Annotated in this window: 56 protein-coding genes (1 of these 56 running past the window's edge); 37 read left to right on the top strand and 19 right to left on the bottom strand. The window is 69.8% G+C overall.

Features of this window, described 5'->3' with window-relative positions; all coding sequences use genetic code 11:
- The 3 genes in view from FN821_RS09855 to FN821_RS09845 are tightly spaced (each overlapping or abutting the next) and all read left to right on the top strand, a layout consistent with a single transcriptional unit that may run on beyond the window.
- On the top strand, positions 1-699 hold the 3' portion of the coding sequence (locus tag FN821_RS09855; RefSeq protein WP_131172479.1) for a DUF58 domain-containing protein. The gene continues 303 nt to the left of window position 1, outside the view; the window shows 699 of its 1,002 coding nt (coding positions 304-1,002); its start codon lies beyond the left edge, outside the window; its stop codon occupies positions 697-699.
- The gene (locus FN821_RS09850; protein WP_277751023.1) at positions 696-1,655 is read left to right on the top strand and encodes a VWA domain-containing protein; all 960 of its coding nucleotides are present in this window, start codon (positions 696-698) and stop codon (positions 1,653-1,655) included. Before FN821_RS09855 ends, FN821_RS09850 begins: the two co-directional genes overlap by 4 nt.
- Positions 1,646-2,614, top strand: a complete 969-nt coding sequence (locus FN821_RS09845; RefSeq protein WP_421958049.1) for a VWA domain-containing protein — start codon at positions 1,646-1,648, stop codon at positions 2,612-2,614. The genes FN821_RS09850 and FN821_RS09845 overlap by 10 nt, the downstream gene beginning before the upstream one ends.
- A 95-nt stretch (positions 2,615-2,709) precedes the next feature.
- Here the strand turns inward: FN821_RS09845 and FN821_RS09840 are convergent, their stop codons facing one another.
- The 3 genes from FN821_RS09840 to FN821_RS14285 are packed head-to-tail and all read right to left on the bottom strand — an operon-like array spanning position 2,710 to position 4,814.
- Positions 2,710-3,336: a LysE family translocator gene (locus FN821_RS09840; protein ID WP_131172428.1), complete on the bottom strand. Its 627-nt coding sequence runs from the start codon at positions 3,334-3,336 to the stop codon at positions 2,710-2,712.
- An 18-nt stretch (positions 3,337-3,354) separates the two neighbouring features.
- Positions 3,355-4,173, bottom strand: a complete 819-nt coding sequence (locus FN821_RS14290; RefSeq protein WP_165489327.1) for a patatin-like phospholipase family protein — start codon at positions 4,171-4,173, stop codon at positions 3,355-3,357.
- Entirely contained in the window at positions 4,170-4,814 is a 645-nt protein-coding gene (locus tag FN821_RS14285; protein WP_165489328.1) for a hypothetical protein, read from the bottom strand. Before FN821_RS14285 ends, FN821_RS14290 begins: the two co-directional genes overlap by 4 nt.
- Before the next feature lie 73 nt (positions 4,815-4,887).
- Here FN821_RS14285 and FN821_RS09830 point away from each other — a divergent pair, with 73 nt between their 5' ends.
- The gene (locus FN821_RS09830) at positions 4,888-5,613 is read left to right on the top strand and encodes a YggS family pyridoxal phosphate-dependent enzyme (protein ID WP_131172429.1); all 726 of its coding nucleotides are present in this window, start codon (positions 4,888-4,890) and stop codon (positions 5,611-5,613) included.
- Positions 5,614-5,683: 70 nt separating this feature from the next.
- On the opposite strand, the gene FN821_RS09825 is transcribed toward FN821_RS09830, so the two are convergent.
- The 5 genes from FN821_RS09825 to FN821_RS09805 are packed head-to-tail and all read right to left on the bottom strand — an operon-like array spanning position 5,684 to position 10,631.
- The gene (locus FN821_RS09825; protein ID WP_131172430.1) at positions 5,684-5,884 is read right to left on the bottom strand and encodes a hypothetical protein; all 201 of its coding nucleotides are present in this window, start codon (positions 5,882-5,884) and stop codon (positions 5,684-5,686) included.
- A gap of 40 nt (positions 5,885-5,924) precedes the next feature.
- Entirely contained in the window at positions 5,925-6,596 is a 672-nt protein-coding gene (locus FN821_RS09820) for a LutC/YkgG family protein (RefSeq protein ID WP_131172481.1), read from the bottom strand.
- Complete coding sequence (locus FN821_RS09815; protein ID WP_131172431.1) at positions 6,584-8,125, bottom strand: LutB/LldF family L-lactate oxidation iron-sulfur protein; 1,542 nt, start codon at positions 8,123-8,125, stop codon at positions 6,584-6,586. Before FN821_RS09815 ends, FN821_RS09820 begins: the two co-directional genes overlap by 13 nt.
- Positions 8,122-8,916 (bottom strand): (Fe-S)-binding protein, encoded by a 795-nt coding sequence (locus FN821_RS09810; RefSeq protein ID WP_131172432.1) that lies wholly within the window; start codon positions 8,914-8,916, stop codon positions 8,122-8,124. The genes FN821_RS09815 and FN821_RS09810 overlap by 4 nt, the downstream gene beginning before the upstream one ends.
- 26 nt (positions 8,917-8,942) lie before the next feature.
- Complete coding sequence (locus FN821_RS09805) at positions 8,943-10,631, bottom strand: L-lactate permease (protein ID WP_131172433.1); 1,689 nt, start codon at positions 10,629-10,631, stop codon at positions 8,943-8,945.
- Between the two features lie 133 nt (positions 10,632-10,764).
- On the opposite strand from FN821_RS09805, the gene FN821_RS09800 reads away from it, so the two are divergent.
- The gene (locus FN821_RS09800; protein ID WP_131172434.1) at positions 10,765-11,496 is read left to right on the top strand and encodes a FadR/GntR family transcriptional regulator; all 732 of its coding nucleotides are present in this window, start codon (positions 10,765-10,767) and stop codon (positions 11,494-11,496) included.
- Between the two features lie 3 nt (positions 11,497-11,499).
- Here the strand turns inward: FN821_RS09800 and FN821_RS09795 are convergent, their stop codons facing one another.
- Positions 11,500-14,343 (bottom strand): FAD-binding and (Fe-S)-binding domain-containing protein, encoded by a 2,844-nt coding sequence (locus FN821_RS09795; protein WP_131172435.1) that lies wholly within the window; start codon positions 14,341-14,343, stop codon positions 11,500-11,502.
- Positions 14,344-14,635: 292 nt separating this feature from the next.
- Here FN821_RS09795 and FN821_RS14280 point away from each other — a divergent pair, with 292 nt between their 5' ends.
- Entirely contained in the window at positions 14,636-14,809 is a 174-nt protein-coding gene (locus tag FN821_RS14280) for a DivIVA domain-containing protein (RefSeq protein ID WP_165489329.1), read from the top strand.
- A 19-nt stretch (positions 14,810-14,828) separates the two neighbouring features.
- Here the strand turns inward: FN821_RS14280 and FN821_RS09785 are convergent, their stop codons facing one another.
- The 3 genes from FN821_RS09785 to FN821_RS09775 form a co-directional block, all read right to left on the bottom strand.
- Positions 14,829-15,506, bottom strand: coding sequence for an exonuclease domain-containing protein (locus FN821_RS09785; RefSeq protein ID WP_131172437.1), 678 nt, complete (start codon positions 15,504-15,506; stop codon positions 14,829-14,831).
- 9 nt (positions 15,507-15,515) lie between these two features.
- A complete protein-coding gene (locus FN821_RS09780) occupies positions 15,516-17,378 on the bottom strand; it encodes a DUF294 nucleotidyltransferase-like domain-containing protein (protein ID WP_131172438.1) in 1,863 nt (620 codons plus the stop codon).
- Between the two features lie 64 nt (positions 17,379-17,442).
- Positions 17,443-18,111, bottom strand: coding sequence for a DsbA family oxidoreductase (locus tag FN821_RS09775; RefSeq protein WP_206662079.1), 669 nt, complete (start codon positions 18,109-18,111; stop codon positions 17,443-17,445).
- Positions 18,112-18,210: 99 nt separating this feature from the next.
- Here FN821_RS09775 and FN821_RS09770 point away from each other — a divergent pair, with 99 nt between their 5' ends.
- The 5 genes from FN821_RS09770 to FN821_RS09750 all read left to right on the top strand — a co-directional run bounded on the left by FN821_RS09770 (position 18,211) and on the right by FN821_RS09750 (position 22,829).
- Entirely contained in the window at positions 18,211-19,872 is a 1,662-nt protein-coding gene (locus FN821_RS09770; protein ID WP_131172440.1) for a CTP synthase, read from the top strand.
- On the top strand, positions 19,872-20,549 hold the full coding sequence (locus FN821_RS09765; RefSeq protein ID WP_131172441.1) for an NUDIX domain-containing protein: 678 nt from the start codon (positions 19,872-19,874) through the stop codon (positions 20,547-20,549). Before FN821_RS09770 ends, FN821_RS09765 begins: the two co-directional genes overlap by 1 nt.
- Positions 20,550-20,693: 144 nt before the next feature.
- Positions 20,694-21,626, top strand: a complete 933-nt coding sequence (locus tag FN821_RS09760; protein WP_241660198.1) for a site-specific tyrosine recombinase XerD — start codon at positions 20,694-20,696, stop codon at positions 21,624-21,626.
- Between the two features lie 256 nt (positions 21,627-21,882).
- Positions 21,883-22,446, top strand: coding sequence for a guanyl-specific ribonuclease (locus FN821_RS14700; RefSeq protein ID WP_131172443.1), 564 nt, complete (start codon positions 21,883-21,885; stop codon positions 22,444-22,446).
- Complete coding sequence (locus tag FN821_RS09750; RefSeq protein WP_131172444.1) at positions 22,443-22,829, top strand: barstar family protein; 387 nt, start codon at positions 22,443-22,445, stop codon at positions 22,827-22,829. Before FN821_RS14700 ends, FN821_RS09750 begins: the two co-directional genes overlap by 4 nt.
- Before the next feature lie 6 nt (positions 22,830-22,835).
- Here FN821_RS09750 and FN821_RS09745 read toward each other — a convergent pair whose 3' ends face one another.
- A complete protein-coding gene (locus FN821_RS09745; RefSeq protein ID WP_131172445.1) occupies positions 22,836-23,273 on the bottom strand; it encodes a VOC family protein in 438 nt (145 codons plus the stop codon).
- 102 nt (positions 23,274-23,375) lie between these two features.
- Between FN821_RS09745 and FN821_RS09740 the strand changes: the two genes are divergently transcribed.
- The 9 genes from FN821_RS09740 to FN821_RS09700 are packed head-to-tail and all read left to right on the top strand — an operon-like array spanning position 23,376 to position 31,520.
- The gene (locus tag FN821_RS09740; protein ID WP_131172446.1) at positions 23,376-24,263 is read left to right on the top strand and encodes a ParA family protein; all 888 of its coding nucleotides are present in this window, start codon (positions 23,376-23,378) and stop codon (positions 24,261-24,263) included.
- Entirely contained in the window at positions 24,248-24,586 is a 339-nt protein-coding gene (locus tag FN821_RS09735; RefSeq protein WP_131172447.1) for a hypothetical protein, read from the top strand. Before FN821_RS09740 ends, FN821_RS09735 begins: the two co-directional genes overlap by 16 nt.
- 13 nt (positions 24,587-24,599) lie before the next feature.
- Entirely contained in the window at positions 24,600-25,433 is an 834-nt protein-coding gene (locus tag FN821_RS09730) for a segregation and condensation protein A (protein WP_131172448.1), read from the top strand.
- Positions 25,430-26,245 carry an SMC-Scp complex subunit ScpB gene (gene scpB / locus FN821_RS09725; RefSeq protein WP_131172449.1) on the top strand — a complete coding sequence of 272 codons (816 nt, stop codon included), beginning with the start codon at positions 25,430-25,432 and terminating at the stop codon, positions 26,243-26,245. Before FN821_RS09730 ends, scpB begins: the two co-directional genes overlap by 4 nt.
- On the top strand, positions 26,242-26,991 hold the full coding sequence (locus tag FN821_RS09720) for a pseudouridine synthase (RefSeq protein WP_131172450.1): 750 nt from the start codon (positions 26,242-26,244) through the stop codon (positions 26,989-26,991). Before scpB ends, FN821_RS09720 begins: the two co-directional genes overlap by 4 nt.
- An 8-nt stretch (positions 26,992-26,999) precedes the next feature.
- The gene (locus FN821_RS09715; protein ID WP_131172451.1) at positions 27,000-28,325 is read left to right on the top strand and encodes a proteasome accessory factor PafA2 family protein; all 1,326 of its coding nucleotides are present in this window, start codon (positions 27,000-27,002) and stop codon (positions 28,323-28,325) included.
- Between the two features lie 19 nt (positions 28,326-28,344).
- On the top strand, positions 28,345-29,358 hold the full coding sequence (locus FN821_RS09710; protein WP_131172452.1) for an FKBP-type peptidyl-prolyl cis-trans isomerase: 1,014 nt from the start codon (positions 28,345-28,347) through the stop codon (positions 29,356-29,358).
- Between the two features lie 32 nt (positions 29,359-29,390).
- Positions 29,391-29,789 carry a DUF6394 family protein gene (locus tag FN821_RS09705; RefSeq protein WP_131172453.1) on the top strand — a complete coding sequence of 133 codons (399 nt, stop codon included), beginning with the start codon at positions 29,391-29,393 and terminating at the stop codon, positions 29,787-29,789.
- Positions 29,790-29,792: 3 nt separating this feature from the next.
- A complete protein-coding gene (locus tag FN821_RS09700; protein WP_131172454.1) occupies positions 29,793-31,520 on the top strand; it encodes a potassium channel family protein in 1,728 nt (575 codons plus the stop codon).
- Here the strand turns inward: FN821_RS09700 and gluQRS are convergent, their stop codons facing one another.
- Complete coding sequence (gene gluQRS / locus FN821_RS09695; RefSeq protein ID WP_131172455.1) at positions 31,521-32,417, bottom strand: tRNA glutamyl-Q(34) synthetase GluQRS; 897 nt, start codon at positions 32,415-32,417, stop codon at positions 31,521-31,523.
- A 167-nt stretch (positions 32,418-32,584) separates the two neighbouring features.
- Between gluQRS and FN821_RS09690 the strand changes: the two genes are divergently transcribed.
- From FN821_RS09690 to FN821_RS09660, 7 genes are all read left to right on the top strand, one after another.
- The gene (locus FN821_RS09690) at positions 32,585-33,532 is read left to right on the top strand and encodes a helix-turn-helix transcriptional regulator (protein WP_131172456.1); all 948 of its coding nucleotides are present in this window, start codon (positions 32,585-32,587) and stop codon (positions 33,530-33,532) included.
- A complete protein-coding gene (locus FN821_RS09685; protein ID WP_131172457.1) occupies positions 33,529-34,473 on the top strand; it encodes a helix-turn-helix transcriptional regulator in 945 nt (314 codons plus the stop codon). The genes FN821_RS09690 and FN821_RS09685 overlap by 4 nt, the downstream gene beginning before the upstream one ends.
- Before the next feature lie 96 nt (positions 34,474-34,569).
- The gene (locus FN821_RS14900; protein WP_131172458.1) at positions 34,570-34,803 is read left to right on the top strand and encodes a Sec-independent protein translocase subunit TatA/TatB; all 234 of its coding nucleotides are present in this window, start codon (positions 34,570-34,572) and stop codon (positions 34,801-34,803) included.
- A 7-nt stretch (positions 34,804-34,810) separates the two neighbouring features.
- Positions 34,811-35,659 (top strand): twin-arginine translocase subunit TatC, encoded by an 849-nt coding sequence (gene tatC / locus FN821_RS09675; protein WP_131172459.1) that lies wholly within the window; start codon positions 34,811-34,813, stop codon positions 35,657-35,659.
- The gene (locus tag FN821_RS09670; protein ID WP_131172460.1) at positions 35,656-36,591 is read left to right on the top strand and encodes a diacylglycerol/lipid kinase family protein; all 936 of its coding nucleotides are present in this window, start codon (positions 35,656-35,658) and stop codon (positions 36,589-36,591) included. The genes tatC and FN821_RS09670 overlap by 4 nt, the downstream gene beginning before the upstream one ends.
- Before the next feature lie 22 nt (positions 36,592-36,613).
- Positions 36,614-39,346, top strand: a complete 2,733-nt coding sequence (locus FN821_RS09665) for a DEAD/DEAH box helicase (RefSeq protein ID WP_241660200.1) — start codon at positions 36,614-36,616, stop codon at positions 39,344-39,346.
- 123 nt (positions 39,347-39,469) lie between these two features.
- Complete coding sequence (locus FN821_RS09660) at positions 39,470-40,624, top strand: cation:proton antiporter (protein WP_131172461.1); 1,155 nt, start codon at positions 39,470-39,472, stop codon at positions 40,622-40,624.
- Here the strand turns inward: FN821_RS09660 and FN821_RS09655 are convergent.
- Positions 40,608-41,861, bottom strand: a complete 1,254-nt coding sequence (locus tag FN821_RS09655) for a CapA family protein (protein WP_131172462.1) — start codon at positions 41,859-41,861, stop codon at positions 40,608-40,610. The genes FN821_RS09660 and FN821_RS09655 overlap by 17 nt on opposite strands.
- A 78-nt stretch (positions 41,862-41,939) precedes the next feature.
- On the opposite strand from FN821_RS09655, the gene hisF reads away from it, so the two are divergent.
- From hisF to ilvC, 5 genes are all read left to right on the top strand, one after another.
- Positions 41,940-42,707 (top strand): imidazole glycerol phosphate synthase subunit HisF, encoded by a 768-nt coding sequence (gene hisF, locus FN821_RS09650; RefSeq protein ID WP_131172463.1) that lies wholly within the window; start codon positions 41,940-41,942, stop codon positions 42,705-42,707.
- Between the two features lie 76 nt (positions 42,708-42,783).
- Positions 42,784-43,179, top strand: a complete 396-nt coding sequence (locus tag FN821_RS09645; protein WP_131172464.1) for an HIT family protein — start codon at positions 42,784-42,786, stop codon at positions 43,177-43,179.
- A gap of 219 nt (positions 43,180-43,398) precedes the next feature.
- A complete protein-coding gene (locus FN821_RS09640) occupies positions 43,399-45,147 on the top strand; it encodes an acetolactate synthase large subunit (RefSeq protein WP_131172465.1) in 1,749 nt (582 codons plus the stop codon).
- 5 nt (positions 45,148-45,152) lie between these two features.
- On the top strand, positions 45,153-45,680 hold the full coding sequence (gene ilvN, locus FN821_RS09635; protein ID WP_131172483.1) for an acetolactate synthase small subunit: 528 nt from the start codon (positions 45,153-45,155) through the stop codon (positions 45,678-45,680).
- A 49-nt stretch (positions 45,681-45,729) separates the two neighbouring features.
- Positions 45,730-46,764, top strand: coding sequence for a ketol-acid reductoisomerase (ilvC, locus tag FN821_RS09630; RefSeq protein WP_131172466.1), 1,035 nt, complete (start codon positions 45,730-45,732; stop codon positions 46,762-46,764).
- 66 nt (positions 46,765-46,830) lie between these two features.
- Here ilvC and FN821_RS14895 read toward each other — a convergent pair whose 3' ends face one another.
- On the bottom strand, positions 46,831-47,511 hold the full coding sequence (locus FN821_RS14895; protein ID WP_131172467.1) for a LysM peptidoglycan-binding domain-containing protein: 681 nt from the start codon (positions 47,509-47,511) through the stop codon (positions 46,831-46,833).
- A gap of 220 nt (positions 47,512-47,731) precedes the next feature.
- Between FN821_RS14895 and FN821_RS09620 the strand changes: the two genes are divergently transcribed.
- On the top strand, positions 47,732-50,095 hold the full coding sequence (locus FN821_RS09620; RefSeq protein ID WP_131172468.1) for an HAD-IC family P-type ATPase: 2,364 nt from the start codon (positions 47,732-47,734) through the stop codon (positions 50,093-50,095).
- A gap of 56 nt (positions 50,096-50,151) precedes the next feature.
- On the opposite strand, the gene FN821_RS09615 is transcribed toward FN821_RS09620, so the two are convergent.
- Positions 50,152-51,213 (bottom strand): 3-isopropylmalate dehydrogenase, encoded by a 1,062-nt coding sequence (locus FN821_RS09615; protein WP_180319762.1) that lies wholly within the window; start codon positions 51,211-51,213, stop codon positions 50,152-50,154.
- An 83-nt stretch (positions 51,214-51,296) separates the two neighbouring features.
- Here FN821_RS09615 and FN821_RS09610 point away from each other — a divergent pair, with 83 nt between their 5' ends.
- Both FN821_RS09610 and FN821_RS09605 read left to right on the top strand, forming a co-directional pair.
- Positions 51,297-52,385, top strand: coding sequence for a branched-chain amino acid aminotransferase (locus FN821_RS09610; RefSeq protein WP_131172469.1), 1,089 nt, complete (start codon positions 51,297-51,299; stop codon positions 52,383-52,385).
- 30 nt (positions 52,386-52,415) lie between these two features.
- Positions 52,416-52,907: a hypothetical protein gene (locus FN821_RS09605; protein ID WP_131172470.1), complete on the top strand. Its 492-nt coding sequence runs from the start codon at positions 52,416-52,418 to the stop codon at positions 52,905-52,907.
- Here the strand turns inward: FN821_RS09605 and FN821_RS09600 are convergent, their stop codons facing one another.
- Positions 52,908-53,795 (bottom strand): hypothetical protein, encoded by an 888-nt coding sequence (locus tag FN821_RS09600; protein WP_131172471.1) that lies wholly within the window; start codon positions 53,793-53,795, stop codon positions 52,908-52,910.
- Positions 53,796-53,877: 82 nt separating this feature from the next.
- Positions 53,878-54,375, bottom strand: coding sequence for a thiol peroxidase (gene tpx / locus FN821_RS09595; protein ID WP_131172472.1), 498 nt, complete (start codon positions 54,373-54,375; stop codon positions 53,878-53,880).
- Positions 54,376-54,535: 160 nt separating this feature from the next.
- Between tpx and cimA the strand changes: the two genes are divergently transcribed.
- Both cimA and FN821_RS09585 read left to right on the top strand, forming a co-directional pair.
- Entirely contained in the window at positions 54,536-56,125 is a 1,590-nt protein-coding gene (gene cimA, locus FN821_RS09590) for a citramalate synthase (protein WP_131172473.1), read from the top strand.
- Positions 56,126-56,134: 9 nt separating this feature from the next.
- Positions 56,135-56,803 carry a DUF1707 SHOCT-like domain-containing protein gene (locus tag FN821_RS09585; protein ID WP_131172474.1) on the top strand — a complete coding sequence of 223 codons (669 nt, stop codon included), beginning with the start codon at positions 56,135-56,137 and terminating at the stop codon, positions 56,801-56,803.
- The last annotated feature ends 265 nt before the right edge of the window (positions 56,804-57,068 follow it).

Genomic DNA, 57,068 nt, shown 5'->3' with positions numbered 1-57,068 from the left:
CCGTCCATGAACTGGGGCACCGAGGGCGTCACCAAGCGCGACCTCGGCATCGCCGCCATCGCGACCATCGGCTTCCTCACTCAGCAGATGGGTGACCGCTTCGGTGGGCTCATCATGCGTCCGGACAAGATCGCCCGCATCCCCGCGCGCTCGGGCCGGATGGCGCTGTACGGCCTGCTCCGCCGGATGCTCACCGAGCCCATCGTCAAGGACCATTCCGCGGGCTCGTTCGAGCTGGCCGCCGGGATCGAGGCCATGGCCCGGCTGCAACGGCGGCGGGGCCTGCGCGTCGTGGTGTCCGACTTCCTGAGCGCGGGGGACACCGAACTTGATCCCAACGTGGAACCCGACTGGGAACGTCCGCTGCGGCGCCTCGGCGTCCGCAACCAGGTGCTCTGCGTCGAGGTCGTCGACCGGCGCGAACTCGAGTTCCCGGACGTCGGCGACATCCTGATCCGCGACCCCGAATCCGACTTCCAGCGGTACGTCAACACGTCGGACGCCGCCGCGCGAGCCCGCTTCGACGCGGCCGCTGCCGCCCAGCGCGAACGGGTCCGCATCGCCATCCGGCGCGCCGGCGCCGGCCACATCAGCTTGCGGACCGACCGGGACTGGGTCTACGACATCGCCCGCTTCGTGCTCGCCTATCGGCGCACCGCCGCTATGCTGCACCAGCCTCCGCAGGGGGTGAGCGTGTGAACCTCGATGACGTGTTCTTGAACCCCGAGCGGCTCTGGTGGTGGATCGTCGTGCCCGTGATGGTGGCGCTCTACATCTGGATCATGCGCCGCAAGCGCAGGACGGCTATGCGCTATACCAACACGGCCGTCCTCGGCGCCGTCATCCCGCGGCAGTCGCAGTGGCGCCGCCACCTGGCCGTCGCGATGTCGCTGGCGAGCCTGGTCACGATCATCGCCGCCTGGGCGCGTCCCAACGGCGTCGAGCGCGTCCCGCGGGAGCGGGCCACGATCGTGTTGGTGATCGACGTGAGCCAGTCGATGCGGGCCACCGACGTCAAGCCGAACCGTCTGGACGCCGCCAAGCAGCTCTCCAAGGAGTTCGTCTCGACGCTGCCGCCGAAGTACAACGTGGCCGTCGTCTCGCTGTCGGGCAGCCCGGCGGTGAAGCTGCCACCGTCCACCGACCGGGGGCTGGCCCTCCGGGCGATCGACGGGCTCACCACGCAGGACTCCACGGCCGTCGGCCCGGCCCTCCAGACGGCGCTGGCCGCCGTCCAGATGGCACCCAAGGGTGACAACGGTGAGCCGGCCCCAGGCGCCGTAGTCCTGCTCAGCGACGGAGCCAACACGGCCACCGAGTCGCCGCTGCAGGCCGCCCAGGCGCTGGCAAAGGCCAAGATTCCCGTCTACACGATCGCGTACGGCACCGAGAACGGGTCGGTCGATCTCGACGGCGTCCGGGAGCGGGTGCCCCCGGACCGCGAACTGATGCAGCAGATCGCCAACGCCACGAAGGGCACCTTCTCGTCCGCCGAAAGCGCCGGGCAGCTGGACAACGTCTACAAGAACCTCTCGTCCCAGGTGGGCTTCGAAGAGGTCAAGAAGGAGACCACCGCGATGTGGGCCGGGTACGGCCTCGCGTTCGCCGTGGTCGCCGCGCTCGCCGCGGTCTCGTTGGGAGCGAGGTGGCCCTGATGCAGTTCACGTTCGCCTACCCGGACCGGCTGATGTTCCTGGGCCTGATCCCGGTCCTGCTGATCCTCTACTTCGTCTTGTCGCGCCGCACGTCCGCGCGCAACCGCCAGTTCGGCATCGACGGCCTGAGCCGCCTTCTGCCACGCCAGCAGGCGTGGAAGCGCCACCTCGGGGTGGGCTTCGCGCTGCTCTCCCTAGCATCGCTCAACATGGCCTTCGCGCAGCCGTCGGCCGCCGTCGACGTGCCCCGCGACCGCGCGACGATCTGCATCGCCATCGACGTGTCGCTCTCGATGGAGGCCACGGATATCGACCCGAACAGGTTGGCGGCCGAGAAGGTCGCCGCGAGCCAGTTCGTCGACATGCTGCCGCAGGGATTCAACACGGCGCTCGTCTCGTTTGCGGGCTACGCCACGATGCTCGTCCCGCCCACGACGGATCGCGGGCTCGTCAAGCGGGCGATCTCCAACCTGGAGCTGGCCCCCGCGACCGCGATCGCGGAGGGCGTCTATTCGTGCCTGGACGCCATCAAGCTGGCGCCCGCGGACCCGAAGAACCCGGACGCCCCCGTGCCGGCCGCCATTGTCCTGCTCAGCGACGGCTACTCGACGGTGCCTGGCCGTACCTCGACCCAGGCCGCCAACGACGCCAAGAAGGCCAAAGTGCCCGTCTACACGATCGCCTACGGCACGGCCGGCGGCTACGTGGTGCGCGACGGCCGCAAGGAGCCGGTCCCGGTCGACAAGGCAGAGTTGAAGAACATCGCCGACCTCTCGGGTGGCAAGGCGTTCACGGCGGGCTCGGCCGCCGAACTGAAGACCGTGTACGGCTCGATCGCGCAGCAGGTCGGCTACGAGAAGCAGTTCACCGAGATCACCGAACGCTTCGCCGGCGGCGCCCTGGTGCTGGCCATCCTGGCCGCCCTGGCCGTGATCTCGCTGGCGTCCCGCTGGCCCTAGTCCTGCGATTCCCCGGGGATCCATGGGCAGAGCCTGCCGAAGCCCCTTGCTGATTCGGCCTCGGCAAGATCACGCAGTGACTCTGCGGAGCTTCGTCAGCCTTTCGCCTGGCCGGACGCGAGCGTCCAGGCGCCGAGCCCGATGAGGACGAGCCCGCCGCCGCGCTGGAGCAGCCGCATCCGCCCCGCGGAGCGCCCGAACCAGGCGCGGGCCTGGGCGGCGCTGAGCGCCCAGACGGTGTCGCCCAGGATCGCCAGGACAGCGAACATGGCCGACAGCGCCAGCATCTGCGGGACGGGGTCCGCCGTCGCGGGCACGAACTGGGGGAGTAGCGCCGTGAGGAAGACGAGGGTCTTCGGGTTGCTGACGCCCAGGACGAAGCCGGTTCGCAGATCCGAACCCGGACGCCGCTGCGTCACCTCGTCGTCGGTCGGCTCAGCGGCGCGGAGCGCCTGGATGCCCAGCCAGACGAGGTAGAGGCCGCCGCCGATCTTCAGCGCGGTCAGGGCCCACGCGAGCGTCGACATCAGCGCGCCGACACCGCACGCGATCACGAGCCCCTGGACCAGCAGCCCGAGCCCGTTGCCGATCACCGTGCGCAGCGCACTCGCCCGGCCGACGGTGAGCGCCCGGCCGATGGTGAACAGGACGCTGGGTCCGGGGACGGCGATGATGAGGGCGGCGATCGGGACGAACGCGATCAAGGCTTCCAGCGAGACCACCGGGGGAGCCTAGGGCATCTACCGCCAGATGCGTCCGGCCGCGACGGCGGCGGACCTGCCCTGGCGGCGTCCGGCCGCGCGGGCGCCCTCGCGACGGGCGGCGCTGAGGGCGTCTAGGCCGATCGCGCGCCGGGCGGTCGCGTCCGGCCGGACGTAGAGCCAGCCCGTCCGGGCCGGGAGCTGCCGCGCCTGGACGCCGGGCCGCCGAGCCGGATCGAACGCCTGCTGGAAGGGCGCCAGAGCGATGACGGCGTCCGCGTCGGCGGCGAGATCCACGTTGGCCGGGCTGCGGACGCCGCCGTCGACGTGGGGGACGCCGTCGATCCTGACCGGCGGGAACACGCCAGGTACCGAGCAGGACGCCGCAACGGCGATGCCAAGGTCGACCCCAGCGGCGGCGTCCAGGATCACGGGTCGCCCCGTGGCCGCGTTCACCGTCGTGACGACCAGTCGGTCGGGCCAACCGCGGCCCACCAGGTGCGCCGAGATCGCGTCGACGAAGGCGTCCTCGGAGAGGCCGGAGGCGTTGCGCCCGGACGCGGCCAGGCGCCGGATGGCGACCGTCCGATCGCGGCCGACCTGCGACGAGACCAGCCGAAGGACGGCGCCGGGGTCGAGGCGTCCGATCGTGCGGACGTTGTCGACCAGCGTCGTGGCCAACTCGCGGGGCGAGAAGCCGAGGCAGAGGAAGGCGCCCACCAGCGCACCCGCCGACGTGCCGACCACCCGGTCGGCCGCGTCGACGTCGACGCCGGCGTCGGTCAGGGCGTCGAGGACGCCGCACTCCCAGGCGATGCCCGTGGTCCCGCCGCCCCCGAGGACCAGCACCCGAGTCACTGCGCCGAGTACTTCGCGATGTCGGCGGCGAACTTCGCGATGAGGTCGCTGCGCCAGCCGGGCTCGGGGGCGTCCGGCAGCTCGAAGGTCGCGATGACGTTGCGGGCCCGAAGCGTCAGGATCTTGTAGGGGTTGCGGAGGTCGGTGTTCTCCGCGTACTGCCAGGTGACCTCGCCCCGGACGCCCTTGTCGACGACCTTGAGCGGGTAGCTGTAGGCCTTGCTGACCTCTTGGAAGTCCTGGAGGCAGACGTCCCATTGGGTGACGGCGGCCGCGGCCGCGCCGGTGTCGTCCCAGAGCTCGGTGTCGAAGCCGGTGATGGCCGCCTCGTCCGGGTTGGTCGGCAGGCCGCTGGACTGCCCGAGCAGGTGGGTGGTGGCGTTCGTCCAGTAGGTGGTGCAGCTGCCGACGTTGAGGTAAGACTCCCGCTGCTGTTCGAGGTTGATCGTGGGCCGGCCCGGATCGACCGTGAGGTCGTTGGCGATGCCGGCCAGCGTGCCCGACTTCATCAGCTTGTCGTACTGCGCCGAGGTCAGGGCCCGCGGCGCCGCGCAGGCCCGGACGACCCCGATGGTGACCAGCGTCAGGAGCAACACGGCGGCGATGACTCCGACGAGTCGCCAGGGAACACGGGCAGGCATGCATTATTCCTACCAGTCGACGCCGAACGCGTTGCGTCGCCATCCCGCCGTCAGCCTTGGGTAGGTTGGTGACATGCCGCTCGCCGAGAACCTCGCCGCCGTCGAAGCTCGCATCGTGGCCGCCTGTGATCGGGTCGGACGTCGCCGCGAGTCCGTCCGGCTGCTGCCGGTGAGCAAGACGCACCCGACCTCGGACATCGCCGAGTGCTATGGGGCGGGCGTGCGCTGGTTCGCCGAGAACAAGGTCCAGGAGCTGGCGGCGAAGGCGTCCGAACTGGCCGACCTCTCCGAACTCAACTGGTCGTTCATCGGCCACCTCCAGACGAACAAGGCCCGCGACGTCGCCGCCCACGCGCACGAGTTTCAGGCGCTGGACTCGCTCCGGGTGGCAGAGGCTCTCGATCGGCGCCTGCAGGGGCTCGGCCGCGGGCTCGACGTGCTGATCGAGGTCGACACCTCGGGCGAGGAGTCCAAGTTCGGGGTCGCGCCGGACGCCGTCGTCGACCTTGCCCGGGCGCTGGGGACGTATTCGTCGCTGCGGCTGACCGGCCTCATGACCGTGGCGGCCAACACGTCCGATCAAGCCGTCGTGGGCAGGTGCTTCGACACGATGGCCGGCCTGCGCGGACGCGTCCGCGATGCGCTGGGGGGCGGCTGCGACGACCTCAGCATGGGCATGTCAGGAGACTTCGAGCTCGCGATCGAGCACGGCTCGACCTGCGTCCGCGTGGGCAGCGCGATCTTCGGCGCCCGCTCCTACGCGGAGGAACCCCTGTGCTCGCCCCAGTCCGTTGGCTGAGCCTGTCGAAGCCTGCGTCGCGGCTTCGGGAGGGTTGAATCGTGAGTTCCCGAGAACCGCAGCGGGAACGTCAGAAGCCGCCCGGCATGTGCTGTCCTGGCATGCGCCGCATGCTGGCCTCGCTCTCAGCACGCCGACGCGCGTCGTCGTAGGCGTCTTCGACCGCGCGGCGCTCGGCTGCACCCCGGGACTCCGGAGCCGTGGGCGTCCGACGGCCTCGCAGCCGATCGAGAAGTCGTCCGAGGACCGGGGGCTGTCCGCTGCTGCTCATGAGCCTCAGTCTGGCACCGCCGACGGGACCTCCGTCAGGTTCACGATCCGTCCACCAGCAAGACGTGCAGCGTGCGGGGACCATGGACGCCCTCGACGCGGCTGAGTTCGATATCGCTCGTGGCACTGCCGCCCGAGATCCAGGTGATCGGACGCCTCTCGCGGATGGCCGGCGCGATGCGGGCCACCGCCTCGGGGACGTCGCTCACGACCTGGTCGGCGAGCACGATGCAGACGTGCACGTCCGGGACGAGCGACAGGGCGCGACGCCCCTGGCCGGGGCCGTGATCAAGCATGATCGTGCCCGTCTCGGCCGCGGCGACCGCACACGTCGTGACGACCGCGCTGGTGGCGTCCAGCTCGATCCTCGTCAGCTGCGGCTCATCGAGCCGCACCTCGAGGCCGGCCGCCGCGACGGCGTCCGAGATCGACCGTGGGAGTCCGGACGGCAGCACCACGGACGCCGTCCCGTACGTCTGCAGGGCGCCGACAACATGCTCGGCCAGGGTCGCGGGGGTGCAGCGCTCGAAGGCGGCCCGGTAGTCGATGATGCGGTCCTCGAACTGGTCGAGGATGTTGTCGAGCGCTCGGGGCTGACCGTACGTCCAGGCGACAGGCGTGTCCGCCTCGGGCGTCAACGGGGGAAGGTCGGCCAGCGCCGCCCGGACCCGACCCAGGATCGCGTCGCGTGCTTCAGTGCTCATTTCAGGGATCCGTCCTCGTGATGGGTCCGGGCGTACCAGGCCCGGAAGCTCTCGGTCGGGGGGATGGGGACGTCGCGGGCGTTCGTCCACTTCGACAGCGGCCAGGGCAGCGGCCCGAAGTGCTTCACGCGTCCGGTCAGCGCCTTGCCGCCGAGGGCTCCCGCGTTGACGGCGGCGGCCCACAGGCGCGGATGGGAGAACATGCGTCCGGTGGCCTTCATGATCGCCGACTCGGTGTGGACGCCGCCCTTCGCCTTCTTCCCCTCGACGACCTTGTGCCGCATGTGCACCAGCAGGTCGGGCAGGGGGATCCGGACGGGACACACGTCGAAGCAGGCCCCGCACAGCGTGGACGCATACGGCAGCGAGGCGTCCACGGCCGAGGTGACGCCGCGCAGCTGCGGCGTCAGCACGGCCCCGATCGGTCCGGGATAGACCGAGCCGTACGCGTGCCCGCCGACCTTCTCGTAGACGGGGCAGACGTTGATGCAGGCCGAGCAGCGGATGCAGCGCAGCGCCTCGCGGCCCTTGGGATCCGACAGCACCTGGGTGCGTCCGTTGTCGATCAGCACGACGTGCATGGTCTGCGGTCCGTCGCCGGACGCGGGACCCGTCCACATCGACGTGTAGGGGTTCATCCGCTCGCCGGTGGAGCTGCGGGGTAGGAGCTGCAGGAAGACCTCGAGGTCCTCGACCGAGGGCACGATCTTCTCGATGCCCACCACCGAGATCAGCGTGTCGGCCAGCGTCAGGCACATGCGTCCGTTGCCCTCGGACTCCACGATCACCAGGGTGCCGGTGTCGGCGACCATGAAGTTCGCCCCGGAGATCGCGACCTTCGAGCGCAGGAACTTCTCGCGCAGGTGCAGACGGGCCGCCCCGGCGAGGTTCTTGGGCTCGGTGTCGAGCCCCTCGGGGGCGGGTCGCCCGTAGGTGCCCATCTCGGCGTTGAAGATCTCGCGGACCTCGGAGCGGTTGCGATGGATCGCCGGAACCAGGATGTGGCTCGGGCGGTCGTGGCCCAGCTGCACGATCAGTTCGGCGAGGTCGGTCTCCCAGGCGGCGATGCCGGCCTCTTCGAGGGCCTCGTTCATGTCGATCTCTTGTGTCGCCATCGACTTGATCTTGACGACCTCGCGGGTCTCACCCAGGGACGCCTCGACCAGGCCCACGATGATCCGGTTGGCCTCCTCGGCGTCGCGGGCCCAGTGGACTTCTGTTCCGGCGGCGGTCAGATTCTCCTCGAGCTGGACGAGGTAGGTGTCCAGGTGGCGCAGCGTCCGGTTCTTGATGGCCTCGCCGGCCAGGCGCAGGTCCTCCCAGTTGTCGAGCTCGCCCGCGACCCTGGCCCGCTTGTCGCGGATGGTCGTCATCGCGTGATGCAGGTTCTTGCGCTGGACGGGATTGCCCAGCTCGACCTTGGCCTGCGCCGGGAAGCGCGGCGAGTCGATGAGGCGTCCGGGTGGGGGCGCCGGCGTCAGCCGGGGCGGCTCCACCGTGCCGCCGCGGGACGTGACGACGGGCAGCTTCTTGCTCATGACTCCTCCTCCGTCGAGGCGAGCACTTCGACCAGATGGATGGGCCTGATGCCCGACTGCTGGCGCCCGAGGACGCCCGAGATGTTCAGCAGGCACAGGTTGTCGCCGGCGACCAGGTACTCGGCCCCGGTGGACGCGACGTTGCGGGCCTTGTCGGCTGCCATGGCGACCGAGACGTCCGGGTTCTTCAGCGCGAAGGTGCCGCCGAAGCCGCAGCAGCGGTCGGCGTCCGGAAGGTCCTTGATCGTGATCCCGCGGACGGCCTGCAGCAGGCGCATCGGCTTGTCGCCGACGTGCGCGACGCGCAGCGAGTGGCAGGTCGGGTGATAGGTGACGACGTGCGGGAAGTACGCGCCCACGTCGGTCACGCCCAGGACGTCGACCAGGAACTCGCTGATGTCGAAGGTGGCCGCGACGACGGCGTCCACGTCGCGGCGCAGGCCGGGATCCTTAGCGTGATCGGCGAGCATCTGGTGCTGATGCCGGACGGCGCCTACGCACGACCCCGAGGGGGCGACGACGTAGTCGTAGCCCTCGAAGGCCTTGGCGAAGTTACGCACGATCGGCACGGTCTCGTCGTAGTACCCGGTGTTGACCAGCGGCTGGCCGCAGCAGGTCTGCTTCTTCGGAAACACCACCCGGCAGCCAAGCCGTTCGAGCAGCCGGGTGGTGGCGATCGGCGCCTGGGGGAACATGACGTCGTTGGCGCAGGCCGCGAAGAGGGCGACGGTCTTGCCCGACCCCGGGGCGTCCGCGAACGAACGCCCCGGGGAGGTGGAGGTGGTGGTCATGATGACTCCTGGTAAGGGTTTCCGGATCAGAAGTGCGGGAGCATCCAGGACAGCACGGGAGTCGACTGCAGACCCACGAGCAGGCACAGGATGACCAGCAGGCCGAGGCTCCACGGCAGCATCTTGCGCAGGATGTCGGACTCGCGGCCGAGCAGGCCCACCGCGGTGGCCGCGATGGTGAGGTTCTGCGGGCTGACCATCTTGCCGACCACGCCGCCCGCCGTGTTGGCGGCGACGAGGAGCGTGGGATCGATGCCGGCCGTCTTGCCGGCGGTCTGCTGCAGGGTCGCGAACAGGGCGTTGGCGGAGGTGTCGGATCCTGTCACCGCCGTGCCGAGCCAGCCGAGGATCGGCGAGAAGAACGCGAAGGCCGCACCCGCGCCGGCGATGAAGGTGCCGATCGTGATGGTCATGCCCGCGAGGTTCATGACGTAGGCCAGGGCGAGGACGGATGCGATCGTCAGGATGGAGAACCGCATCTTGTAGGCGGTCCCGGTGATCTCGCCGAGGAAGGCCTTCATCGACACCTTGTAGACCAGGGCCACGATGAGCGCGCAGATGATGAGCATCGTGCCGGGGGAGCTCAGCCACTGGAAGTTGTAGATGGTCGAGCTGTTGGGCTTGCCGGCCAGCGTGAGGACGCGTCCGTCGAGGCCGGGCCAAGAGATCTTGACGTCGGTGCTGGCCAGCCAGGACGCGACCGCCGGGATCAGCTTGGCCAGCGAGAACACCACGATGACCAGCAGGTAGGGGAACAGCGCCATTCCGATCTGGCCACCGGTCAGGGCGCGCTTCTCCTGGGCCTGGTGCTGGGGCAGCTGCGCCCGCTCGGTCTCAGTCATGGACGCCAGCTCGGCCTCGCGGTCTTTCAGAAGTCGGGACGCCGCATCGGCCGTCCCGGACGGCTGCCAGAACCGCAGGAACACGGCGGCCGCGCCGAGGCCGACCAGCGACGCGATGATGTCGGTCAGCTCGACGGACAGGTAGGTGGCGCTGATCCACTGGGCGATGCCGAAGGAGAGGCCGGTCACGATCGCGACGGGCCAGCAGTCCTTGACGCCGCGGCGTCCGTCGGCCAGCAGGCAGAGGAACAGGGGGACGACCGCGGCCAGTACGGGAGTCTGATGGCCGACGTACGCGCCGATCTGCTGGTACGGGATGCCGGTCAGCTTGCCGGCGGTGATGATCGGGATGGCGATCGCGCCGAAGGCGACGGGGGCCGTGTTGGCCAGCAGCACGACGGATGCCGCGCGCAGGGCCGAGAAGCCGATGGCCATCAGCATGACGCCGGTGATGGCGACGGGGGCGCCGAAGCCGGCGAGCGCCTCCATCAGGCCGCCGAAGCAGAAGGCGATCAGCATGGCCTGGACGCGGGGGTCATCGCTGAGCAGCGCGAACACGCCGCGCAGGTCCTCGAAGCGCCCGGAGACGACCGTGACTTGGTACAGCACGATGGCCGTGAACACGATCCAGACGATGGGGAAGAGGCCGAACACGGCGCCTTCGGTGGCCGACAGCAGGGCCAGGTCTGCGGGCATCCGCCAGGCGGCGATCGCGATGACGATCGCGACGGCGAGGGTGGTGAGGCCGGCGACCCAGGCCTTCCAGCGCAGGACGCCGAGGGTGACGAAGATCGTGACGATGGGGAGGAAGCCGACCAGGGCGGAGAGCCACAGCGGGCCCAGGGGCGAGATGACGGGTTGGAACGTATTCATATGCGTTGCTCCTCGATGAGCAGGCGGGCAGCTGGGTTGTGGTAATGGTCAGACCATTCCTTGGGCAGAATCTAAGTGTCGTGGGGCGGAGCGTCAAGCATTTTCTGAGGAATCTGCGGGGAAGAATGGACCCATGAGCGAATGGACCTCCGACGAACCTCGTGCGCGAGCCCACGAACAGGTGCTCGGGTTCGTCGAGGAAGGAATCGCGACCGGACGCCTCCGTGTCGGCGATCGGCTGCCGCCTGAGCGCGAGTTCGCCGCGCAGTTGGGCGTCAGCCGCGCCTCGGTGCGCGAGGCCGTACGCGTCCTGGAGGCCATGGGGATCGTCCGCAGCTCGGTGGGCCAGGGGCCGGACGGGGGCACGGTCCTCACGCCGGGGTCGTCCTCGGCGCTGACCCGCCTGCTCAAGCTGCACATCGGGCTGTCCAACTTCCCCATGCCGGACGCCATCGAGGCCCGCGTGATGCTCGAGCGCTGGAGCTGCCGGCTCGCCGCCCAGTTCGCCACGCCGGACGAGATCGCCCGGATGCATGCGACCTTGGACGCCATGGCGCGGCCGGGAGTGCCGCGCGATGAATTCAACGACCTGGACACGCACTTCCACGTCCAGATCGCGCAGGCAGGTCACAACCGCCTGGTGGCCGACATGACGACCGCCATCCGCGACGCCATGCGGTGGTGGATCATGCAGAGCTTCGAAGAGCGCGAGGACTGGGACGAGCTCGCCGAGGAGTTGCACGAGGCGCACACAGGCATCCTGGAGGCCATCGCGAGCCACCGGCCCATCCGCGCAGCCGACCGGGTGGAGGCGCACATCCGCTCGTCCTACGCCTCGCTGCTGTGGAGCCGCGAGCGCGACTGAGGCTCAGGCCGTCAGCTCCGCCAGCAGCTCCAGGACGTGCCGGTAGGTCTGGCCCGTGGCACGGGTCATGCCGAGTTCACAGGTCCGGTTGCTGGACAGGTACGCGTCGTACGTCGCCTTTCTCACCTCGGACGCCTCCGCCCTGGTCGCGGACGCCGTCAGCTCCGGGTGCAGCATGCCGCGGTCGCCGGCGAAGGCGCAGCAGCCGGCGGCGTCCGGCACGATGACCGTGTCGGCGCACGCCTGCGCGCAGGCGAGCAGGTGCGGCAGGTCGCCCGCGTGCCGGTCCGAGCAGGTGGGGTGCAGCACCGCCGAGCCGAGCTTCCGGGTGACCCGCAGGTGTGGCAGCAGGTGCTGGGCTGCGTAGGCCACGGAGTCGATGATCTCGATGCGGGCGAACCGTTCGGCCAGGTCGGGCTTTCCGGCCTTGACGAGGTCGGACGCCAGTTCGTGCAGCCCGTGGGTGCAGGAGCTCGCGTCCGTCACGACCGGGACCTCGCCGTCGCGGGTCGCGGTCAACAAGACGGACGCCGTCCGTTCGGCCATGGTGCCGAGACCGTCGGTGAGGCCTTTGGATCGCCACACCGTGCCGCAGCAGAGTCCCTCGATGCCCTCGGGGATCTGCGCCTTGACGCCCGCCCGATCGCACAGCGCCAGGAACGCGAAGGGCGCACCCTGGTGCTTGTCCTTGCGGGTCGCCGTCGCCGACCCGAAGATCTCGTTGAGGCAGGACGCAAACAGCACGACCTCGCCGGGCGCCCGGCGGTGCCGGGTCTTGCGCGACACCCCTGGTCCGGGCAGGTCGTCGCCCACCCGGTACAGCAGGTCGGTCGAGACGACGCGACGTCCGACGTCTGTGACGACCGATAGCACCGGTGACGGCACGACGGACGCGACCTCCATGCCGAGCCGCAGACCCCGGACCACCGAGCCCCAGTTCTCGGCCAGCTGCAGGGCGACCTTCTGGGCCACGGGCGACTGCGCCTCGGCGCGGAAGCCCTTCATCACCTTGCCCGTGTCGATTGAGACCGGGCAGTTGAGCAGGCACAACGAGTCGGCAGCGCAGGTCTGGACGGCGTCGTAGGTGAAGTCGGCCTCGATCGCGGCGCGACGGTCGGCGTCCGACGCCTTCAACTCGCGCATGAGGGCGATGCGCTGCCGCGGGGTCGTGGTGAGGTCGCGCGACGGGCAGACCGGCTCGCAGTAGCCGCACTCGACGCAGCGGTCGACGGCCGGATCGACGACCTCGGGCACCTTGAGGTCGCGCAGGTGCAGTTGGGCGTCGGAGGTGATGATGACACCTGGGTTGAGCACGCCCTCGGGGTCGAAGAGCGCCTTGACGTCGCGCATGACGCCATAGAGCTCGGTTCCGTACTGGCGCTCGACGAAGGGGGCCATGATGCGTCCGGTGCCGTGCTCGGCCTTGAGGGAGCCGTCCGCGGCGAGGATCAGGTCGACCAGCTCGTCGGAGAAGCGGGCGTAGGCGTCCAGCTGGGCGGGGTCGCGCAGGTCGGGGTTGATCATGAAGTGGAGGTTGGCGTCCTTGGCGTGGCCGAAGATCACGGCGTCGTCGTAGGCGTACCGGCCGCACAGCCGCTGGATCTCGCCCACGGTCTCGGTGAGCGCGGGCATCGGCACGACGACGTCCTCGAGCAGGGCCGTCGAGCCGGACGGCCGCGCGCCGGCCACCGCCGTGTAGAGGCCTTTGCGGACGACCCACGCCTGGGCGCGCTCCTGCGGGTCGGTGGAGAAGACGTACGGCTTGGCAAGCGGAACGAGTCCGCCGAGGGTGCCCACCACGCCGGACAGGGCGGCGACGCGGTCGGCCAGCTCGCCTGGGGTCTCGCACTGGGCCTCGACGAGGAGCGCGGTATGCGCCTCGACGTTGAGTCCGACGAGCGCGGGGACGACCGTGGCCAGGTTCTGCGCGACGCGCAGGGACGCCGCGTCCATGAGTTCCGCGGTGGCGGCGCCGGCCTCCACGAGGGCGGGCAGGGCGGCGGTGGCGCCGTCGATGCGGTCGAAGACGAGCAGTGAGGTGGCGAGCTGCTTGTACGCCGGGATGGTGTCGAACGTGGCCGCGAGGATGAAGCCCAGGGTGCCCTCGGAGCCGACCATCAGGTGGGCGAGGATGTCGGCGGGGGAGTCGAAGTCGACGAACGCGTTGATGCCGTAGCCCATCGTGTTCTTCATCGAGAACTGGTGGGCGATGATCCGCATGGAGTCCGGGTTGCCGCGGACGCGGTCCCGCAGGCGCAGCAGCCCCTCGAACAGGGCCGGCTCGGAGTGGCGCAGGTGGACGTCGGCGTCCGGCGCGGCGGTGTCGATGCGGGTGCCCGAGAGCAGCACGACTTCGATTCCGGCGAGGGTGCGATAGGTGTTGCGGGTGGTTCCGCAGGCCATCCCTGATGAATTGTTGGCGACCACGCCGCCGATTGTGCAGGCCACTTCGGACGCCGGGTCCGGCCCCAGCGCCCGTCCGTACGGGGCCAGGGCGACGTTCACTGACCGGACCGTGGCCCCCGGCTCACAGCGGACGCGAGCGCCGGCGTCCATGACCTCGACGCCCCGGAAGCCCTTGCGGGTGTCGATCAGGACGCCGTCGGTCTGGGCCTGCCCGGACAGCGACGTGCCGCCCGAGCGGAACGTGACCGGGGCGCGATGGCGGGACGCGATGCGGACCGCCTCGGCGACGTCGAACCCGTCTCGCGCCACGACCACCACGCTCGGCTGCAGCAGGTAGTGGGACGCGTCGTGCGCCATCCGGGCCAGGTCGAGTGGGCGGTCCTTGATCTGGTCCTGCCCGAGCGAGAGCCGCAGATCCGAGACGAGGGTGTCGTTGCACATTCCAGGTGCTCCTGTCGTCCGAACCGCCGTTGGTTCGGTCTGACCATTATGGCCATTCGGACGCCGCTGGCTAGCGTCCCCCACAATTGCTTGCCGTCTGGCCGTGCCAGCCGACGGACGGAGGCCACGGCGCCTGCGACCCGAACAACGCCGAGGTAGTCACCTCGAACGGATGGATCCAAAAGCACATCGAGCGCGGAGGTGGCCACACTTCCGCTCGTCGCGTTGGGTATCGCTCTTGCCCGTACCCGACTTTCCGGTCCGAGGTCGCGGTGGAGACAACCCGGACGAGGTGGACTCCTTCTCCGTCCGGTTGAGCGAGCAAGACCTCACGACGCCCGGTGGGCGGAGCGAGGCCCTGGCCCTGGTCGTTGACGTGACGTTCCGCTTGGCGCGTCGCGACGGCTACCTACCCGCGGCGGTGGACGAGTTTCTCGATGAGGTTCGGGACCGCCTCACCTCTTGACGGGGCCCGCCGCTCCTGATCAGGCGGTCAACGCCTTCAGCGTCGGTTCGCCGCCCCGATGCGCCAACTGGGCCAGGTAGAGCTCCCCGCAGGCCAGGGCGTCCGTCAAGGCCTCGTGGGCGCCGTACACCGGCAGGTTGAAGCGGGCCCGAGCGTTCCAGAGCCGCAGGTCGTCCGGACGCGGCTCGTCGTTGAAGCCCGGTGCGACCAGCTTGCGCTGCAGGTCCAGGGTGTCGACGGCCGGCGTCACGAGAGGGGCGCCGTACAGCTCCACGCACGCCTTGGAGATGAAGTTCACCTCGATCGAGTGGAAGTGCGCCAGCAGGACGCGTCCGGCCAGCGCCTCCAGCGTGGCCGCCAGCACGTCCTCGCGGGGCAGCCCCGCGGCGATCACGTCGTCGGTGAGCCCGTGGATCGTCGCCGACTGGCCCACATCCGCCCCTCGCAGCACCAGGTTCCGGGCGCCCGCCAGCACGATCGAGTGGCCGTCCACCGGGACGAAACCCACCGACAGCCAGGCGTCGCGTGCGGCGTCCAGGCCGGTGGTCTCGATGTCGATCGCGAGCAGCCGAAGCTCGTCTGCGGGCGTGCTCGGCGGCTGCAGCGGCACCTTGTAGTAGTCCGCGAGCGGGCCGCGGGCCGAGCGTGCCGCCTTGTCCCGCGCCCGGGCCGGGTCACCGAAGCCGAAGAGTGCCATCCGCTCGCCCTAGGAGGTGTACTGCGTCTGGTAGACGTGCCCGAGCGCGCCCTGCATCTTCCGGACGATCTCGAACGCCTCTCGCAATTGGCGCTTCTCCAGCGCGCTCAGATCGGCGGGGTTGACCCGGTTGTCCGGCTCGACGCGGGCCCGAATCTGCCGCGCCTGATGGGCCAGCCGGATCTCGGAGATGAAGTTGAACGACTCGATCAAGTTCTCGGCGTTCTCGTTCGACAGGGCCCCGGCCGCCGCCGCCGCCCGCAACCGTGCCGCCGTGCTGACCGCGGTCAGACCCCGCGACAGCGCGAAGAGCCGTCCCATCTGGACCAGCGCCGCGATGCCGCCGGCCTTGAGGTCCAGGGTGTTGCGGTGGTCGCCGGAGTCCGAGACCGCGAAGTCGCGGAAGAAGCCCAGCGGCACCTTCCACGCCTGCGCCTGCGTCGCCAGCTGCTGCAGGAAGCGCGGCGACTTGGGCGCGGCGGCCGCCACCGAGGACGCGAGCACCGAGTGCAGCGCGTTGTCGCCGTACAGCGGACGCATGTCGAAGAACGTCTGGGCGTTCAGCAGGGCCTCCGGATCGGGGGAGTTGATCCACTGGGCGAACTGGACGGCCCAGTCGGAGATTCGCAATCGCCAGGCGGGGTTGGACGCCATCATGTCGCCCGGACAGCGGGGGTACCCGCAGGCCTCGAGTCCGTCGACCACTCGGGACGCGAGCCCCGCAAAGTACGCGGCGTGCTCGGGGCCGGCCTCGTCGGAGAGCAGGATCGCCGAGTCCTGGTCGGAGTTGACGCCCTGTTCCATCCGCGCCTGCGAGCCCAGCGCGACCCAGCAGTACTTGACGGGCGGCGTCCCCAACTCGGACTCGGCAAGGTTCAACAGCCGCCGCACCACAGCGTCGCCCACCGAGGTCACGACCCGCTGGACGTCGTCGGCGTCCATGCCCTGGGAGACGAGCGTCTCGACCACGGACGCCAGCCGCCGCGTCGAGGTGGCGATGCCCTCCACCGTGGTCTGCGCAGCAATGTCGCCCACGAGGAAGACGGGGTTGTTCTGCTCGAGCCGCATCAGGTCGCCGGCCGTGACCATGCCGACGCACGCCCCAGCCTCGTCGACGACTGGCAAGTGATGGATGCGCTGCTGGGTCATGCCCATCAACACCTCGAACGCCAGGGCGTCGCCGGTCACCGTGCGCGGGTCCGGCGTCATCAGAGACGTCACGGACGCCGAGGCGTCCCGCTGCTCGGCGACGACGCGTCGCAGGTCGCGGTCGGTCACGATGCCCGCGAGGCGTCCGCCGGCGGTCACGAGGATGGCCGAGACGCGGGCGTCCGACATGGCGACGGCGGCGTCCTGGATGGACGCTGACCGATCGATCGTGATCGGGGCGCGCTTGGCGATGTCAGAGACGCGCGTCCGCAGGATGGCGCCGCCGGCGTCGTCGACGTTGACCGCGCGGACGGCCGAGCGGACGCGTCCGGCCTGCTGGCGCATGAAGAACGCCATGAAGGGCGGCTCGGTCCGCAGCAGCTCGTGGAAGACCGTTGCCGGCATCAGCTGCACCAGCGTGTCCTCGACGGCGGTCATGGTGAACCCGGACGGCCCGCCCGACATCACGCTCGACATGCCGAAGCACGCGCCCTCGTCGGCGCGCTCGACCAGCGCGCCGTGGGCGTCCACGATGTCGACCGCGCCCGAGCGCAGGATGTACATGAACGCGTTCGGCTGGCCGACGCTGACGAGCGTCGAGCCGCGCCGGTAGTACCTCGACGTCAGCGAGTTGACCAGCTTGTCCATCGAGCCGGTGGTCAGGTCGGAGAAGGGGGCGTGGGACCTCAGGAAGGTTCGGACCTCGGCGAGTTCGACGCTCATGGCTCAATCGAACCGGGTCGGGTCAGGCGTGTCCAGCGATGAACCGCCGGGGCGCACGCCAGTCTCAGGCCGGGTCGCGCTCAGCCCAGGCCTGAGCCAACGCCTGGGCGAAGTTCTCCGCCGGCTGCGCCCCGGACACCCCGTACTTCGCGTCGAACACGAAGAACGGAACGCCGGTGATGCCGTACGCGGCGGCCAGTTCCAGGTCAGCCCGGATCTCGGCGTCCAGACCGTCACCCTCGGTCGTCGGCAGGGCCGAGCCGGACGCCGCGGCCGCGGCCTGGTCCTCGGTCAGGCCAGCGGCGATGCCGATCCGGCGCAGCACCTCAGGATCGCTGATCGACTCGCCGTCCACGAAATGCGCCTGCAGGAGCGCGAGCTTGGTGGCCCACGCCGCCGAGGCGTCCCGATCGGCTGCGGCGTGGATGAGCCGGTGGGCGCGCCAGGTGTTCGCGACCTGGAGCCGATCGAAGTCGAGGGTCAAGTTCTCGGAGGCCGCCGCCTGCTCGACCATCGCGAACATGCCCCGGACGCGGTTCTCGGGCAGCCCCTTGGACGCCGCCAGGTAGTCGGCCTCGGTGCCGTCGTAGCGCTCGGGCAGGGTGGGGTCCAGCTGGAACGAGCGCAGCGCGACCTCGACGTCGTCGCGGTGCTCGAAGGCGTCCAGGACACGGCCGAACCGGGTCAGGCCGATGTAGCACCAGGGGCAGGCGACGTCGCTGAAGATCTCCACTCGCATGAGGGCGTCAACCCGGGCGGGCTGGGCGATATTCCGCCACCCCGGACGGACGTGGTCGTGCGGCGTCCGAACGTCGTTATAGGCTGGAACCCCGTGGGACAGACGCGGCAGACCAAGCACATCTTCGTTACCGGAGGCGTCGCCTCCTCTCTCGGCAAGGGTCTGACGGCGTCCAGCCTCGGCTCACTCCTGGTGGCCCGCGGGCTGCGGGTTACGATGCAGAAGCTCGATCCGTACCTCAACGTGGATCCGGGCACCATGAACCCGTTCCAGCACGGCGAGGTCTTCGTCACCGAGGACGGCGCCGAAACTGACCTCGACATCGGCCATTACGAGCGCTTCCTCAACGTCGCGCTCTCGGCGGACGCCAACGTGACGACCGGCAAGGTCTACTCCCACGTCATCGCGAAGGAGCGTCGCGGCGACTTCCTGGGCGACACCGTGCAGGTCATCCCGCACATCACGAACGAGATCAAGGACGAGATGCTCGCCATGGCGCGTCCGGGGGTCGACATCGTGATCCACGAGATCGGCGGCACCGTGGGCGACATCGAGTCGCTGCCGTTCTTGGAGGCGGCGCGGCAGGTCCGGCGCGAGATCGGACGCGCCAACGTCCTGTTCGTTCACGTGTCGCTGGTGCCCTACATCGGACCCTCCGGCGAGATGAAGACGAAGCCCACCCAGCACTCGGTCGCTGCCCTGCGCCAGGTCGGCATCTTGCCGGACGCCATCGTCTGCCGCGCCAACCGCGACGTCCCCGACAGCATCAAGCGCAAGATCGCCAACGCTTGCGACGTCGACGAGGAGGCCGTGATCTCCTGCCCGGACGCCCCGTCGATCTACGACATCCCCAAGGTCTTGCACGCCGAAGGTCTGGACGCCTACGCCGTCCGCCGGCTCGGGGTGAAATTCCGCGACGTCGGCTGGAAGAAGTGGGACGACCTGCTGGAGCGGGTCCACCACCCCAAGCACGAGGTCACGGTCGCGCTGGTCGGCAAGTACATCGACCTGCCGGACGCCTACCTGAGCGTCTCCGAGGCGCTGCGCGCCGGCGGGTTCGCGAACTGGGCGAAGGTCAACATCCGCTGGGTGGCGTCCGACACGTGCGAGACCCCTGAGGGTGCGCAGGCGAACCTCGGCGACGTCGACGCGGTCGTCGTGCCGGGCGGCTTCGGCATCCGCGGCGTGGAGGGCAAACTGGGCGCGCTGCGGTACGCACGCGAGAACCAACTGCCCACGCTGGGCCTGTGTCTGGGGCTGCAGTGCATGGTCATGGAGGTCGCCCGGGACCTGTGCGGACTGGACGACGCGGCGTCCACCGAGTTCGACCCCGACACCAAGGCGCCGGTGATCTCGACGATGGCCGTGCAGCAGCACATCGTCGCCGGCGGCGGCGACCTGGGCGGGACGATGCGGCTGGGCTCGTACCCGGCGAAGCTGACGTCCGGCTCACTGGTGGCCGAGGCGTATGGGACGACCGACGTGACCGAACGGCACCGGCACCGCTACGAGGTGAACAACGCGTACCGCGACCAGTTGGAGGCCGCAGGCCTGCACGTCTCGGGCGTCTCGCCGGACGGGACCCTCGTCGAGTTCGTCGAACTCGACCGGTCGCAGCACCCGTACTTCGTCGCCACGCAGGCGCACCCGGAGTACAAGTCGCGGCCGACGCAGCCCCATCCGTTGTTCGCGGGCCTGATCAAGGCTGCCGTCCAGCGCAAGGCCGATTCGAGCTTGTTCTCCGAGGTCCACTGATGCTCGACCTGCCGGTCCTGACGGCGTCCGAGATCGCCGACGAGCGGTTGTCGTGGCCGGTCGTGGAGCACTCGGTGCTGGGCCGCGGGGTGATCCAGAGCTTCGTCCGGGACCGCGTGGAGACGCCCTCGGGGGAGCGGATGGTCCGCGACTACCTACTGCACACCGGGGCGGTCGGTGTCATCGCCGTCGACGCTGAGGACCGCGTGCTGGTCGTCCGCCAGTACCGGCATCCGGTCGGGTTCCGGCTCATCGAGCCGCCCGCCGGACTGCTCGATCTCGACGGCGAGGACTGGCTCAGCGCCGCCCAGCGCGAGCTGGCCGAGGAGGCGGGCGTCCAGGCGAGGGAGTGGCACGTCCTGGTGGACTACTTCACCTCGCCTGGCTGCCTGCAGGAGTCGCTGAGGGTGTTCCTGGCTCGCGGACTGGAGCCCGCGCCGCGTCCGGACGGCTTCGAGTTGGAGGGCGAAGAGGCCCACATGGACGTCGTCTTGGTGCCGCTCGACGACCTCGTGGACGCGATCTTCGCCGGACGCGTCCAGAACCCGACGATGGTCGTCGGCGCACTCGCCGCTCAGGCGGCCCTGCGAGGGGGACGCCTCCGCGACCTGCGGCGTCCGGATGCGCCCTGGGCCGCCCGCGACGCCAAACGCGACCGGGACGCCGAACGGGCGTAGCCCGATGTCGTGCTCGGCGAGGGCGCGCACGCGGTGGTGGTGGGCGGGGCGATCACGGATCCGGTCGGTGCGACGCGCTGGCTGGTCGGCGGCACGCCGTAGGTCGGCGCACCGGACGCCGCGCGTCCGGTGCATGATCGTCGCGTGCCCAGCATCCCGGACGCCGTCGACGCCTACCTGGCCCATCTGCGGGTGGAGGTGGGGGCGTCCAAGAACACGATCGGCTCATACGGACGCGACCTGCGGCGCTACGTCGATCACCTGGAGGCGTCCGGCGTGACCAACCTGGACGCCGTCGCCAGCGTTCACGTCGAATCGTTCGCGGCGGCGCTGCGGCAGGGCGGGGAGGACCGGCCGGGGCTCGCGGCCTCGAGCGTCGCCCGGGCCGTCGTGGCCGTGCGGTCGTTCCATCGGTTCGCGGTGCTGGACGGGACGACACCGGTCAACCCGGCCGCCGCCGTGAAGCCTCCTCAGCAGCCGAAGCGCCTGCCGCACGCGCTCTCGGTGGGCGAGGTACAGGCATTGCTGGACGCCCCGGACCGGACGACGCCGGTCGGGCTCAGGGACGCCGCGCTACTGGAGATCCTGTACGGCACCGGCGCCCGCATCAGCGAGGCCGTGGGCCTGGACGTCGACGACGTCTCCTCCCAGCTGGACGACCCGGGTCTCGGGCTGCGCCTGTTCGGTAAGGGGCGCAAGCAGCGCATGGTGCCGCTCGGCTCGTACGCCCGGACGGCGGTGGGGGACTACCTGGTGCGCGGGCGTCCGACGTTTCAGGCGCTGGCGAAGCGGCCGGGGCCGGCGCTGTTCTTGAACTCCCGCGGGGGACGGCTCAGCCGGCAGTCGGCGTGGCAGATCGTCCAGAAGGCGGCGTCGACGGCGCGGATCGCGGGGGAACCGGGTCCGCACGCCCTGCGCCATTCGTTCGCCACGCACCTGCTGGACGGCGGCGCCGACGTGCGTGTGGTCCAGGAACTGCTCGGTCACGCGTCCGTCACGACCACCCAGCTCTACACGCTCGTCACCTCCGAGCATCTGCGCGAGGTCTTCCTGACGTCGCACCCGCGGGCGCGCTGAGCTTCAGGGTCGGAAGGGCACGGCGGGACCGCTCCCACCCGCGGGCGCTGAGGCTACGAAGCCTCCACCACCGCATGATTTTCCCAACTGTGTCATGGACAACCGAGTAGAAGGTGGGAATGGGAGCGTCAACTCGCCTGACCCGCTCGGGCTCTCGTGGAGCCTCATCGCCTCATCTTGGGGGGCGGGCCAGTCTCGCTTGTGAGAAGCGTCCGGCGGCAGCGGGAGAGCGGAGCCGGCTCATACACTGTGCGCCGTGGTGAACAACGACCGACGCTACGTGCCGCCCCGCCGACGGCGCGACCGAAAGGAGCAGTGGGCGGTCCTCGCGCTCGTCGGGCTGTTGGCCGTGGTGATCGTCGTCCCGCAGATCCTGTCCCGGACTGTCGCGCTCACGGTGCCGACCGCGACGACGAAGACCGTCCAGGCGGGTTCGTCGGCCAAGCCCTCTACCAGTGCCCCCACGAGCGTCGCGACGAGCACAGCGCCCGCCGCCCCATCGGCCAAGGATCCCGTCTCCGGGCTGCGCTGGGTGACCTTGGCCGAGCTGCCGGCGCAGGCGTCCGACACGATGAAGTCGATCAAGGCCGGACCGCCTTACAAGTACCCCAAGAACGACGGCGTCGTCTACCACAACAGCGAGGGCATCCTGCCGAAGCAGAAGGACGGCTACTACCACGAGTTCACCGTCGTGACCCCGGGCGCCAGCACCCGCGGCGCGCGCCGGATCATCGCCGGCGGCCCCAAGATGGGCGTGACGAACGCCGAGTGGTACTACACCGACGATCACTACAGCAGCTTCGAGAGGATCCGCCCGTGACTCAGGCTCAGCAGACCAAGGGCGTCGTGACCACCTCGGTCCGGACGCCCGCCGACTTGGCCGCCCGCCTCACCGCGCAGGGCTGGCGCGTCGGCATCGTCTCCGGTGCGCCGACGAAGGCCGAGGCGTTGGCCGCCATCGGTAAGGCCCTCGATTTTCCGTCCTACTACGGCAGGAACCTGGACGCCCTCACGGACTGCCTGCGTGATCTTGAGGCCCCGACGGCCCTGATCTGGGTCGGCTGGGAGCCCTTCGCCGTCTCGTCGGCGTCCGACTGGGGCAAGCTCGTCACGGTGCTCTCCGACCGCGTAGCCGAGGAAGGGACGCTGTTTTCGGCCCTCTTCTGCGTGGGTGCCCCTGAAACCGATCTCCCGAGCCTGTAGGGCAGCTCAATCGAGGCAGAACTCGTTGCACTCGGGGTCGCGCAGGACGATGAAGCCCAGCGACAGTCCAACCGGCTCGTGGCGCGTCAGCCGGGTGGCCCCCAGCCCGACGAGGCGATCGCACTCGACTTCCAGCAGTCGCATCCGCTCGGCCGGATCGGTCACACCTGGCGCTTTGCGCAGGTCCAGGTGCACCCGGTTCTTCGCCGTCTTGCCCTCGGGTACCTGGTGGAAGAACAGCCGCGGACCGACCCCCTCCGGGTCGTGGATGGCCGACGCCCGATTGCGCTCGGCACCCGGGACGCCGCGAGCGTCCAGGAAGGCGTCCCAGGTCTCGAAGCCGGCAGGCGGGGCGTCCAGCTCGTAGCCGAGGGCGTCCGCCCAGAAGCGCGAGAGCGCGGCCGGGTCGGCCGCGTCGAACGTGACTTGCACCGTGGTTGCGATGGCCGAACGTTACCTCGGACCTCCTCGCAGCCAAGTCGGCATGTCGTCATTTCGACCACTAGAGTGTGCCCGATCGCACCGGCGGCGAGTTGAAAGGAAGACGTGAGCGACCCCCTCTTCACCGACGACACCCCCGAGGCCCCGGACGGTCTTGGTCCCACCGGACGCCCCTTGCCCGCGTTCCCGCCTCCGCCGCCTCCGCGTGAAGGTGCCAAGAAGGCCCTTGTCATCGCCCTGTGTAACCAGAAGGGCGGGGTCGGCAAGACCACCACGACCATCAACCTGGGCGCGGCGCTCGCCGAGACCGGACGCCGCGTCCTGCTCGTCGACTTCGACCCGCAGGGCTCGCTGTCGGTCGGCCTCGGCGTCAACCCCCACAACCTCGACCGGTCTATCTACAACCTGCTGCTCGGCCGCAACGTCGACACCGCGGACGTCATCCTGCCGACCCGCACGCCCAACCTCGATCTGCTGCCGGCCAACATCGACCTGTCGGCGGCCGAGGTCCAGCTGGTCTCCGAGGTGGCCCGCGAGCAGACCCTGCGCCGCGTTCTTCGCCCGGTCCGCAACGTCTACGACGTCATCCTCATCGACTGCGCCCCGTCGCTCGGCCTCCTCACCGTGAACGCGCTGACGGCGGCCGACCGCGTGCTCATGCCGCTGGAACTGGAGTTCTTCGCCCTCCGCGGCATCGCGCTGCTCACCGACACGATCGAGAAGGTGCAGGAAAGGCTGAACCCCGACCTCGAGATCCTCGGCATCCTCGGCACCATGTTCGACTCCCGGACGATCCACGGCCGCGAGGTGCTCGAGCGCGCCGTGGAGGCGTTTGGCGACGACGTCTTCCACACGGTGATCCGGCGGACGATCAAGTTCCCCGAGACCACCGTCGCCGGCGAGCCGATCACGTCGTACGCGTCCAGTTCGCCCGGCGCGGCCGCGTACCGCCAGCTCGCCCGGGAGGTGCTCGTCCGATGCCCCGGCGCGTAGACCTTCCTGGGGCGTCCGAGCTGTTCCGCCCCACCGCCGACAAGGCCGGACGCCCCGCGTCCAGCCCGCCTGCGGTCACGCCGCAGCCGCTGGACGCCGCCCCGAGTCCCACCGGACGCATCCGCCACGACGAGAAGATCACCGTCTACGTGAGCAGCGAGGAACTGCTGGCCCTCGAACAACTGCGGCTCACGCTGCGCGCCCACCACGGCGTCGCGGTGGACCGCGGTCGCATCGTGCGGGCCGCGATCGCCGAGGCGCTCGCCGATGTGCAGGCCAACGGGGCCGACGCGCGCCTGATCCAGCGCCTGACGCAGTCCTGACGCACCCACGCCCGTGACCACCTCGACGTTCAACGTCACCCTGACGAACTTCACCGGACCCTTCGATCTGCTCCTGCAGCTGATCACCCGGCACAAGCTGGACGTCACCGAGGTCGCCCTCAGCGTGGTCACCGACGAATTCATCACCCACGTCCGGATGGGCCAGTCGGGCGAGGAGCCGTGGGACCTCGACCAGACGACGTCCTTCATCGTCGTCGCCGCGACGCTGCTCGATCTGAAGGCCGCCCGCCTGCTGCCCCAGGGCGAGGTGGACGACCCCGAGGAGCTGGCGGTCCTCGAGGCCCGCGACCTGTTGTTCGCCCGGCTGCTGCAGTACCGGGCCTTCAAGACCATGGCGGCGATGTTCGCGTCCACCTTCGAGGACCAGGGACGCCGCCACGCCCACCCCGGCGGCCTCGAAGACCAGTTCCGCGCTCTGCTGCCCGAGGTCGAGCTCAACGTCGAACCGGACCAGCTCGCCTGGCTCGCCGCCCGCGCGATGGCGCCCAAGGAGGCGCCCGAGATCAGCTTCACCCACCTGCACGCGCCGAAGGTCAGCGTCGCCGAGCAGGCCGAGATCATCGTGCGGCGGCTGCGCAGGTCCGGGACGACCACCTTCCGCGCGCTCGTGGCGGACGCCGAGGAGCGCAACGTCGTCGTCGCGCGCTTCCTGGCCCTGCTGGAGCTGGCCCGCCAGCGCGCTGTGGCGTTCGAGCAGGTCACGGCGCTCGGCGAGCTCACCATCCGCTGGACCGGCACGGGTGAGGGCGAGATCGCCATCGCCGACGAGTTCGACGGCGAGCCGTCACCGGCGCAGACACCCATCGATCGCGAAGGAGAAGCATGACCGAGGACCAGGCCGCCGCGGCGGCGTCCGAGGAGACGGCGAAGCCGGCCGACGGCTTCGACATCGATCCTTCGACGATCACCGGCCCGCTGGAGGCGCTGCTGTTCATGGCGACCGAGCCCATGCCGACGGCCGAGCTGGCTCAGGCGTTGGACGTGCCCAAGCCGGTCGTCTGGCAGGCGCTGGACGAGCTTCGCGCGTTCTATGACACCTCCGGACGCGGGTTCGAGCTGCGGGAGGTGGGCACCGGCTGGCGCTACTACACCCGCCCCGAGCATCACGACGTCATCGCGCGCTGGCTGCTGGAGGGCCAACACGGACGCCTCAGCCAGGCCGCCCTCGAGACCCTCGCGGTGATCGCCTACCTGCAGCCGATCTCGCGGTCCCGGGTGAGCGCCGTCCGCGGGGTGAACGTGGATGGCGTCGTGCGCACCTTGGTCACCCGCGAGCTGATCGAAGAGACCGCTCGCGACCCCGAGACCGGGGCGATGCTCTTCTCCACCACGGCGACGTTCCTGGAAAAGATGGGGCTCACCAGCCTCGACCAGCTCCCGCCGATCGCGCCGCACCTGCCGGAGGCGTCCGCGCTGGAGGCCGAGCTCAGTGGTTTGGCGAGCCTGGCCGATCTGGGCGAGGATGCGACCATGACATCCTCGCCCTCCTCGCCGAACTCCGCTCCACCGCCCGAGGTCGCCGACGAGTGGGCCGACGAGCAGGTCGCCGAGTCCCAGGCCCACGCTGAGGACGACGCCCGCCGCGACGTCGCCATCCCGGACGCCGCCGAGCTCGACCGCCTGTCGGATCCGGCATGACGAGCGCGGACGCCGAGGGCATCCGGCTGCAGAAGGTGCTGGCCCAGGCCGGCGTGACCTCCCGTCGCAACGCCGAGATCATGATCGACGAGGGACGCGTCGAGGTGAACGGCGAGGTCGTTATGGAGCAGGGCCGCCGCGTCGACCCCGACCGGGACGCCATCCGCGTCGACGGCAAGCGGATCCCGCCGCCGCGCCGCCACGCCTACTACGTGTTCAACAAGCCGCGCGGCGTCGTCTCGACGATGGACGACGACCAGGACCGCGCGTCCATCGCGCACTACACGACCGTCCCGAACCTGCGGAAACTGGCCCTGCGTCACGTCGGACGCCTCGACACCGACACCGAGGGCATGCTCTTCCTCTCCAACGATGGCGACTTCATCAACCGGGTGACGCACCCCAGCTACGAGCTGCAGAAGACCTACGTTGCCGAGGTGTCCGGGGTGGTCGACAAGAAGCTGGCGGACCGGCTGAAGAAGGGCATCATGCTCGACGACGGCCCCATCAAGGCCGACCGGGTCAAGGTGGGGGCCACGTCCGGCAACAAAACGATGGTGACGATCGTCCTGCACTCGGGCCGCAACCACATCGTGCGCCGCATCTTCGAGGCGGTGGGGCATCCGGTGCGGGCGCTGACGCGCGTCCAGATCGGTCCGGTGAAGATGGGCCAGCTCAAGGTGGGTGAGATGCGCGAGCTCACCAGCGACGAGCTCGGCGCCTTGCTGGACGCCGTCAAGCTCTAGCCCCCGCCATGGGCAGGCGCGTCTACGGGCTCGAGACCGAGTACGGGCTGAGCGCCCGGACGCGTCCGCCGGGGGCGTCCGACTGGAAGCGCCTGACGTCCGACGAGGCCGCGAGGGCGCTGTTCGCGCCGATGGTCAACGCGTGCGCGACCACGGGAGCCTTCCTGAGCAACGGCGGTCGGCTCTACCTCGATGTGGGCAATCACCCCGAGTACGCCACGCCCGAGTGCACGTCGATCGACGACCTGGTGGTGGCCGAGCGGGCCGGGGACGAGTTGATGGTCGCGCTGGCCGCCCAGGCCACTGACCTCGAGGCCCAGGCCGGACGCGACACCGAGTTCCGCCTCTTCAAGAACAACGTGGACTCGTACGGCAACACCTACGGCTCGCACGAGAACTACCTGGTCGATCGGGCCACCGACCCGGACGCGCTGACCGCCTGGCTGGTGCCGTTCCTGGTCAGCCGGCAGGCGATCGCCGGAGCCGGACGCTGGCACCGCGGACGGTTCACCGTGAGCCAGCGCTGCGACGCGCTGGCCGACGTCGTGTCGAACCAGACCACGCGCAGCCGACCGCTCATCAACACGCGCGACGAGCCGCACGCCGACCCGTCGCGGTACCGCCGCCTGCACGTCATCTCGGGGGACTCCAGCCTGGATGAATCGTCCGCCTGGCTGAAGTACGCGAGCACCGAGCTGGTCCTGCGCCTGGCCGAGTCCGGACGCCCAGCGCCCGTCAGCATCGACGACCCGGTCTTGGCCCTGCGTCGCTGGGGACGCGACCCGCGCGAGGCGTCTGAGATCCAGGCGCGCTACGCCGAGCTGAGCGGCGAGATCGCCGAGGGCCTCGAGGACGCCTCCGCCGCCTGGCGGGACGCGTCCGTGGTGCCCGAATGGGCGCACAAGCGGCGACTCATCGAGGCCCACCGCGAGCGCCATTCCTTGTCGGACGCCGATCCGCGGCTCGACGCCCTGGACCTGCGCTGGCACGCCCTCGGCACTGACCCGCAGGGGCGTCCGCTCGGGCTCGCCCGGCTCCTGGAGGCCCGCGGCGAGCTAGCCCGGCTGACCGACCCGGTGGCGGTGGCCGCCGCCCGCGAGGTCGCCCCGGGTCCCGGCAGGGCGCGCCTGCGCGGATGCCTCATCGCCGCGGCCAAGCAACACGGCCGCGAGAACACGGTCGACTGGGCGTCCTTCGTGGTACATGACCTGCCCGCGTCCCTGCGCCTGGACGACCCGTTCGTCGAGTCGGACGCCGAGGTCGACGCCCTGGTCGAGCGGATGCGCGCCGAGCCTCGGCGGCGCACCGTCGGTGGATTCCGGCCCCCACAGTGAGGACGGCTAGGCTGCCGGGGTGCGTACATCTGTCTGGGTCACTGCTGCGTCGACCACCATCCTTGCCCTTGCCCTGACCGCCTGCGGCGGACCGTCGGCGACGGTGAGTCCGGCGGCGAGCGCGAGCGCCGCGGCGTCCGCCAACACGACCCCGACGCCGGAGCCCACCGCGCATCCGTCCATCGCGCCGTTGACCTCGATCGACGGGATCACGGTCGACGGCGAGTTCGGCAAGGCGCCCGCGATTTCGTTCACCGCACCCTTTGCGATCGACGCGACCAAGTCGAAGGTGCTGAAGGCCGGCACGGGTCCGGTCGTGGCCGAGACGAACTACGTCGACGTGAACTACCAGGGCGTGAACGCCTACACCGGCAAGACTTTCGACAGTTCCTTCACCCGCGGGCAGAGCGCTCAGTTCCCGCTGAGCGGCGTCGTCGCCGGCTTCAAGACCGGGCTGGTCGGCAAGCACGTGGGCGACCGCGTGCTCGTCGTGATGCCCGGCAAGGACGGCTACGACGGCAGCGGTGGCAGCGGTGATGGCAGCATCCTGATCGGCGACTCCCTGGTGTTCGTGGTCGACATCCTCGACATCGACTACGCCAAGCCCTACGGCACCCCCGTCGCGCCGAAGGCCGGGCTGCCGACGGTCGCCGTGGACGCCAATGGCGTGCCGAGCGTGACCATCAACTCCGCGACGGCTGCTCCGACGGCCACCGTCATCGAGCCGCTCATCGCGGGCAGCGGGACGCGCAAGGTCGCGGCGACCGACTCGATCGCCGTCCACTACCGCATGTACTCGTGGAAGACGGGCAAGCTGCTCACGGACAGTTTCGCCGATCCCGACTCGGGGAACCTGTCCGACGCCTTGCCTTGCTGGAAGGAGGGGCTGGTCAACCAGCCCCTGGGCTCGCGCATCATGCTCGTCTGCCCGCCGGTCAGCGGCTTCCCGTCCGGCAACCCCACGCCCGCGGTGGAGGCCGGCGACACGGTCGTGTTCGTCGTTGATCTGATGTTCGCCCAGCCCAACCAGTAACCTCGTCGGACCATCGAACCGAGGGAGCGCCCATGAACTTCGAAAAGGTTGTCTTCGGCTTCTTCGTGCTCCTGGCGGCCACGCTCAACTTCGGCTATGTCACGGGCGAGATCGGCAATCCGGCGCATCACAACGAGCTTGAGTTGTATGCAGCGATCGTCGTCAACATCGTCGTCGTCGTCCTGAAGCTGGGTGATCGGACGCAGATGGGTGCCATGCATCTCGCGTCCAGCCTGGTGGCGTCCATTCAGTTGCTCGTCGCGGGCGTCCAGTGGGTGTGGGAGACGCAGGCGAAGGGCATCGCCTCGATGGACGTCTCCCCGCACGCCATGAGCAGCGTGGTGTCGCTGGCCCTCGGAGCGCTGCTGGCGAACATCGTGTCGGTCGTGCTCATGGTGATCGAGACGGCCAACTTCCGGCGTCGGGTCTGAGCGGTGGGGCAGCCGGCTCCGGCGCGTCCGAGGTCGCCCCGGACGGTCCTGCGCCGCGTCAACGTGCGGCTGCCGGCCGCGTCGGCGCCCGCGGACGCACTCTTCATCCTGATGCGGCGCGTCCGCGGACCGTTGATCCTGGTCATCGCAATGTTCTCCCTCGACGTCGTCGGGATGACGTTGATGCCGGGGGCGGACAACGACGGCAACACCTACTACATGACGATCTTCGACGCGTTCTACTTCTGGAGCTACGCGGCGACCACGATCGGCTTCGGCGAGACCCCGTACAACTTCACCGTCGCCCAACGCATGTGGGTCACGTTCGGCATCTACAACTCGGTCATCTGCTGGGCCTTCGCGCTGGGCTCGATGCTGAGCCTGTTCTCCGACCGCGCCTTCCAGCGCGCGATCCGGCTTCAGCGCTTCGGGCGTCAGGTACGCCTCCTGCGTGAGCCGTTCCTGATCATCGCCGGCTACGGCCAGATGGGACGCCGCGTCGCGGAGACCTTGGACGCCGCCCAAGGCCGTCGCCTCGTCGTCATTGACACCGACGAGCGGGCGCTCGATCAGCTGGCCAGCGGCAGGCTCAGCGTCGACGTGCCGGCCGTGGACGGGGACGTCCGCGAACCCACGACGCTCGCCCTTGCGGGGCTGACCCATCCCTACTGCGAGGGCGTCTTGGCGTTGACGCACGACGACGCGGTCAACATGGCCGTGGTGATGGCGGTGCAGCTGCTGCGGCCTGAGGTGCCGGTCTACGCCCGGGCCAACGACCGGGCGATCGCCGCCACCATGCACGACTTCAAGTGCGATGCCGTCATCAACCCCTACGACCGATTCGGCGACTACCTGCAGTTGCGGCTCAGTCGCCCCACCACGTATCGGCTCGTGACGTGGCTGCTCGCCCCCTACGACGAGCCGCTGGGCAAGCCGCTCCGCTCGGTCCCGGCGGGCCGCTGGGTGGTGGCGAGCGACGATCACTTCGGCACCGAGCTGGCCGCTGACCTCCGCGGCATCGCCGAGAACGTCGATGTCGTCGACGTCGGACGCGACCTGCCACCCATGACCGATGTCGTCGGATTCATCGCCGGGGGCCGGGACGAGAACCGCAACCTGGCCTTGGCGGCGCACGCGCGACTGGACAATCCGGACGTCTACATCACGATCCGGGCCAGCTCGGAGTCGCTGGCGCCCTTGCTCACGGCGTTCGCGCCTGACACGGTCTTCATCCCGTCCAAGCTGACCGCCCAAGAGGCGTTGGCCCGCGTCGTGACGCCCGACTTCTGGGCCTTCTTCCAGCACGCCTTCGGCCAGGACGAGCAGTGGTCCGAGGAGCTCCTGGACCGGCTGGTCGAGCGCCAGGGTGAGGGGTCGCCGGCGAGCCGCCGGTTCGTCCTCAACGCGACTGACGCGCCCGGCGTCGTCCACTGGCTCGCGCACGAGACGCTCACCTTGGCCGATCTGCTCCGCGACCCCGCCGATCGCGATCAGCCCCTGAGCCTCGTGCCCTTGATCCTGACCCGGGGGGCCCGGGACCAGTTCGTGCCCAGTGACGACACCGTGCTGCAGGTGGGCGACGAAATCGTGATGGCCGGACACGACGGCGCTATGGCCTCCCTGGAGCAGACCCTGTTCCACCCGTCCGCGGTGGAGTACGTCGCCACCGGACGCATCGTGCCCTCGACCTGGCTGTTTCGGCGCCTCAGCCCCCGCGTCCAGAACGTCTGATCAACCGTAGAGCCACGGCTCCCGGGGCAGGCGCGCCGGATCCCAGCGCGCCAGCAACTCGTCAGCCGAGATCGGTTCCGCGGGCTGGTTGAGGCCGAGCGAGTGGCCGAGCAGCGACCGGACGCCGTCGGCGCCGATCCCCGCGTCCGCGAGGTCGGCGAGCGTGACGGCCCCGTCGCGCTTGGCGAGGCGGCGTCCCGTCTGGTTCAGCACGAGCGGCACGTGGGCGTACTGGGGCGCCCCGCCGCCGAGGCGTCCGATCAGCCACGCCTGCCGCGGCGAGCTCGACAGCAGGTCGTCGCCGCGGACGACCTGATCGACGCCCTGGGCGAGGTCGTCGACGACGACGGCCAGGTTGTAGGCGTACGCGCCGTCGTTGCGGCGGACCACGAAGTCATCCACCAGGCCGGTCACGGGTCCGTTCCACAGGTCGGTGACCGTGCTGGACGCCCCGGCCGCTCCGATCCGTAAAGCGGGCGGACGCCCCCGGCGCCGGTCCGCCGCCTCGGCGTCAGACAGCCCCCGGCAGGTGCCGCCGTAGGGGCGATAGCCGTCGTCGTGCGGGGCGGATGCCGACTCGGCGATCTCGCGGCGGGTGCAGAAGCACTCGTAGGTGGGCAGGTGGGCCAGGGCGTCCGCGTACAGGTCGATCCGGTCCGACTGCCGGACCACCTCGCCGTCCCAGTCGAGGCCCAGAGCGGCCAGGTCGCGCAGCTGCCGGTCGGCCACCCCGGACGCGGCGGCGACGCGGTCGGCGTCCAGGTCCTCGATGCGGACCAGGAAGCGGCGTCCAGTGGATCGGGCCATCAGCCAGGCCACCAGGGCGGTTCGCAGGTTGCCCAGGTGCAGGTCGGAGGTGGGGCTGGGCGCGAAGCGGCCGGCCGGTGAGAGCTGCATGGGACGAAACTACCGGTGACGTCTCCCGACCGGCCCAGCGACCCAGTCACGACCATGGATTCGACGCGGCCCGGCGACGTCACCGTCCCATCCGGCCGGGGAGTGTCGCCGCCGTGCCGCTGCTCAGGCCCGGTTAGGCTGGCACGTCGAGCGGGAAGGGGGCGGAGGTGTCGGCGAGGAAGTCCGAGCGGATCATGAACCTGACGATCTGCCTGCTGATGGCGCGTCGGTTCCTGCCGCGCGAGAGCATCCGCGAGGCCGTCGAGGGCTACCACGGGCTGTCGGACGCGGCCTTCGAGCGCACGTTCGAGCGCGATAAGGAAGAGCTGCGGGCGATGGGCGTCCCAATCGAGACCGGCAGCGACTCGGTGCTCTTCCCCGACGAGGTGGGCTACCGCATCCGCCGGGCCGATTTTGAACTGCCGCCGCTGGAGTTCAGCGCGGGGGAGACGGTCGCCCTGGGGCTGGCGTCCACCGTCTGGGACCAGGCCCGCGTGGCCGACGATATGGTCCGGGCGGTCGCCAAGCTGCGGGCAGCCGGCGTCGAGCCGGACGCCGACCGCGCGGCTCACCTGGCCCCCAGCCTCGCCGCTCACGAGGCAGCGTTCGAGCTGCTCTGGCAGGCGACCAACAGCCGTACGCGCGTCCGGTTCACCTACAAGGGCGTGGAGCGGGTCGTTGAGCCGTGGTTCCTGGCAAACCGGCGGGGGGCCTGGTACCTGCTGGCCTTCGATACGACGCGTTCGGATCGCCGCCTCTACAAGGTGGCCCGCGTCGAGGGCGAGGCCACGGTTGTCGGAGAGGCACAGGCGTACGCCGTTCCTGAGATCGACCTCGAGGCCGCCTTTGCCGCCCTGGAGGCGCGTCCGGCCGACCTGTGGGCGGTCGTCGCGATCGCCGACGGCAGGGCGCCGGACCTGCGGCGGCGTGCCGAGCCGATCGACGGCGTCGCCCCGGCCGGTCGGAGCCTGTTCCGCCTGCCCTATTCAGAAGAGCGCGATCCGGTGGGCGAGCTGGCGGCCCACGGCGCCGACGTCTTGGTGCTGGAGCCCGCGGCGCTGAGGGCTGCCGTGGCCCGGCACTTGCGCGGCGTGGTCGGCCTGGAGGCGTCGTGACGTCAGCCGACCAGGTGGCCCGACTGTTGGCCCTCGTTCCCTACCTGCAGCAGCATCCGGACGCCGACGTCCGGGTGACCGCAGCGTTGTTCAACACCACCCCGAGGCAGCTGGTCGCGGACCTCAAAGTGCTCTGGTACTGCGGCCTCCCGGGCGGCCTGCCTGGCGACCTCATCGAGATCGACATGGACGCGGTCGAGCTCCACGGACGCATCCGGCTCTCGAACGCCGGGTTCCTCGCGCGCCCGGTCCGGTTCACCCTGGACGAGGCCATGTCGCTGGCGGTCGCCCTGCGGGCGCTGCTGGAGCTGGGCGACTCGGGCCTGAAGACGGCGGTCCAGTCCGCCCTGGTCAAGCTGGAAGCCGTGATCGGCACCGAGGCGCGCGTCGGCGTCCGGTTGGCCGGGGGAGAGGACGAGACCAGGGACGCCCTGGCAGCTGCGCTGGCTCGCGGCGTGGCCGTCCGCCTGGACTACCACGGGCCGTCACGCGGAGTCGCGACCAGGCCGCTCGTGGACCCGGAACGCATCGTCGTCCGAGATGGCTACGCCTACCTGGACGCGTGGAGCCACGAACGGGGTGCCTGGCGAAGCTTCCGGCTCGACAGGATCGTCGCCGTGACGCCCACCGACCGGCCGGTGTCGGACCACGGGGCTCCGCCGAGCCCGGCGGGCGGCTGGCTGGATCATCGGCAGGACGCCGTCGAAGTGACGCTGGAGCTCGCCCCCGAGGCTCGCTGGGTCACGGAATATCACCCCATCCGCTCGGCCGTCATCAAGCCTGACGGCGTGGTGAGTGTCACGCTGCTGGTCGCGGACCCCGCCTGGCTGCGGCGCCTGCTGCTGCGCCTCGGGCCGGCGGTGCTGCGGGTCGAGCCGCCCGCGGCGGCGGCGTCCGCTGCGGAGGTGGCCCGCGAGGCACTCGACCTGTACGAGTCTTAGCGCGCGCTGAGGGGTGGCGGCGCTTCGTGGGGCGGCTACCCTGTGCCGTGCATCTACACTGATGCGGGCACAGCGTCGATCTCGAAGGAGCAAAGCATGCCGAACCTAGGTGGCTGGGAATGGGTCATTCTCGCCGTCGTCGCTCTCATCCTGTTCGGCGGGACGAAGATCTCCGGCTTCGGTAAGAACGCTGGCAAGGCGATCCGCGAGTTCAAGGAGGAGTCGCAGATCCAGAGCAAGGCCGACAAGGCACGCGCGGACGCCGAGGCGAGCATCGTGCACGACGCCGAGCTGGTCGATCCGCCGAAGAAGCCCGACGTCTCGGCCTAGCTGACCTATGGCCCGGCTGAACCTGGGCTGGCTCAAGCCCCCCAAGGTCCCGGCTGACGGTGTCATGTCCCTCGCGGACCATCTCCGCGAGTTCCGTTATCGGGTGGTGGTGTCCGCGCTCGCGATCATCGCGGGCATGATCGGAGTCGCGTTCTTCTGGCGTCCGCTGTTCAACCTGATGGTTGGCCCGCTGATGATGGCTCGGGATGTTCTCAAACAGACGAACCCGAACATCAACACAGTGTTGACCATGGAGGACTACACCCAAGGCTTCTTCCTGATCCTCCAACTGTGTCTCGTCGGTGGACTCGTCCTGACGAGTCCCTTCTGGCTCTACCAGGCGTGGGCGTATATCGTTCCCGCACTGTTGCAGAAGGAGAAGCGCATTGCGCTGTCCTTCATTGCCGTCGCGGCCCCCCTCTTCATCTTCGGCTGCCTCGTTGCCTATTGGGTGATGCCTCAAGGCATCATCGTCATGCTGCAGTTCACCCCCGACAATCTCGGCATCTTGAACATGCTCCGCGTCAACAACTACCTGAGTCTGCTGCTCCAGCTGATGGTCGTCTTCGGCATCGGGTTCCTGGTTCCCGTGTTCGTGGTCGCGTTGAACCTGGTGGGCATCATCTCCGGCGCGATGCTGAAGAAGGCCCGGACAGGCGTCATTTTCGGCACGTTCGTCTTCGGCGCGGCGGCCACGCCCGGCGCCGATCCGTTCTCGATGTTGGCCTTGGCCATCCCGATGATGCTGCTGTTCTTGATCGCCGAGGCGCTTTGCCACGCCAACGACAAGCGCCGCGCCCGCAAGATCGCGGCCGAAGAGAAGGCGGACGCCGAGCGCCGGGCGTTGACTCCGTGACGGAGGTTCGGCGTCGGCTGACGCTCCTGGTGAACCCGTCGTCGGGACGCGGCAAGGCCCGCCGCCTGCTGCCCAGGGTTGTCGCGGAGTTGGGTCGCCTGCTTCCGGACGCCGACGTCACCGTCCGGCTCACCACCGACTACGCGGACGCCCGCGCGCAGGCGTCCAGGGTGATCGGGGAGGCGTCCGGCAGCGACGGGCTGCTGATGATGGGCGGCGACGGCATGACGTCCATCGGTCTCAACGCCGCGGCGCAGAGCGGCGTGCCGCTCGGCATCGTGCCTGCCGGCACGGGCAACGACTTTTGCCGCGGCGTCGGGCTGCCCACCACGGTGGACCAGGCGCTGGCAGTCATCGCCGCCGGCCACACCGAGGACCTCGACCTGATGAGCGTCGACGGCGAGCTCGTCGACGGCTCCCAGCGGCGCTGGGTGGGCTCGATCCTGTCCAGCGGCTTCGACGAGAAGGTCAACTGGCGCAACAACCACCTGCCGATCAGCCTCGGCGCACCGTCGTACGCGTACTCGGTGATCATCGAGCTAGCCAAGTTCAAGCCCCTGGCGTACCGCATCGAGATCGACGGCGTCCCCCGCGAGCTGGACTCGATCCTCATCGCCGTCGGCAACGCCGGCGTCTTCGGCGGCGGCATGAAGGGCTGCCCGGACGCCGACGTCCGCGACGGCCTGCTCGATGTCACGATCGTCCATCCGGTCGGACGCGGCACCCTGATCAAGCTGCTGCCGCGCCTGTTCGACGGCACGTTCGCGAAGCATCCGGCGGTCGAGCTCCTGCGCGCCACCGAGGTCGGTATCGACGGCGACGGCCTGTTCGGCATGGCCGACGGCGAGGAGCTCGGACGCCCCCCGTTCACCTGCCGCGCCGTCCCCGGGGCCATCAGGCTCTACACGCCCGCCCCGGCCTGGCCGTCCTGACCGATCCCCTAGGGTGTGGCAAGTGAGTGCCGCCCCCGCTTTGGGACCCAGCTTCGCCGCCTTCGCCGCGGGCTACGACTTCGCCTTGGACGACTATCAGGTCGAGGCCTGCGCGCACATCGAGGCCGGCTCCGGCGTCCTGGTGGCGGCGCCGACGGGCGCCGGAAAGACCGTCGCGGGGGAGTTCGCCGTCTTCCTGGCCCTGCAGCGCGGACGCAAGTGCTTCTACACGACCCCGATCAAGGCGCTGTCGAACCAGAAGTACCACGACCTGGTCGAGCGCTACGGCGAGGCCAACGTCGGACTCCTCACCGGCGACACCTCGCTCAACGGCGAGGCGCCCGTGGTCGTCATGACGACCGAGGTCCTGCGGAACATGATCTACGCCCGGTCCCGCACGCTCGACGGCCTGGGCTTCGTGGTGATGGACGAGGTCCACTACCTCGCCGACCGCTTCCGCGGCGCGGTCTGGGAAGAGGTGATCATCGGGCTCGCCGAGAGCGTCCAGCTCATCGCCCTGTCCGCCACCGTGTCGAACGCGGAGGAGTTTGGTGCCTGGCTGGCCGAGGTCCGCGGCGCGGTGGCGATCGTGCTGAGCGAGCGGCGTCCGGTGCCGCTGTTCCAACACGTCATGGTCGGACGCCGCATCTACGACCTGTTCGAGGACTCCGGACGTGAGGTCAACCCCGAGCTGACCCGGCTGGCCAAGGAGGAGTCGAAGTACGTCCGCGACGACTCCCGTCGGGGTCGCGGACGCCGTCAGCGCGACCGCATCGACGCCAACCAGGCCAAGCGCGGCAACGACCGCCCAACTCTGGTCCCGCGGCGCGACGGGGCCATCGAGAAACTCGCCGCCGAGGGGCTGCTGCCCGCGATCTACTTCATCTTCTCCCGCGCCGGCTGCGACGCCGCCGTGGGACAGCTGATGAACTCGGGGCTTCGGCTCACCACCCCCGCCGAGCGCGACGCGCTCGACGACATCGCGGCGCGACACGTGGCGTCCCTCAGCGACGACGACCTGGAGGCGCTCGGCTATCGCAGCTTCGCCGAGGCGCTGCGCCGAGGCGTCGCGGCGCACCACGCCGGGCTGCTGCCCGCCTTCAAGGAGGCCGTCGAGGAGGCGTTCGTCCGCGGCCTCGTGAAGGTGGTCTTCGCGACCGAGACGCTCGCACTGGGCATCAACATGCCCGCCCGCACGGTCGTGCTGGAAAAGCTGGTCAAGTTCAACGGTGACGCGCACGTCGACATCACGCCGGGGGAGTACACCCAGCTCACCGGACGCGCCGGCCGCCGCGGCATCGACGTCGAGGGGCATGCCGTCGTGCTGTGGCAGCGCAACTTCGATCCGCGCATGGTGGCCGGCCTGGCGTCCCGACGAACGTACCCCCTGCGATCGTCGTTCTCGCCGACGTACAACATGGCCGTCAATCTCGTGGGCAGTGTCGGACGCGAGCGCGCCCGCACGCTGCTGGAGCAGTCCTTCGCCCAGTTCCAGTCGGACGCCTCCGTCGTGGGCCTGGCTCGGGCGGTCGCCCGCAACACCGAGCGGGCGGCCGAGTCCTGGGCGAAGGCCGTCTGCGACCGCGGTGACTTCGCCGAGTACGCCGAGCTACGAGCCGAGATCGGACGCCTCGAGGCAGCGTCGGCCCGGGCGCGCAAGGACGACCGCCGGGCGGAGACGCTCTCGGCCCTGCTGGAGTTGCGTCCGGGCGACATCATCAATGTGCCGTCCGGGCGCTACGCGGGCTGGGTGCTCGTGGTCGATCCGGGGCTCGGCAACACCCGCGAGGGCCCGAAGCCGCTGGTCATGACCACGGAGCGTCAGCTCAAGAAGTTGACCATCACCGACATCCCCGCTCCGCCGGTCGTCGCCGGACGCCTACGGGTGCCCAAGCACTTCGACCCGCGCCAGGCCGCCGACCGGCGCAACCTGTTCGCGGCGTTCTCCAGCAAGCTGCGCGAGGTCGACCTGACGCCGACGGCGTCCGGACGCGGTGAGGTGGACGCCGACACGGCCGCTCGGATCGCCGACCTGCGCCACGAGCTCAAGAGCCATCCGTGCCACGGCTGCCCCGACCGCGAGGAGCATGCCCGCTGGGCCGAACAGGCCCTGCGCCTCGAGCGCGACAGCGCGACGCTCCGCGCGGCGTCCGAGAAGCGCACCAACACGATCGCGACCCGCTTCGACCGCATCTGCACAGTGCTCGAGGCGCTGGGCTACCTCGAGGAGGGTGGCCGCGCCGTGACCCCGGCCGGACGCCTCCTCGCCCGCATCTACTGCGAACTCGATCTCGTCGCGGCCGAGTGCATCCGCGCGGGCCTGTTCGACGAGCTGACCGCGCCGGAACTGGCGGCCGTGGCGTCCACTCTGATCTACGAATCGCGCGGCGGCGATCAGCGGCGTCCGGCGCGGATGCCGAACCGGTCCACCGAGATCGCGCAGTCGGCGCTGCGGACGGTGTGGCGCGAGGTCGGACTGCTGGAGCGCGATCACAAGCTCGACAAGGGCCGCGACCCCGACATCGGCTTCGCCGAGGCGGTGTTCGCCTGGGCGTCCGGGGAGCCGCTCGCCGACGTCCTCTACAGCTCGGACCTGACCGCCGGCGACTTCGTCCGCTGGACCCGTCAGGTCATCGACCTGGCCGGCCAACTCGCGGACGCAGCGGGCCCCGGCCCGCTGCGCGAGACGTCTCGCGAGGCGATCGTCCGGATGCGGCGCGGCGTCGTGGCCGCCGCGTACGACGAAGACGACTGAGACCCTCGCCCCACGCTACGGGGCGGCGTCGACACTCGGCCGGCGCAGGTGAGCGGGTTGTGGCCCGGTCAGGAGTAGGCTCACCCGATCCCGTCCGGGCATTCGACGAAGAAGGTCCACGAAGTGAGTTTTGCCGTCCTGGCACTGATCTGCGCGGTCGCGCTGCTCGGTCCGTTGCTCTCCCTGCCCCGATTCCGGATCCCCGTGGTCATCGGCGAGCTGGCCGTCGGCATCGTGCTCGGACGGACGGGCCTCGAGGTGCTCGACTCGTCCAACGAGACGCTGGCCTTCATGGGAGCGATCGGGTTCGCCCTGGTGATGTTCGTCGCCGGCACGCACGTGCCGGTGCTCGATCCGGCCATCCGGCGGGGCATCGGCCGCGGTGCCCTGCGCGCCGCGGCCGTGGGCGTCCTGGCGGTGCCGGTGGGCCTGGGCATCGCGGCCCTGTTCGGCGACGATCATGGCTGGCTCTACGCGGTGCTGCTCGCCTCGTCGTCGGCAGGACTGGTCCTGCCCGTGCTGGGCGGCGTTAAGGTCACCTCGACCGTGGGCCTGGAGTTCCTCACCCAGATCGCCATCGCGGACACCGCCTGCATCGTGCTGCTGCCGCTCGCGATCGACCCGGCGAATGCGGGCCGTGCCGCCCTCGGCACCGTGGCCGTGGGACTCACCGCCGGCGCGTTCTACCTCTTCTTGAACTGGGCGGAGAAGACCGGACGCCGCAGGACCGTCCACGACATCTCCGAGAAGCGGAAGCTCACGATCGAGTTGCGGGTGGTGCTCGTGATGCTCTTCGCCCTCACCGCGATCGCGGGCGCCCTGCACGTCTCCGTGATGCTGTCCGGCTTCGCCATGGGCATCGTCGTTGCCGCCGTGGGGGAGCCCAAACGCATGGCCAACCAGATGCTGGCCCTGAGCGAGGGCTTCTTCGCGCCGATCTTCTTCGTGTGGCTCGGCTCGTCGCTTGACCTTCGGGCGTTGGCCGGGCATCCACAGGGGATCGCGCTCGGGCTCGCCCTCGGGTTCGGGGCGCTGCTGGTCCACGGCCTGCTGGCCCTCACCGGCCAGCCGGTGCCGTTGGCGTTGACGACTGCGGCCCAGTTGGGAGTGCCCGTGGGGGCCGCCGCTTTGGGGACCCAGTTGGGGATCTTCAACGACAGCGAGCCCACCGCGATGCTGCTCGGCGCCCTGGTCACCGTCGTCGCGGTGACGATCTTGGCGCCGCGGATGCAGGCCGCCGTCGCCCCGAAGCTCGTCCCGGCTACGGCGCCGGACTGAGCTTCGAACAGCCCAGCAGGCCCTGGCGAGCGGCGTTCAGCCGGGCGACGCCCGCGGCGTCCGGCACGGAGGGCAGGCCGCTGGCGCCGATCAGCATCGGCTGCCAGTCCTCCTTGGTGATGACCGACGCGGACGCCGCCGCGCCGGCCGCGCGCTTGGCTGCGACCCGCTGCTTGTCGATCGAGATGGTCAGCACGCCGGTCGCCGGCTGGCTTGGCACCAGCCACCAGGTGAAGCTGCCGAGGCCGTAGTTCACGTACGTGTCCTTGGTCCAGCCCCCGGCCTGGACGCGGTGGCTGTGGCCCCCGATGACCGCGTCGGCGCCCGCGTCCGCGAGCAGGTTCACGACCTCGACCTGCTTCGGAGTGGGGCACGTTTGCCCTTCCTCCCCGTAATGGAGGAAGGCAACGACGACGTCGTAGCGGGCGGAGGCGTCCTTGACCGCGGCGAGGAACCGCTTGGCCGAGGTGGACTTGTACGGCTTGACCAGCGCCGCGACACCCGGCTTGGTCGCGGACGCGGTAAAGAGGTTGGTCGTCTCCTCCTTCAGCGCGCTGGCGTTGAAGACGGCGATGCTCACCCCGTCGACGGTGAAGGTGGCGGGAGACAGCGCCTGGTCGAGGTTCTGGCCGATGCCGATGACCTTGAGGGGAGCGCCAGGCAGAGCCTTCATGGTGTCGACCAGCCCGACGGGTCCGAAGTCGGCGCCGTGGTTGTTGGCCATGCCCGCGACATCGACTCCGGCGTTGGCCAGCGTTGTCAGCGCAGACTCGGGCGCCCTGAAGGTGAACTGCTTGCCCGCAATAGGGGTGCCGCGGGTCGTTACGGCCGTCTCGAGGTTCACGACCGTGATGTCCGCGCGGGACAGGTAAGGCTTGAGGGACGACAGCCCGTTCGGGTCTGCCGCCACGGCGCGCAGCTTGTCTTTCTCGAAGTGGACGTCGCCGGCGAACGCCATCGTCACCGGATCGGCGCCGGTGATCGGAGGCCGCGAGGCGGGCGGTGGTGCGGGCGGCGCGGCCGGGGTTGTCGGGGTGGCGGACGTGGTCGCCGACGGCTTGGCTGCGGAGGGCTTGGTCGAGGCCTTGGCCGGCGTCTTCGCAGCCGGACTAGGACTGGACGCTGGCTGCGGCGGAGTGGGCCCGGCCGGAACCGCAGCCCCGGCCGTGCAGCCCGTCAGGGCCAGAATTGCCAACCCGGCCGCGCTGGCCGTCCGGTATGAGAGCCGTGGCGTCATCCATCCCCCTGGTCCCACGTTGCGGCGAGCGTAGTGGACGGGCGCGGGAGGCTGAGTGAGGCTCGCTAACCTAACCTCATGAGCCTCGCCATCCGGGTGATTCCGTGCCTCGACGTTCACGACGGGCGCGTGGTCAAGGGGATCAACTTCCGGTCCTTGCGCGATGCGGGCGATCCCGTGGAACTGGCCACCACATACGGCCTCGAGGGGGCCGACGAGCTCACCTTCCTGGACATCTCGGCCTCCTCCGACGGCCGCGCCACCACCTACGAGATGGTGCGCCGGACGGCCGAGACGGTCTTCATTCCCCTCTGCGTCGGCGGGGGCGTCCGGGGGGTCGATGACGTCGATCGGCTGCTGCGCACCGGCGCCGACAAGATCGGCATCAACACGGGCGCGATCACGCGTCCGGAAGCCATCGACGAGATCGCCGCGCGGTTCGGCAACCAGGTGGTCGTGCTGAGCCTGGACGCCCGGCGCGAGGCCGGGCAGCCGTCCGGCTTCGGCGTCACCACCCACGGCGGTCGCACGTCCGCGGGCCTGGACGCCATCGAGTGGGCCAAAGAGGCCGTCGATCGTGGGGCGGGGGAGATCCTGCTCAACTCCATGGACGCCGACGGGACCACCTCCGGCTTCGACTTGGAGATGATCGAGGCGGTCCGGGCCGTGGTGGACGTCCCGCTCATCGCGTCCGGCGGGGCGGGCACGGTCGAGCACTTCGTGGACGCCGCCCGCGCCGGCGCCGACGCCGTCTTGGCGGCGTCCGTCTTTCACTACGGAACCCTGCGGATCGCGGGAGTCAAGCAGGCGCTGTCCCAAGCCGGTTTCCCCGTCCGGCTGGGATAAAGGTGGATTCGCCCCCGACAACAGTCGCGAATCCACCACCATCTCGTGGGTGGTCTCAACCTGCAAAGATGAGTCCATGTCCGACTGCCTGTTTTGCCGCATCGTGGCGGGTGACATCCCCTCTCGGCAGGTCTACGCCGGTGACGACGCCGTGGCCTTCCTGGACATCGCGCCGTTCAAGCGCGGCCACACGCTGGTGGTGTCGCGCCAGCACGTCTCCGACGCTCTGGCGGACGCCGACGTGCTGGCGTCCCTGGCACCGGCCATCACGGCCGTGGGACGGCTGCTCACCGAGCGGCTGGGCGCCCAGGGAATGAACATCCTCACGAACGTGGGCGAGGTGTCCGGGCAGTCGGTCTTCCACCTGCACGTTCACCTGATCCCGCGCTTCCAGGACGCCTCCGGCATCGAGGCGATGCTGACCCGGGATGACGACATCGACGTCGATGAGGTCTACCGCCGTCTGGTCTGAGCGCAGGCCGTCCACATGGTGGGCAGGGGCAGGTCAAAGTGTGGACAGACGGGACGCCATGGCTATGCTGGCCAGGTGCGGAATTCTCTTCTCGTAGTTCGATAGCGTGTCGGCCCCTCGCGGTTGACACGCTCCCTCGTTTGCCGTCGCGGCAGCGGGGGTTTTTTATTGCCTGACAGAGATCCCCGCCCACGATCAACGAATACAAGGGAGACGAGAATGACCGATGATGGATCGCCCACCCTGCTGACCGGCGCCGAGGCGCTGGTCGAGTCCCTGGAGCGCGTCGGCGTCGAGGTCGTCTTCGGCATCCCAGGCGGCGCAATCCTGCCGGCCTACGATCCGCTCGGGCAGAGCAAGCTCGTGCGCCACATCCTCGTTCGTCACGAGCAGGGCGCCGCGCACGCGGCAGAGGGCTACGCGATGACGTCCGGCAAGGTCGGCGTCTGCATGGCCACGTCCGGCCCCGGCGCCACCAACCTGGTGACGGGCATCGCGGACGCCTACATGGACTCCGTCCCGATGGTCGCGATCACCGGCCAGGTGGCGTCGACCGCCATCGGCACGGACGCCTTCCAGGAGGCCGACATCCGCGGCATCACCTTCCCGATCACCAAGCACAGCTTCCTGGTGACGCGGGCCGAGGACATCCCGGCCGCCATCAAGGCCGCCTTCCACATCGCCTCCACCGGACGCCCCGGCCCCGTCCTGGTCGACCTCGCCAAGGACGCGCTCACGTCCAAGGCGCCGTTCCGCTGGCCGGACGCGGTGGACCTGCCCGGCTACCACCCGACGACGAAGCCGCACACGAAGCAGATCCGCGAGGCGGCCAAGCTGATCGCGGAGTCGTCCCGGCCGGTCTTCTACGTGGGCGGCGGCGTCGTGAAGGCGTCCGCATTCGACGAACTGGCCGAGCTGGTGAAGATCACCGGCATCCCCCTCGTCACCACCCTGATGGCGCGCGGCGCGTTCCCGGACAGCCACGAGCTGCACATGGGCATGCCGGGCATGCACGGCACGGTGTCGGCCGTGGGCGCGCTGCAGAAGGCCGACCTGCTGATCGCGCTGGGCACCCGGTTCGACGATCGGGTGACCGGCAAGCTCAGCACGTTCGCGCCGACGGCCCGCGTCATCCACGCCGACATCGACCCGGCCGAGATCAGCAAGAACCGGGTCGCCGACGTGCCGATCGTGGGTGACGTCCGCGACGTGATCGCCGAGCTCAACGGCGTCCTGCGAGGTGCCGATCTGCCCGACTACTCCGCCTGGGTGCGCTATCTGACCAACCTCAAGGACAAGTACCGCGACGACGTCGAGCCCACCCACGACGGGCAGCTCAGCCCGCGCTACGTGATCAAGCGACTCGGCCAGTTGGCCGGTCCGGACGCGTACTTCGCGTCCGGCGTGGGCCAGCACCAGATGTGGGCCGCCCACTTGCTGCCTTTCGAGAAGCCCGGACGCTGGCTCAACTCCGGTGGCGCGGGCACGATGGGCTACTGCGTGCCGGCCGCGATGGGCGCGAAGGTGGGGCGTCCGGAGTCGGTGGTCTGGGGCATCGACGGCGACGGTTGCTTCCAGATGACCAACCAGGAGCTGGTCACCTGCACGCTGAACGACATCCCGATCAAGATCGCGATCATCAACAACGAGTCGCTCGGCATGGTGCGTCAGTGGCAGACGCTGTTCTACGGGCAGCGCTACAGCAACACCAACCTGGAATCGATGCGGGTGCCGAACTTCCCGATGCTCGCCGAGGCCATGGGCGCGCTGGGCCTCCGTGCCGAGACGCCCGAGGAGGTCGACGCGGTCATCAAGCAGGCCATGGAGACCAACGACCGTCCGGTCGTGGTGGAGTTCGTCTGCCACAAGGACGCCATGGTGTGGCCGATGGTCGCGGCGGGCACCAGCAATGACGACATCAAGATTGCCCGGGACATGGCTCCCGACTGGGAGGATGAGGTCCTGTGAGCACGATGAAGAACCACACGCTGAGCGTTCTCGTCGAGAACAAGCCTGGCGTCCTGGCCCGCATCTCGGGGCTTTTCGCGCGGCGCGGCTACAACATTGAGTCGCTCGCGGTGGGCCCGACCGAGCGCGCCGAACTGTCGCGCATCACGATCCAGGTCGCGGTCGACAGCCAGCAGGTGTTGGAGCAGATCACCAAGCAGCTCAACAAGCTCGTCGAGGTGCTCAAGATCGTCGAACTCGACTCGACGGCCGTCCAGCGCGAGCTCGTGCTGGTGAAGCTCAGGGTCGCGGACGCCGCCGCCCGCAGCGGTGTCATCGAGATCGTCCAGCTCTTCCGGGGCAACATCGTGGACGTGCACGCCGACTCACTGGTCGTCGAGGCCACCGGCAGCCCCGAGAAGCTCAACGCGCTGCTCGAGATGCTCAACCCCTACGGCGTCCGCGAGCTCGTCCAGTCCGGCATGGTCGCGGTGGCCCGCGGCAGCCGTTCCCTGACCGACCGCAAGGCAGACCGGGCGCGTCAGGCGTCCTAGGCCTCGCTACCCTTTCCCCGACTCAACGCAACAGACAAGGATTCAACCCATGGCAGAGATGTTCTACGACGACGACGCTGACCTCAGCGTCATCTCCGGACGCAAGGTCGCCGTCATCGGCTACGGCTCGCAGGGGCACGCGCACGCGCTCAGCCTGCGTGACTCGGGCGTCGATGTGCGCGTCGGTCTCGCCGAGGGCTCGAAGAGCCGCGCCAAGGCCGAGGCCCAGGGCCTCAAGGTGATGAGCGTCGCGGACGCCGCCAAGGAGGCCGACGTCATCATGATCCTGGTGCCCGATCAGCACCAGCGCGGGCTGTACGCCGCCGAGATCGAGCCGCACCTGAACAAGGGCGACGCCCTGTTCTTCGCGCACGGCTTCAACATCCGGTTCGGCTACATCAAGGCCCCCGAGGGCGTCGACGTCTGCATGGTCGCCCCCAAGGGTCCGGGCCACCTCGTGCGCCGCGAGTACTCCGAGGGCCGCGGCGTCCCCGTCATCGTGGCGGTCGAGAAGGACGCGACCGGCAACGCTTGGGCGCTCGCTAAGAGCTACGCGAAGGCGATCGGCGGCCTGCGCGCCGGCGGCATCAAGACCACGTTCACCGAGGAGTGCGAGACCGACCTGTTCGGCGAGCAGGCCGTGCTCTGCGGCGGCATGTCGCACCTGGTCCAGGCCGGGTTCGAGACGCTCGTCGAGGCCGGCTACCAGCCCGAGGTCGCCTACTTCGAGTGCCTGCACGAGCTGAAGCTGATCGTCGACCTCATGTATGAGGGCGGCATCGCCAAGCAGCGCTGGTCCGTGTCGGACACGGCCGAGTACGGCGACTACGTGTCCGGCCCCCGCGTCGTGGACGCCGACACCAAGAAGCGCATGAAGGACATCCTCACCGACATCCAGTCGGGCGCGTTCGCCAAGCGCTTCATCGCCGATCAGGACGCCGGCGCGCCGGAGTTCAAGTCGCTGCGCGCCAAGGGCGAGGCTCACCCGATTGAGGCGACCGGACGCGAGCTTCGCAAGCTGATGGCCTGGGTCAGCAAGGACGCCAACACGTCCGACTACGTCGAGGGCACCGCGGCTCGCTGAGTCAACGAACGCAACAAGGGGCGTCCCGGGTGAACCGGGACGCCCCTTGGCGTTGCTGAGCGGTTGTCAGCTGAGCACGAAGTGCTGGCCGACGTAGATCAGATGCGGATTGGCGATCTGAGCCTTGTTGAGGGCGTACAGGGTCTGCCAGTCGGAGATCCCGTTCGCGCGCGCGATCTTGGCGAGCGTGTCGCCCGGCTTGACCGTGTAGCCGCCCTGGGTGTTGGCGGCGGGCGTCACAGCGGCAACCGGGGCCACCTTGGCGGTCGCCTTGGCCTTGGCCGGCTTGGCGGGGGTGGCCTTGACGGCCGCGGGCTTCACCGTCACGGGCTTCGCTGCGGCAACGGCCCGGGTCGGCGTGGCGACGGGTGCTGCCGGAGCAGAGTACGACGCTCCGCCGTTGGCCTTGGTCAGGCCGGCCTTCTTGGAGCAGACGGGCCACGCGTTCGGGCCCTGGACGGCCAGGACCTTCTGGGCGACCGCGATCTGCTGCGCCTTGGTGGCGAGGTTGGCGGTGGCCGCGTAGGCCTGGCCACCGAAGCCGTTCCAGGTGGAGCGCGAGAACTGGACGCCGCCGTAGTAGCCGTTGCCCGTGTTGATCGCCCAGTTGCCGCCGGACTCGCAGGCGGCGACACGGTCCCAGACGGACGTGTCGGCCGATGCGGGGGAGGCCGCGGCGATCAGGCCGGTGCCAGCGATGGTGGCAGCTGCGGCGACCGAAGCGAGGCGGTTGATGGTCTTGTTCATGTGGGAACGAGTCCTTCCATGGTCTGTTGCGGTGTCTGTGGCCCGCCGGACGGCGGGCGCGACCGATCCAGAGTAGGCAGATCCTGAGAGATTCTCAAACTCATACTGAGAAACTCTCAGCAAGGTGGGTGGCTGCAGACCTGGGAGGGCGTCGCGGGGAGGCCTTGGTGAGACCTCCCAGGCAGCCGAGATCGTCGCCTGGTGTGGCACAGTGGACGCCGTGCTTCCCACCCTGCCTGGACTCACCGACACCGAGGTCGCCGAGCGTGTCGCCTCCGGACAGACCAACGAACTCCCGGACCGCAGCGGCCGCAGCGTCACCGACATCGTGCGCGCCGATGTCTTCACGCGGATCAACGCGATCCTGTCCGTGCTCCTGGTGTTCGTGCTCGCCACCGGGTCGTGGATCAACGCGGCCTTCGGCCTGTTGATCATCGCCAACTCGGGCATCGGCATCATCCAGGAGCTGCGCGCGAAGCGGACGCTCGACAGCCTCGCAGTCGTCAGTGAAGCCAAGCCGACCGTGCGGAGGGCGTCCGGAACAGCCCCGCTGCAACGGGACGCGATCGTCCTCGACGACCTGATCGAGCTCGGGCCCGGCGACCAGATCGTCGTCGACGGCGAGGTGGTCGAGGCCGACTATCTTGAGGTCGACGAGTCGCTGCTGACGGGCGAGAGTGATCCCGAGGCCAAGCCCGTCGGGGCCACCGTCATGTCGGGCAGCTTCGTGGTGTCGGGCACCGGAACCTACCGCGCCACCAAGGTGGGGCGCGAGGCGTACGCAGCGCAGCTGACGGCGGAGGCGTCCAAGTTCACGCTCGTCCGCTCCGAACTGCAGCAGGGCATCAACCAGATCCTGCGCGTCATCACGTTCGTGCTGGTGCCGGTGGGGGTGGCCACGATCTGGACGCAGTGGAGCATCGTGGGCGGCAACTGGCGCGAGGCCGTGCTGGCCATGGCGGGCGCGCTCGTCCCGATGGTGCCTGAGGGCCTGGTGCTGTTGACCTCGGTGGCGTTCGCGCTCGGGGTCGTCCGGCTGGGTCGACGACAGTGCCTGGTCCAGGAGTTGCCGGCCATCGAAGGCCTGGCGCGCGTGGATGTCGTCTGCGCCGACAAGACCGGAACGCTCACCGAGAACGGCATGCAATGCGGCGAGATCATCCCGCTGGCGGGCTTCGACGCGGATTCGGTGCGCACGGCGCTCGGGCAGGTCGTCCGCGCGGACGCGCGCCCCAACGCGTCCGCGCAGGCGATCGCCGCGGCGCTGCCGGCGTCCGATCAGCTCTGGGACGTCGCGGCTCGCGCCCCCTTCACCTCGGCCCGGAAATGGTCGGGGGTCAGCTTCACCGAGCACGGGCACTGGGTGCTCGGAGCGCCGGACGTCCTGGCCAGCGGCGAGGTCGCGGCCAGAGCCGAGGAGATCGGCACCACCGGCCAACGCGTCCTGCTCCTAGGGCGCGGCGACGTCTCGGTCGAGGGTCCGGACGCGCCCGGCACCGTTGCGCCGGCCGCGCTCGTCGTGCTGCAGCAGAAGGTCCGACCGGACGCCGCCGATACCCTCGCCTACTTCGCCGAGCAGCGCGTGGAGGTCAAGGTCATCTCGGGTGACAACGCCGCCTCGGTGGGTGCGGTCACCGCCGCGTTGGGGCTGGGTGGCGGGCTGCCGGTCGACGCCCGGGAGCTCAGGGACCCGGACGCCCTGAGCAGGGCCGTCGAGGCGTCCCGCGTGTTCGGACGCGTCACGCCCCACCAGAAGCGCGCGATGGTGAACGCCCTTCAGCGCCGTGGACACACGGTCGCCATGACCGGCGACGGGGTGAACGACGTGCTGGCCCTCAAGGACGCCGATCTCGGCGTCGCGATGGGCTCGGGCTCGCCTGCCACGCGGGCCGTGGCGAAGATCGTCCTGCTGGACGACGCCTTCGCCACCCTGCCGCACGTCGTCGCCGAGGGGCGCCGGGTGATCGGCAACATCGAGCGGGTCGCGAACCTGTTCCTGACCAAGACGGTGTATTCGGCCGTTCTCGCCTTGCTGGTGGTGCTGTGGCAGGCGCCGTTCCCGTTCAAGCCCATCCATGTGACGATCACCGGCTGGTTCACCATCGGCATTCCGGCGTTCCTGTTGTCGCTGGCGCCGAACCATGAGCGGGCGCGTCCGGGATTCGTCCGGCGGGTGTTTCGACTCGGCCTACCCGCCGGCGTCGTGATCGCCGCCGCCTCGTTCGGCACGTACCTGCTCGTCCGCGGACACGGCGCCCCGACGCAGACCGGTGTGGTTCCTCCGCAGGAAGCGACGGCGGCGTTGGCGGCCCTGATCGTCGCCGCGACGTGGGTGCTGGCCGTCGTCGCGCGACCGTACGAGTGGTGGAAGGTGGCGCTGATCGCGGCGTCCGTGGCCGCATACGTGCTCATCTTCACGTGGCCGTTGACGCAGCAGTCGTTCTTCCTCGACTCGTCCAACCAGGCACTCATGCGGACCGGACTGCTGATGGGCGCGGCCGGAGCCGTCCTCATCGAGGCCCTGTGGTGGTTCCGTTCGTTCGCCTTCGGCGAGCCCCGGGTCTTTTGGCGTCGTCCCGACTAGCGCCGCTGCTCGAAGGTCGCGTCCGGACATCCCCGGACGCGACCGATTCCCAGCCCTCAGCTCAGCCGCGCCGCGATGGCGTCGCCGACCTGCGTGGTCGAGCGCTTGGACGCCCCGCGCTCGGCGATGTCGGCGTCCACCGCCGCCTCGATCCGACGCGCCTCGGCGGTCATCCCCAGGTGGTCCAGCATCAACGCGACCGACGAAATCGTGGCGGTCGGGTCCGCGATGCCCTGGCCGGCGATGTCGGGGGCCGAGCCGTGCACGGGCTCGAACATCGACGGCGCCGTGCCTTCGGGGTTGATGTTGCCGGACGCCGCGAGCCCGATGCCGCCGGTCACGGCGCCCGCCAGGTCGGTGATGATGTCGCCGAAGAGGTTGTCGGTGACGATCACATCGAAGCGCTGCGGGTCGGCCACGAAGGCGATCGTGGTGGCGTCGATGTGCAGGTAGTCGGTCTCAACCTCGGGGTACTCCTCACCCACGGCGAGGAACAGCCGGTTCCAGAGCCCGCCCGCGTTGACCAGCACATTGTGCTTGTGCACCAGCGTCAGCTTCTTGCGCCGCTTCATGGCCCGCTCGTAGGCGTCCCGGACGACGCGCTCGACGCCGAAGGCCGTGTTGACGCTGACCTCGGTGGCGATCTCATGCGGCGTCCCGGCCCGCGTGGCGCCGCCCACGCCGCAGTACAGGCCCTCGGTGCCCTCTCGGACGACGACGAAGTCGATAGGGCCGCGCGATGTGATGTTCTCGCCCAGCGGCGTGGGGACGCCCGGGTAGAGCTTCGACGGACGCAGGTTGACGTAGTGATCGAGCAGGAAGCGCAGGCGCAGCAGCAGGCCCCGCTCGAGCAGGCCGCTGGGGATCGTCTTCGACCCCGGCGCCGCACCCACGGCACCCAGCAGGATGGCGTCCGCCTGGCGCAGTTCGTCCACGACCGAGTCCGGCAGCACCTCGCCCGTCCGCAGCCAGCGCTCGGCGCCCAGGTCGTAGTGCACGAAATCGAGCGAATCCGCCCCGACCGTCGCCGACAGGACCTTCAATCCCTCGGCCACAACTTCGGGGCCGATACCGTCGCCACCGATGACGGCGATCGTCTTCTTGTTCCGTTCAGTCACGGCCCGCAGCCTAGTGATCAGGTCGGACGCCGAAGGCGTGCGTCTGCCACGCGGACGCCGTTCGGCGTGGCTATCCTGCGAGCATGTCGTTGTCGTTCCCGCTGCAGCCCAACCCACTTCCGGCCTCGGACGCCCGCGTGGCGGAGGTCCTCGCCCATCCCGGTTTCGGGACCTATTTCACCGATCACATGGCCGTGGCGACCTGGACCAAGGGCCAGGGCTGGCAGGACGACTCGATCAAGCCCTACGGACCCTTCTCGATGGACCCGGCCTCAGCCGTGTTCCATTACGCGCAGGAGATCTTCGAGGGGATGAAGGCCTACCGGCACGCGGACGGCTCGGTCTGGCTCTTCCGTCCCGAGAAGAACGCCGAGCGCTTCGTCCACTCGGCCGCCCGGTTGATGCTGCCGGAACTGCCCGTCGAGGACTTCCTCACCGCCTGCCGGGAGCTGGTGAAGGCCGACGTCCGATGGGTGCCGAATCCCGAGGGCGGCGAGCAGAGCCTCTACCTGCGCCCCTTCATGATGGCGTTCGAGAACTTCCTGGGTGTCCGGGCGGCCGAGCGGGCGCTGTTCTGCGTGATCGCCTCGCCGGTGGGCACCTACTTCGCCGAGGGCGTCCGACCGATCAACATCTGGATGACGGACGAGTACTCGCGGGCCGGCCAGGGCGGGACGGGGTCCGCCAAGTGCGGCGGCAACTACGCCTCCAGCTTGATCGCCCAGTACGAGGGCTACCAGCAGGGCTGCTCGCAGGTGCTCTTCATCCAGCCGGCAGGGGAGCACGACGTCGAAGAACTCGGCGGCATGAACGTGTTCGCCGTGTCCGAGGGCGGCGCCCTGGTGACCCCCGCCCTGGACGGCACCATCCTGCACGGCGTGACCCGCGATTCGATCATCACCGTGGCCCGCTCGCTCGGCCTGGCGGTCGAGGAGCGTCCCCTGGGGGCGTCCGAGCTGCGGGACGGCATCACCTCCGGCGAGTTCGTCGAGGCGTTCTGCTGTGGGACCGCCGCCGTGATCAGCCCGATCGGGGCCTTCAAGAGCAAGGCCGGCGAGTACGCGCTGCCGCCGGGCTCCGGCGCGATCACCATGCAGATCCGTGAGGCGATCACCGATATTCAGTTCGGACGCGCCGAGGACACGTTCGGCTGGATGCACCGGGTCTGCTGACCCGTCAGCCATCAGGAGGGAAGGGGCCAGATGAGCCAGGAACGCGGCCGCTCCGGCAACGGTCGCTTCGCCCTAGGCGCCGTGGCCGGGGTGGCGACGGGCGTCGTTCTCGTCATCGGCGCCCTATCGTTGGTGCCAGCCAAGTCCGCTGCTCAGCGTCCAGGTGGCTCGCCCTCGGCCTCGCCGAGCACCGCGGTCGTCGCGGTGTCGTCCATGCCGGGGGCGTCCACATCGGTCGGCGGACTGGCGACGCCGGCGTCCGGCAGCTGGATCGCCCTGATCAGGTGGATGCCGAAGACGTCCTTCACGCTCGAACAGGCGTCCGAGTACGCCACGACGCGCTCGACGCCGCAGCTGACCGCCGTCGTCGTCGACACCGACCTGGTGCAGTTGAAGGGGGGAAAGTCCGGTCAGTACGCCATCGTCGTGGTCGGGCTCGCGAGCATGGCCGAGGCCACGTCGACCTGCGAGGCCCTCAAGCTCACGCCTGGGCCCATGTGCGGCCGTTACCAGATCGGCTGATCAGCCCAGCCAGCCCTGCCACTTGGCGAGGACGTAGAACCCGCCCACGACCAGGGTCGCAACGAGGCCGGTCAGGAAGCCCTTGAGCGCGTCCGGCAGGCCGCGGCGCCGCGGCGCGACGGCCGGGAGGTCCAACGGCCGATCCTGGGGCGGCTGCGCGGGCAGTGGGGCTACCGGCTCGATCGCGGGCAGCGGGTGCATCGGCGCGGAGCCGTCGTCCCGGTAGAGGGCCTCGTCGCGGTACAGAGGCACCTCGATCGCGACCTCGTCACCGACGCGTCGCGGGGGCAGCGGGGCAGCGGCCAACGCGGGCGGCGCGGGCGTGTCGAGGGCCGACAGCGGCTGGGTTAGGTCCGGGTCGGGGGTCTGGCGCGGAGTCTCCGCGCCCCACGAGCGAGCGCCGAGAGGCGTTCCGGCGAAGGGCACCAGGTGGGCGCCCGGCTCGCGCACCAGGACGCGGCGCAGCAGCTCCGGCAGCGCGACAGCGTCGACGGGGGGCACGAGGAAGGTGAGGTCGTCCTGCCCGGGACGCATCACGTCGAAGCGGCCCCAGATCTCCGAGTCCACCGTGACGGCCGACAGGGCAACGGACGTCTCGGCGTCCAACTCGACCGCGCGCGTCCGGACCTGGCCGCTGCCCGGCTGGCGCCAAGCGGCCACGCACCGCGACGGCAGGATCAGCAGAGCCCCGTGCGCGAGCGTTTCCGCCGGGATGACCACCGGGACCAGGTAGCGGACGACCTCATCGTCCTGCGGCAGCGACCCGAGGGCCGCCTCTGCCTGGTGCAGCGCCCGCTCGGCGAGATCCGCGAAGCGGGCGTCGCCTGGAACGAGGTCGACGACGGCGGCCGTCGCGTCTTTCAGCGACGCCGATTGTCCGTCAGCCATGGTCAAGCCTTCCCACACCGAGCTTAAGTCAAGCGGCCCGCCCCTGGTGGACGGGCCGCGATGGACGGTTCTGGTGGACGGGTCAGCCCAGCGCTGCGACGGCGGCGTCGTAGTCGGGCTCCTGGCCCGTCTCGGGCACGAGCTCGCTGTAGACGAGCGTGCCGTCGGCGTCCACGACGAAGACCGAGCGGGCGCAGAGGCCGGCCAGGGGGCTGTCGGTGAGCTTGACGCCGTAGTCGGTCGCGAAGTCCGAACGGAAGGTCGAGGCGACCGAGACGTTCTCGATGCCCTCGGCGCCGCAGAAGCGGCCGAGCGCGAAGGGCAGATCGGCCGAGACGCAGACGACGGCGGTGTTGTCGAGCCCGGCGGCAAGCTCGTTGAACTTGCGGACGGACGTCGCGCACACGCCCGTGTCGATGCTCGGGAAGACGTTGAGGACGACGCGCTGGCCAGCGAAGTCGCCGAGGGTGACGTCGGCCAGGTTGGCGCCCGTCACCGTGAACGCAGGAGCCTGATCGCCAACCGCCGGGAGGTCGCCGTTGGTGTGGATGGGATTGCCCTTGAACTTGGTTTCAGCCATGCGGCCTTTCTAGCACCCCCGAACGCCGCAGGCCAGAAGCCGACCGGTGGGCGCTGTGCCAGCCTCACCGGGGCGGTCTCACCGGTCGAGATCTGAGACCGCATTGCAGGACACCGTGCAGACTCCTCGGACCCAGCAACCCAGCAGGTGAGGTTTCCGCATGCCCATGGTCCCCGTCGCGCCCGACGTCTTCCACGTCTACGACACCACCCTGCGCGACGGTGCGCAGCAGGAGGGCCTCCGGCTCACGGTCCACGACAAGCTGCGCATCGCCCGATCGCTGGATGACCTCGGCGTCACGTTCATTGAGGGCGGCTGGCCGGGAGCCAATCCCAACGACACGGCCTTCTTCAAGGCCGCCGCCGACGGCGAGCTGAAGCTGCGCAACTCTCAATTGGTCGCCTTCGGCTCGACCCGCAAGGTGGGCGGCCAGGCCTCGTCCGACCCGCTGACCCGGGCGCTGCTGGAGGCCGAGACCCCCGTCATCACCCTGGTCGCCAAGAGCCACGATGCCCACGTTTATCGGGCGCTGCGGACGACCCTCGACGAGAACCTGGCGATGATCTCCGACACGGTCAAGTTCCTGACCGGCGAGGGCCGCCGCGTCTTCATCGACGCCGAGCACTTCTTCGACGGCTACCGAGCGAACCCGGCCTACGCGTTGGAGGTCGTCAAGACGTCCGCGGACGCCGGCGCCGAGGTCGTAGTAATGTGCGACACCAACGGCGGCATGCTCCCCGGCTGGATGGGTGAGGTCGTGGACGCCGCCGGTCAGGTCGGCGTCGACCTCGGCATCCACTGCCACAACGACACGGGCTGCGCCGTCGCGAACACCATCGCTGCCGTGGACGCCGGCGCCATGCACGTGCAGGGCACCATCAACGGCCACGGAGAGCGCACCGGCAACGCCGACCTGATCACGGTGCTCGCCAACCTCCAGCTCAAGTACGGCTGGAACATCGTCGCCCCGGACGCCCTCGCCAAGGTCACGGCGACGTCGCACGCGGTGGCCGCCATCACCCACGTCCAGCCCAACACTCGCCAGCCCTACGTCGGCCACTCGGCGTTCGCGCACAAGGCCGGACTGCACGCGTCCGCGATCAAGGTGGACGCCAACCTGTACCAGCACACCGATCCGACCTTCGTCGGCAACGACATGCGCATGCTGGTCTCTGACATGGCTGGCCGCGCGAACATCCAGCTCAAGGGTGAGGAACTCGGCTACGACATCTCCGACCGCGTTCAGGCCGCCGAGATCACCGATCTGGTCAAGGAGCGTGAGGCCCAGGGCTACAGCTACGAGGCGGCGGACGCGTCCTTCGAGCTGTTGCTGCGCGACGCGCTGGGCCTGTCGGAGGAGTTCTTCGAGGTCCTGCACTGGCGCGTCTGGACCGGCAACGAGCAGGGCGAGGACGGCGACTCCGAGGCGATCGTCAAGGTGCGCATCGACGGCGAGACCACCAAGCTGGTCGGCGAGGGCTTCGGGCCGCTGAACGCGCTGGACCAGGCCCTGACCGGCGCCCTGAAGGCGAAGTACCCGGCCGCCGAGACGTTCGACCTCGTCGACTACCGCGTCCGCATCATGGATCAGGGCCACGGCACGGACGCCATCGTGCGGGTCCTCATCGACATGACGGACGGTTCCCGCACATGGACGTGCGTCGGCGTCGGCACCAATGTCATCGAGGCGTCCTGGGAGGCCCTCTACGACTGCTACCGCTGGGGGCTCTCCACGCCTGCGGCTGGCTAGTCTTGGCCCGTGACCTCTGGCATCGACACCCCCTTCGTCCGGGTCGGGGACGCCGAACGTCAGGCCGCGATCGCGGCCTTGACCAAGGCCGCCGCGGACGGACGCCTCACGGCGTCCGAACTGTCTGATCGGACGCCGCGGGCTCAGTCCGCGAGGACTCGCGGCGAGCTGGCCGTGGTGCTGGCCGACGTTCTGCCTCAGCTCGCGCTCGCCGAGTTGGTCGCAGGGACGCCCGTGCGGCAGGGCCGAGGTCCGGGATTCAGCTGGGAGGACCCACTGGTCCTCACGGCGCGCTGGGAGGACGAGAAGCGCCTGGGCGTCTGGGACGTCCCGCCGTTCCTCGAGGCGCACCCGGTGGCCGCCAACGTGAAACTGAACTTCACCGAGTCGACGCCGGTGTCCCTGGTCATCGACATCGTGATGAACGGACGCGCCGGGAACCTGGTCCTGGTCGTGCCCGACGGCTGGGGGGTCGACTCGTCCCGGGTGACCAAGGGCATGGGCTCGATCAAGAACGGGGTCGCCGAGCGCGCGACGCCCGGCTTCCCGCAGCTCATGGTCCGTGGCGACAACCGACTCGGGAACCTCGTCGCCCGCTACCCGGGTCGATTCGACCTCTGGCAGCAGCGCCGAGCGCTCAGCAAGCGGTCACGGCGCGCGGCGATCGGCGCGTCCTGACGCGCTGATCGATGCGGACTTCGTTGGCTGAGCCTGTCTCGTCTGAGTCCTACGTTGGTTGAGCCTGTCGAAGGCGTACCGGGGTCCTGCGTTGGTTGAGCCTGTCGGAGCCTCGGCTGAGGCTTTCGGTGCTGAGCCTGTCGAGGCCCCGCCACCTCAGGCGATGCGCCCTAGGAGCCTGCTGAACAATCCGTCCGCGAGTCCGCCGCGTTGATCGGTTCTGGGCTGGAATTGTTGGGTTGTGCAGGGTGAGTCGAGTCCGCAG

The sequence above is a fragment of the Propioniciclava tarda genome, assembly GCF_900182665.1.
GTDB lineage: Bacteria > Actinomycetota > Actinomycetes > Propionibacteriales > Propionibacteriaceae > Propioniciclava > Propioniciclava tarda.
This window is presented reverse-complemented; position numbering and strand designations above follow the sequence as displayed.

Coding starts and splice junctions, on each gene's coding strand:
- FN821_RS14285 (WP_165489328.1), bottom strand. CDS start 4,814: ATGCCTGCCCGTGTTCCCTGGCGACTCGTCGGAGTCATCGCCGCCGTG.
- FN821_RS09830 (WP_131172429.1), top strand. CDS start 4,888: ATGCCGCTCGCCGAGAACCTCGCCGCCGTCGAAGCTCGCATCGTGGCC.
- FN821_RS09825 (WP_131172430.1), bottom strand. CDS start 5,884: ATGAGCAGCAGCGGACAGCCCCCGGTCCTCGGACGACTTCTCGATCGG.
- FN821_RS09815 (WP_131172431.1), bottom strand. CDS start 8,125: ATGAGCAAGAAGCTGCCCGTCGTCACGTCCCGCGGCGGCACGGTGGAG.
- FN821_RS09810 (WP_131172432.1), bottom strand. CDS start 8,916: ATGACCACCACCTCCACCTCCCCGGGGCGTTCGTTCGCGGACGCCCCG.
- FN821_RS09805 (WP_131172433.1), bottom strand. CDS start 10,631: ATGAATACGTTCCAACCCGTCATCTCGCCCCTGGGCCCGCTGTGGCTC.
- FN821_RS09800 (WP_131172434.1), top strand. CDS start 10,765: ATGAGCGAATGGACCTCCGACGAACCTCGTGCGCGAGCCCACGAACAG.
- FN821_RS09795 (WP_131172435.1), bottom strand. CDS start 14,343: ATGTGCAACGACACCCTCGTCTCGGATCTGCGGCTCTCGCTCGGGCAG.
- FN821_RS09785 (WP_131172437.1), bottom strand. CDS start 15,506: ATGGCACTCTTCGGCTTCGGTGACCCGGCCCGGGCGCGGGACAAGGCG.
- FN821_RS09780 (WP_131172438.1), bottom strand. CDS start 17,378: ATGAGCGTCGAACTCGCCGAGGTCCGAACCTTCCTGAGGTCCCACGCC.
- FN821_RS09765 (WP_131172441.1), top strand. CDS start 19,872: ATGCTCGACCTGCCGGTCCTGACGGCGTCCGAGATCGCCGACGAGCGG.
- FN821_RS09735 (WP_131172447.1), top strand. CDS start 24,248: ATGCCCCGGCGCGTAGACCTTCCTGGGGCGTCCGAGCTGTTCCGCCCC.
- scpB (WP_131172449.1), top strand. CDS start 25,430: ATGACCGAGGACCAGGCCGCCGCGGCGGCGTCCGAGGAGACGGCGAAG.
- FN821_RS09720 (WP_131172450.1), top strand. CDS start 26,242: ATGACGAGCGCGGACGCCGAGGGCATCCGGCTGCAGAAGGTGCTGGCC.
- FN821_RS09715 (WP_131172451.1), top strand. CDS start 27,000: ATGGGCAGGCGCGTCTACGGGCTCGAGACCGAGTACGGGCTGAGCGCC.
- FN821_RS09705 (WP_131172453.1), top strand. CDS start 29,391: ATGAACTTCGAAAAGGTTGTCTTCGGCTTCTTCGTGCTCCTGGCGGCC.
- gluQRS (WP_131172455.1), bottom strand. CDS start 32,417: ATGCAGCTCTCACCGGCCGGCCGCTTCGCGCCCAGCCCCACCTCCGAC.
- FN821_RS14900 (WP_131172458.1), top strand. CDS start 34,570: ATGCCGAACCTAGGTGGCTGGGAATGGGTCATTCTCGCCGTCGTCGCT.
- tatC (WP_131172459.1), top strand. CDS start 34,811: ATGGCCCGGCTGAACCTGGGCTGGCTCAAGCCCCCCAAGGTCCCGGCT.
- FN821_RS09655 (WP_131172462.1), bottom strand. CDS start 41,861: ATGACGCCACGGCTCTCATACCGGACGGCCAGCGCGGCCGGGTTGGCA.
- hisF (WP_131172463.1), top strand. CDS start 41,940: ATGAGCCTCGCCATCCGGGTGATTCCGTGCCTCGACGTTCACGACGGG.
- FN821_RS09645 (WP_131172464.1), top strand. CDS start 42,784: ATGTCCGACTGCCTGTTTTGCCGCATCGTGGCGGGTGACATCCCCTCT.
- FN821_RS09640 (WP_131172465.1), top strand. CDS start 43,399: ATGACCGATGATGGATCGCCCACCCTGCTGACCGGCGCCGAGGCGCTG.
- ilvN (WP_131172483.1), top strand. CDS start 45,153: ATGAAGAACCACACGCTGAGCGTTCTCGTCGAGAACAAGCCTGGCGTC.
- ilvC (WP_131172466.1), top strand. CDS start 45,730: ATGGCAGAGATGTTCTACGACGACGACGCTGACCTCAGCGTCATCTCC.
- FN821_RS14895 (WP_131172467.1), bottom strand. CDS start 47,511: ATGAACAAGACCATCAACCGCCTCGCTTCGGTCGCCGCAGCTGCCACC.
- FN821_RS09610 (WP_131172469.1), top strand. CDS start 51,297: ATGTCGTTGTCGTTCCCGCTGCAGCCCAACCCACTTCCGGCCTCGGAC.
- FN821_RS09605 (WP_131172470.1), top strand. CDS start 52,416: ATGAGCCAGGAACGCGGCCGCTCCGGCAACGGTCGCTTCGCCCTAGGC.
- FN821_RS09600 (WP_131172471.1), bottom strand. CDS start 53,795: ATGGCTGACGGACAATCGGCGTCGCTGAAAGACGCGACGGCCGCCGTC.
- tpx (WP_131172472.1), bottom strand. CDS start 54,375: ATGGCTGAAACCAAGTTCAAGGGCAATCCCATCCACACCAACGGCGAC.
- cimA (WP_131172473.1), top strand. CDS start 54,536: ATGCCCATGGTCCCCGTCGCGCCCGACGTCTTCCACGTCTACGACACC.